Origin of the sequence: Rhizobium sp. BK212, from assembly GCF_014197475.1 — a bacterium.
GTDB classification, from domain to species: Bacteria; Pseudomonadota; Alphaproteobacteria; order Rhizobiales; family Rhizobiaceae; genus Rhizobium; species Rhizobium anhuiense.
Genome location: NZ_JACIFS010000011.1, coordinates 115,344 through 171,985 on the forward strand (window position 1 = coordinate 115,344; position 56,642 = coordinate 171,985).

A 56,642-nucleotide genomic window follows, 5' to 3' on the forward strand; every position below is an offset into this window, starting at 1 on the left:
ACGGTCAGCCCGAAGGCCGCGCAGATCATCGAGAACCAGGTCATGACGCTGCTTGCCGAGGTCGAGGCAGAGCGCAATGCGGCCGGCTCGACGAAGGTCGCCGATCTCATGAACGAACTCGACAAGCCGCAGGTCGACACGCTGCTCACCTCGCTCGAATCGATCAGCCGCGAATCGGTCAACAAGGTCCGCCCGAAGATCTTCCTCTTCGAAGACCTCATGTACATGCCGCAGCGCAGCCGCGTCTTGCTGCTCAACGACATTTCGACGGATGTGCTCACCGTCGCGCTGCGCGGGTCGCCCCCCGAGATCCGCGAATCGGTTCTCTCGGCCATCAGCCCACGCCAGCGTCGCATGATCGAATCGGATCTGCAGAGCGGCATGGGCGGCGTCAATCCGCGCGAGATCGCGATTGCCCGCCGCGCCGTGGCGCAGGAAGCGATTCGCCTGGCCAATTCCGGCCAGATCGAACTCAAGGAGAAAGAAGGCGACGCTTCGGCAGCCGCCTAAAACGCGTCGCAGTGCGCTGATTCATGCGACTCGTTTTCGCTCCGTCTATTGTGCACGTCGTTTTCCCGCTGCATGCATCGGCACTTCGAGACTGTTGACAAATCCGGCATGCCGTACGGCAGCTGTTGATCGCCGTGCCACAGGCGACTACCCTTCCAGCAATAGGCTGCGCTCCAAAGCGCGTCGCAGAGAACCCGGTTCCTGCGACGCGCTTTGGGTCTTTGTTTTGATGCATGTCGTCATCCCAAAACCGCTGCACATTTTTGGGCGGCATGCATTAGCTGCAGCCTATTTCTTTGACGGAGGGCCGCGACTTGGCAGACGATGACAAGGACAGCAAAACAGAAGCCCCGACCGCGAAAAAGCAAACCGATGCCGCGGAAAAAGGCAACGTGCCGTTTTCGCGCGAGCTGTCGATCTTCGCGACCATTCTCGCCACCTACATCTATCTGGTGTTCTTCCTCCCCGACAGCGTCGGGCGCATGACGGAAACGCTGCGCGACATCTTCGAGCAGCCCGACCAATGGAAAATCGAGACGGGGCCGGATATCCTATCGCTGTTCGTCCGGATCGGCTGGGCAAGTGCGGCGCTGGTGGCGCCCGCCTTCATCCTGTTCATGGTGTTCGGCATCGCCTCCGCCGTCTTCCAGAACCTGCCGACACCGGTGCTCGAACGTATCCGGCCGCAGTTCTCGCGCATCTCCCCGGTCAAAGGCTGGACGCGGCTGTTCAGCCTGCCCGGCCTCATCGAATTCGGAAAGTCGCTGTTCAAGGTCGTCATCGTCGGGATCATCCTGTTCTTCGTGATGAGAAGCGAATATTTCAGCTCGATCGACGCGATGTTCTCCGATCCTCAGACCATCCTCGTGCGGACGACGACGGCGATGCGCAAGATCATCATCGTCATGCTGATCGCCACCGCGATCGTGGCGATCGCCGATCTTTTCTGGACGCGCCATCACTGGTTCACCGAACTGAAGATGACACGCCACGAGGTGAAGGAAGAAAACAAGCAGGCGCAGGGCGACCCCTTCGTCAAGGGCCGGCAGCGCTCGCTGATGCGCGACCGCGCGCGCCGGCGTATGATCAACAATGTGCACCGGGCGACGCTCGTCATCGCCAACCCGACGCACTATGCCGTGGCGCTGCGTTACGCGCGTGAAGAAAACGACGCACCGGTGGTGCTGGCCAAGGGCCAGGACCTCGTCGCGCTCAAAATCAGGGAGATCGCCGAGCAGAACGGCATACCGGTGTTCGAGGATCCTCCGCTTGCGCGCTCCATGTTTGCGCAAGTCTCGATCGATAGTGTCATACCGTCAGTCTTCTACAAGGCCGTTGCGGAGCTGATCCACCGGGTCTACGCCGCAGACGCCAAGAACAAACGGGTAAGATAAGCCGAATGAAAAAATGCCCCCACTCTACCCAGCGTGAAAAGATCCTCGCCGTTGCGATCAGCCCGGTCGCCACGGAACTGCGCCTTCTGGATGCCTCTGACCTTATTTCACTGCTGCGCTTCGAGTATTACGGCAACCTTTCCGATCTCGTCGCGTCGGCGGCGGAGCTTTTCTTTCATCCGGGCACGGTGAATTTCGGCCTGGGCGGCAACTATACGCTGGAGTGGGGCGGTAAGCCCGAGGTCGTTCTCGATCTGGAAATCAAGCCACGCGGCGTCACCGTCTATGCCCAGCTCACCCTTGCCGAAGATCACGCCGGCATCGAGATCAATCATATCGCTTTCCAGGATCCATCGGCCGATCCTGACGAGAATACCGTCTTTCTCGAAAAGAGCCTCCGGGAAGCCCGTTACAACGTCAACCAACCGCCTCGGGCGCTGGCCGGCTGACGTCCTCTCAAGACAATCGAGCATTCATCCATATTGGATAGAAGAACGGCGCTGGTTCAGCTGATGTAGCCGAGCCGGATCGCCTTGGCGATCGCCTGTATGCGATTGACGGAATCGAGCTTGATGGTCGCCGAGCCGAGATAGGCGTTGACTGTGTGCACCGACAGGCCGAGCTTGTCGGCGATCTCTTCGCTGATGCGGCCGTCGCCGGCAAGCTGCAGACAGGCGATCTCGCGTTCGCTCAAGGCCTCGGCGGCAGCCGTGCGGCGTTCATCGAGCGAGAGCAGATCCATCATGATATGGCAGCAGCGACCGTGCAGTTCGACGATGGTATCGCTCGACGGATCGATCTCATCGCCGGTGAAGAGGATGAAACCATTGCCGACGGCGCCGAGCCGCACCGGAAAGGCAAGGCCGGAGAAAGGCAGAATACCGTTCTGCAGCCGTGTCATGAACGGCGAGAAGTCGGCCGGGCCGAGCGCCGGGCGATCGTGACCGCCGGCCCATGAGAGCGGCAGCAGCGACTTGTCGATATGGTCGAGAAGGATATCGCTGTAGGCATCGATGAAGGCCTTGCCGAAACCGGCATTGGAAGAGCCCCAGTTCTCGAGTTCGCAGACCAGGCGCTGCTTTGCCGGTAGGCCCGAGCCGCTGACGCGGAAGATCGCAAAGCCTTGCGCATCGGCGAGCTTCTGCATGGCGATCAGCCGCGGAAAAAGATCGGACCGGCTGGAAATCCTGTTCACACGCACCATGCGCAGCTGCTCGGCGCTGCTCATCGTCCTGCCTGGTGAATGTGCCATGGATCCCCCTATACGAGATTATTGCGGACGGCGAAGGCAATGGCCTCGGAGCGGGTCTTGGTCGCCGTCTTGCGCATCACGCTGGTGATGTAGTTGTTGATGGTATTGCGGGAGATTCCAAGGATCATCGCGATCTCGTCGCTGGTCTTGCCCTCGGCGATCCAGAACAGGCATTCGAGCTCGCGGTCCGTCAATTCGAAATCGCGATCGACCTTCGTGCCACCGCAGCGAAGGAAGCTCGCGACATAACCTGCAAGCAGGCCCACATCGCGCAGGCGCTCCGGCGAAAGGATGAACCCTTCGCCGAACAGGAACATCAAGGCCAACCGCGACCGGCCGACATTGAAGGTCAATGAACAATATTGGCGGCTGGCGCCGTCCGGCACATCGGCACTATCCGGCAGAAGCGCAAAATTCGGCTGGAAGACCTGCATGCATTTTTCCAGCTCGGTCGAACGGGCATAGCCGCTGACCAGATCATTGGCGATGTCCTTGACCAGATCGAAAGGCCAGTCGGACGAAACGATGAAATCGAGGCCGCTCTCCTGAATGAGATCGCAGCGCGCCAGAAGATAGTGCGAAGCACCCACATACTCCGTCAGCGCGCGCAGACCGGACTGCAACCTTCCAGTGTCGGCGACACCGTGCAGGCGCTGGATCACTTCATCGCGGGGTAATAGACCCGGCGCCACCGCGCTCGCGAAATTCGCCATCTGCCTCTCGCCCTTGCTCGCCTGAAGTATGTTCATATCCATTGGCAACGTCCTGCGGCTGAGAAACGATCAAACTCGGTGCAACAGCAATTTTTCTGTAAAGGATTCAATTCAAGTCCCGCTGGAATCCCATTTCGAATCACCTAAGGGTAAGCCAGCCGATGTAAATCACCATCTCCGACTTCTAGGGATTTACATCAGCTGCCGTCCATGCACTGATTCGAGCACCATTCGCACCCTTCAAGATATAGGGGAGGCTAAGGTGATTCTGGCTGTACCGCAACTTGATTCGCGTTTTACGCGAGTATACGTCAACAAGTTTCTCTAAAGCGGCATTCACTGCAGTCAAGCCTATCCTATTCGAATTGCTGGCGCCGGTCGTCATTTGCTTTGCGGGAACCGATACATCCCGCGGCAGGGCATAGTGCTTGCTACCGACATGAAAAAAGGCCGGTTGCCCGGCCTTTCCCTTACGCTGCGTCGTCGATCGCCCACTTCCGGAGGATTTTCGCGGCGCGCTCCTCGTTGATCTCGACCATGCGAGAGAGTTTGCGTTCCGGGCCTTCCTTGACGCGCCGGTTGAAGTTTCCGTCGTCGTCGCCGAGGCTGAGCAGGTCCTCGGTGCTGTCGAAGCCGAAGTCGGACCCGAAGCCGTCCATGAGAGCACCTCCGGACCCTCCTGCCGCAGGCGCGAAGTCGGGAAGCTCGAGGCCGGCCGCTTCCGGCGTGGCGTCGCCGAGAACCGAGGCGCCGCCGTTGCCGCTGACGCTGCGCACCAGAGGCCGCAGGCCCATCCAGACCACCACGAAGGCGACCGCGACGAAGGCGAGCGAGTTGATGATGCCGGCAAGGTTGCGGCTCAGCATGTCCATGACGCGGACACCACCGGTGGCGTCTTCGAGCAGCTGGTTCTCGAGGAAGTCCATGGCCGTGACGGTGACCACGTCGCCGCGCTTGGCGTCGATACCGGCCGCCGACGTGACGATCTTCTGCATCTCGGCAAGATAGGCGTCGATCTTGGCCTGATCGGCAGGCTCGCCGACCATCTTGGCGATGCGGCCCTTGTTGACCACTACGGCGATCGACAGCTTCTCGACCTTGTAGCTGTTGCGGGTCGTCGCCGTCGTCCTGCTGTTGATTTCGTAGTTCGTCTGCTCTTCGCGCTTGTCGGACTTGTCCTGCGATTCCGGACCGGCGGAACCGCCGGCCTCGGGAGCCGCCTGCGGGATGTTCTGCTCGACCGTCGTCGCGCTATCGGATGTCTTCTGCTGCGACTGCTGGGCTTCCTTCGTCGAGCGGACCGAGCGTTCGACCTTGGATTCGGGATCGTAGGTCGTTTCCTGGATCTGCTGGGCGTCGGTGTTGAGGTCGGCGGTAACGCTGGAGCGGAAGTTGTCCATGCCGAGGAACGGCGCCAACGCCTTGTCGATGTTGGATTCGACTTCCTGCTGGACGTTCTGGACGATGTTGAGCGAGCGGTTCAGCGAGCTGTTGCTCGCCTCGTCGCCGGATGCAAGCAGCTGACCGGCGGAATCGAGGATCGTCACGTCATCGATGTCAAGCCCCGGCACGGCCGAGGCGACGAGGTGGCGGATCGAGGTCGCCGCGCTGCGCCCCGCGGTGGCGCTGGCGCGAATCATGACGGAGGCGGTCGGCTTCTGCTCGGCCTTCCGGAAGTTTCCGACCTCCGGCATGACGATATGGACTCGCGCGGCTGTTATACCCGAGATCGATTGGATGGTACGGGCGATTTCGCCTTCCAGCGCTCGAACCCGCGTCACCTCCTGCATGAAGGAGGTCAGGCCGAGGGAGCCGACATTGTCGAAAAGTTCGTAACCGGCATTGGCGCTGTTCGGCAGGCCGCGCTCGGCAAGCATCAGGCGGGCCTTGCCCGTCAATCCCGCGGGGACGCTGATGCTGGAACCGTCCGTGCCGACCTGGAAATCGATGTTGGCTTCGGCAAGCGCCATGCTGATCTGATTGAGATCCGGCGAATCCAGACCGACATAGAGCGTTTCCTGTGCCGGCTTGTTGACGAAAAGGGCGGCCGCAAGGACGATTGCGATGGAAACGGCACCGACGCCTCCAAGAATCATCAGGCGCGTTCGGCCCAGGGAGCCGAAGTTCTTAAAGATCTGAACTAATTGATTTAACAGATTCATTCTGTTCTCGCACGATCCGTCAAAGACAAAGCAGGCTTATTGCCTCATCAGACGAATAGTCGGCGAAACTTGTGCGAGCGTTTCGTGAAGCGCTGCGGGAGCGAAAAGGCCTAATGCCGTCGCCCGGAAGAAAATAGTGATTTTGGGATAACGACCTGCACAAGCACGTCGCATGAATCCGGTTTGGCGCGAGGTGCTTTAGAAGAAATCGAAGTCGCCGGCTGCCTTGCTCAATGGCTGGGAATGGCCGTGGCGGGTGGCGCCGCCCAATGCCTTCTGCATCTCGGCCAGCTTGACGAGGCTGAGCGCGGTTGCGACGTCGACCGACCAGCCGTGCGGGATTTCGCCGGTGATGGTGTCGATGAATTCGGCAAGGCCGCGCGATTTCTGCACGGCGAGATCAATGCCCTGCATGACCTTCATGGCATCCGGCGAATTCAGGATTTCCGCGCCGCCGAGTTCGAGAAGCTGCGGCTCGATGCGCTCGATCAGATAGGCGACGTCGTGCAGTTCCGAAACGATGCGCATCAGGATGTCGCTCAGCGCTTCAACGGGCGCAGGCGGCTCCATCACCGGGTTAAATGTCATATGAAAATCCTCGCCATCAAAAAAATTCGATACTGGTTTCGACGGGCTTCTGCGGAGCGGCGGGACGCTGCTCGAGCGCGACGGTTCTCTGCGTTTCGGCGCCGGTCAGGGGGTATTGCCGCGCACGACCGGAGACCGGCCAATATTCAAGCTTGCGTCCATGTTCTCCGCCGGTGGAGGAACCGACCACCGGAATGCCTTCATCCCTCAGGAACTGCACGGCGAAGGCCGCGTTCTGCTCACCGACATTGGAGAATGTCGAGATCGTCTTCGCGCCGCCGAAGATCTTTGCCTCCAGCCGGTCGCGCCGGGCGCCCTGCTTCAGGAGACCGTTGATCAGGAGTTCCATCAGATGCACGCCGTAGCGCGTGGCATCGCCGCCTGATGTCGGCGAGGTCGCCGAACCGGGCAGCAGGAAGTGGTTCATGCCGCCGACACCGGCGATGGGGTCTCTGAGACACGCAGCCACGCACGAACCGAGAATGGTCGAGAGGACCGCATTCGGATCGCTCAGAACCTTGTACTCGCCCTGAATGATGTGCACGCGGCGGGCTGCCCCCTCAGTGATCATTTCAGGGCTCCAAACACGGCTTCGATGGCCGCTTTCATCTTCTCGATCGTGAACGGCTTGGCGAGCACGTTGTTGGCGCCGAGCTGGGCCGCCTTCTGTACCAATGCGCGGTCACCCTGAGCGGTGAGGATGATGAAGGCCGCCTTCTTGGTGTTCGGGTTGGTGCGCACGGCCTGCAGGAAGCCGATGCCATCCATCTTCGGCATGTTGAAGTCCGAGATCACCAGATGGTGCGGCTGCTCGGCCATGATCTTCATGCCCTGCTCGCCGTCACCGGCCGACGTGATCTGTTTGAAACCGAGCTGGGTCAGCGCGTCGCTGAGCAGCAATCGGCTCGTTACCTGATCATCGACGATCAGAACTTTGATTTTCTCCGCGATCGACATTTATTCGGTCCCTTCCTTTCGGGCGGCTGTCATTTTCAATATTTCTTCACCGATGGCAGACAGCGGCAGCTGCTGCTCAACGGCGCCAAGTTCGTGGGCAACCCTTGGCATTCCGTAAACGACACAGGTTTTTTCGTTCTGGCCGAGCGTTCTGGCGCCGGCGTGGCGCATTTTCAACAATCCGGCGGCGCCATCGCGGCCCATTCCGGTCAAAATCACGCCGACGGCGTTGCGGCCCGCCAGTTCCGCGACCGAATCGAACAGCACGTCCACGGATGGGCGGTGGCCATTGACCGGCGCACGGTCGACGAGGCGGCAGGACGGCGCCGAGGCGCCGCTGACCTGAAGGTGACGCTCGCCGCCGGGGGCCAGATAGATCTTGCCGATCTCGAGGCGGGCCCCATCGGTCGCTTCCTGCACCACCGGGGCACAGAGGCGGTTCAGCCGTTCGGCGAAGCTCTTGGTGAAGGTCGGCGGCATATGCTGGGTGATGACCGTCGGCGGGCAATTGGCCGGAAATTTCTGCAGCACGGCGATCAGCGCTTCGACGCCGCCGGTTGACGAGCCGATGGCGACGATCTTACGGCCGACGCGGAAATCGGCGACGGAGGGTGGTGGCGTTGGCGCGGCGGTGGGCTGCGAGAACTGGCGCTGGGTACGCGCGGCGGCCTTGACCTTCTCGGCGAGGTCGCCGAAGGGCCTGAGTTCGCCCGGGCCCGGCTTGCCGACACAGTCGAACGCACCGATCTCCAGCGCCGCAAGCGTCGCCTCGGCGCCGCGATGGGTCATGGTGGAGACCATGATCACCGGCATCGGGCGCAGCGTCATGATCTTCTCGAGGAAATCGAGACCGTTCATGTTCGGCATCTCGATGTCGAGCGTCACGACGTCCGGGTTCAGCCGCTTGATCGCCTCGCGCGCTTCCAGCGCGTCGCCGGCCTGGCCGATGACGTTGACCTCGGGATCGGAACTCAGGACGGCAGTGATCAACCCGCGCATCGTCGGCGAGTCGTCAACAACGAGAACCCTTGCCGGAGCGCTCATGCCTTCCTCCCGAGACCTTTGGTCGTATAGCGATAGGTCGTGATGCCGATATTGTCGAAGACGTGTTTTGCCTCGCCTGAAACACGCTCGGAATGGCCGATATAGAGATGACCGCCTTCCGGCAGCAGGCCGGCGAAACGCTGCCAGATCTTCATCTGCGTCGGCTCATCGAAATAGATGACGACGTTGCGGCAGAAGATGACGTCGAACTTGCCCTTGAACGGCCATTGCGCCATCAGGTTCAGCTCGTTGTAGGTGATCAGCCGCTTGACGCGGTCGTCGACCTGGAACTTCCTGCGGCCCTGCACCTCGACTTCGCTGAACCATTGCTTGCGCATGGCCGGCGAAACGGTTTCGAGCGCGTTCTCGTCATAGGCGCCGGCCCGGGCGATCGCCAGGATCTTCGGGTCGATGTCGGTTGCCAGAATCTTGAAGTCGTAATCGGCGACATTCGGCATCAGCGACAGCACGGTCAGCGCGATGGAATAGGGTTCCTGGCCGTCGGAGGAAGCCGCCGACCAGATGCGCACCCTGCCGCCCGATCTCGCCCGCTGCAGCAGCTCCGGCAGGACATGGTCGCGCAGATGGTCGAAATGGTGGTTTTCGCGGAAGAAGCGGGTGAAATTGGTGGTCAGATGCGACAGCATCTCGCGGCGCGCCGGGGCGCCGGCCGGCGAAGCGACGAGGTCGCAATATTCCCGGAAGCCGGACAGGCCGAGATTGCGGATATGTTTCGACAGGCGCGAATAGACGAGCGACGCCTTCGTCTCGTTGAGGAAGATGCCGGCATCCGAATAGATCATCGCGGCGATCTCCGTGAGGTCGCGGCGCGTCAGCGGATATTCTCCGCTCGCCAGGACCTCGTCGGATCCCTGCCTTTGATCTTTTGCGCCCATTACACTCATGCGGCTTCGCTTTCGGTCTCTGAAAAGAGGGATTCGAGTTCGATCAGGCAGATCATGCGCTTCTCGATGGCGAGAATACCGCGGGCAAATTGACGCTCGAGTTCGGAGGAGATCTCGGGCGTCGGCTGGATGGTTTCGTCGGTCACCGTCAGGATATCGGAGACGGCGTCGACCAGGAGGCCGACGACCTTGCGCCGGACCTGGGCGACGATGATGACATGACGGGCAGTCGGATCGGCCGGCTTCATCCCCAGCCGGGCGGCCAGATCGATGATCGGCAGCACCGCGCCGCGCAGGTTGATGACACCAAGCATATAGGCAGGCGAGTGCGGCATCGCGGTCGCCGGGGTCCAGCCCCGGATTTCGCGAACCGACATGATGTTCACGCAAAATTCCTGATCCCCGATGCGGAACGCGATCAGCTCGCGATCCCCCTCGTTCAGATTTTTTACAGTGTACGACATTCCCTTACCCTACCGCTGCTAACGACATTTCCGCTTTGAGCGACTGGCCGCGCGAGGCGCCGACAACCGCGTCGACATCGAGGATGAGCGCCACGCGCCCGTCACCGAGAATGGTGGCGGCGGCAATGCCCGGCACGTGGGTGTAGTTGGCCTCCAGGCTCTTGATGACCACCTGGCGCTGACCCTGGATGGCATCGACCATCAGGGCGCGCTGGCCGCCGCCTTCGGATTCCACCAGAAGCGCCACGCCCTCGACAGGATTGGCCTGGGTCGCACGGAAGTTCAGGATGCGGCCGACATCGACCAGCGGGCAGAACGAGTTGCGGATCGAGATCAGCCGGTGGTTGGCACCGAAGGAGTGGATCGCGGCCGCTTCCGGCTGCAGGGTTTCGACGATCGCCGTCAGCGGCACGACCAGCGTCTGGCCGGCAACGGTGACCACCATGCCGTCGAGAACGGCGAGCGTCAGCGGCAGGCTCATGGTGAAGACCGAGCCGTGCCCCGGCTTCGAGGTGATGTTGATGCGGCCGCCGAGCGCCTGGATCGAACGTTTGACGACGTCCATGCCGACGCCGCGGCCGGAGATGTCGGAGATCTTGTCGGCCGTCGAGAAGCCCGGCAGGAAGATCAGGTTGTCGATTTCCTCGTCCGAAAGGTTGGCATCGGCCGGGATGAGATCGTTGTCTATCGCCTTCTGGCGGACCTTCTCGCGGTTGATGCCGGCGCCGTCGTCGGCAAGCTCGATCAGGATGCGTCCCGAACGATGCTTGGCGGTCAGGCGAACCGTGCCTTCGGTGTTCTTGCCGGCGGCTGCGCGCTTTTCGGGCGTTTCGATGCCGTGGTCGACGGCATTGCGGATCATGTGGGTCAGCGGCTCGGCGAGCTTGTCGATGACCGTCTTGTCGACTTCGGTGTTTTCACCTTCGGTGATCAGGCGGATCGACTTGCCGGTCATGTCGGCGATTTCGCGGACGATACGCGACATGCGCTGGAAGACCGGCTTCACCGGCTGCGCGCGGATCGCCATGACCGAGTCCTGGATCTCGCGGGTGAGCTGCTGCAGTTCCTCGAGGCCCATATTGATCGAGGAGGTGCCGGTCGTGTCATTCTCGATGACGCTCTGCGACAGCATCGCCTGGTTGATGACCAATTCGCCGACGAGGTTGATGAGGCGGTCGACACGGTCGAGATCGACGCGGATCGTCTGGCCGGCGCCGGCGGCATTGTTCTGGGCGGCAGCGCTTGCGGCGGCGGCTGCGGCGGCTGCCGATTCCTTCTTCTCGACACGGGCTGCGGCTGCGGCCATCTGCGTGACGTTGGACGCGGTCTCGGCGGCGGCAACGGCGGCGGCCGTCTCTTCGGCGCGCGCGTCGGCGGCAACCTCTTCGGTTGCGCCCGTTTCATCCAGGATCGACAGATCGAAGGGAACCGGCACCATCGGCAGTTCGTCGTTGCTGGTCGCGTCGGCCCTTGCTTCCTCGAGCGGCTTCACCGTCAGTTCGCAATCCCATTCGGCGAATTCGAAGACGGTGCGAATGGCGTCCTCGCCCTTGTCCGTCTTGATCGTGACGTTCCAGAAGAAATAAGCGCCTTCCGGATCGAGTTCCTCGAGGCCCGGCAGTTCGTCCGTGTTGCAATAGATGGTCATTTCGCCGAGGCGCGAGAGATCGCGCAGCAGCAGGGTCGCGTCGTTGCCCTTGGAATAGAGTTCGTAGCGCGGCTTGAAGATGACTTCATAGGTCGGCAGGTCGGAGCCCGCATCGCCTTCGCCGCCAAAATCGTCGAAGGAAAAGGGGATCGGCTGGAAGCCGCTATCATCCGTCGGCTTGACGGCCGGCGCTGGAGCGGCCTTGGCCGCGGGCTTTGCGGCAGCCTTCGGCGCGGGCGCCTCGGCCGATGCCGAAGGAGACGGCAACTCACCATTGGCCAGCGCCTCGAGCTCCTTGACGAGGCCGCGGCTGCGGCTTTCATCGACACTGCCGCCGTCGCGTGCAGCATTCGTCAGGTCGGCCAGCACGTCGGCCGACTTCAGCATCACCTTCAGGACGTCCTGGGTCGGCTCAAGCTTGTTGGATCGAACGCAATCGAGAGTGGTCTCGAAAACATGGGCGAAGGCTACCAGATCATCAAGGCCGAAGGCGCCGGCGCCACCCTTGATCGAATGCACGGCACGGAACACCGCATTGACGGTTTCCGGATCGCGATCGCCATCATTCATTTTCAGAAGACCGGATTCCAGCTCGGCGAGCTGTTCCTCGCACTCCTGGAAAAAGATCTCTTTGATTTCGTTCATATCCATAGGAGCAAATCCTGGGTTTAAGCGGTTACACGCTCAATGGCATCGATCAGCTTGGCCGGGTCAAAAGGCTTGACGATCCAGCCCGTGGCACCGGCCTGGCGGGCGCGGTTCTTCTTTTCCGCGTCGCTTTCGGTGGTCAGGACCAGGATCGGGATCGCCCGATATTTCTCGTTGCGGCGAACACCTTCGATGAAGCCGAAACCGTCGAGACGCGGCATGTTGATGTCGGTCACGATGACGTCAGGATTGGACTCTTCGAGAACCTCGAGGCCTTCGACGCCGTCTTCCGCCTGGATCGTCTCGAAGCCGGCATTGTTCAGCGTCACGAGCAGCATGTTTCGGATGGTGCGGGAATCATCCACGGTAAGAACTTTTTTCTTCATTGCCGAATCTCCTTGGCAAGCAGGTGGTCAATATTGACGCCAACCAGCTGCATGGTTTTCTGAAATGCGTCGGACACCTTGGAGAAGGTGAACGGCTGCTTGTCCTGTTCCCAGGTCTTCTCGGCGGACATCAGAACCTGGGCGCAAAGAGCACCGATCCGTTCGACGCCCGATGCGTCGATCGAAAGGCCGCTGCCCCTGAGGGAGAGGAGTTTGTCGCGCAAGGCGGAAGCCTCGTTGAGGTCGAGCACCGCTGTCAAATCCAGCGTCTTGCTACTCTTCTTTGCTGCCATCAGCTTTTCCTTGTCCCCTTGTCCCCGGCTCGAGAAGACGAGCTGAGGCAATCATCCGATAGGTTAGTAAACATTCCGCCCACCTCCGACGCTTGCGAAGGGCTTCGGAACGCCAAAATCATCATTTTCATAGGCGTCTTCGACCGGTGCCGGACGGGCAGAGGCTTCGATGGCGCGCGGCGGTGCGGCGCGAACCGGCGCCGGGCGCCCGGCATTGGCGTTTTCCCGAGCGATGCGGAACTCGCGAACCGTCTGGCCGAGCTCGAGAATGACGGTGTGGAGGTGGTCGGCGCCCTCAGCCGAGCGCTCCGCCAGGCCGGCACTCTCCGCCACCTCGCCGCCCAGACCCTTGACGTCTGATGTGACGCTGTCGAGGCTTGCGGCATGTTCGCCGGTTCTCGTTGCGATGCCGGCGATGGCGGCGTTGATGTCGGTGACCTGACGCACGATGCTGCCGATCGAATCCTGTGTGCGGCCGACCATCTGCACGCCGGCGTCGACCTGCGCCTTGGTCGTCGTCACCAGCGTCTTGATCTCGCGGGCGGCTTCGGCCGAACGCTGGGCAAGGGCGCGGACTTCCTGGGCGACGACGGCAAAGCCCCGGCCGGAATCGCCGGCGCGCGCGGCTTCGATGCCCGCGTTCAGCGCCAGAAGATTGGTCTGGAAGGCGATCTCGTCGATCGCGCCGATGATCTGGCCGATCTTTTCCGCCGACTGTTCGATATCGGCCATGGCGCTGATCGCGCGACCGACGACCTCACCGCTTTCCTCGACCGCGGCGCGCGTCGAGGCGGCTGCCTGTTCGGCGGCGCGGCTGTCGGCCGCACCGTCGCGAACACTGCCGGCAATGCCGGCAAGGGCGGCGGCGGAAAGCTGCAGCCGGTCGGCCTGGCCGGAAGCCGTGCCGGCGAATTGCCTGGACAGGCCGGCAAGCGAGCCTGTCGCCGCTTCGGCTTTGAGCGTGCGCTCTGTGATCGCGGCAAATTCCGCCTGAAGTCCGTCCAACGCGCCATTCAGCGCGGCGGCGATCCCGGCATGGTCGCCGTCGACGGGCGCGCGGCGTGTCAGGTCGCGGGCAGAAAGACCTTCGATGACATCGCCGAAGATCCGGGCGATCTCAGCCTCGTTGTCGGCGCGCTGATCGGCGAGCGCGCGGCTCTGGGCGGCGCGCAGCGCGTTGAAGCGCAGCGAGACGGCAATTTCCACATCGACCATGACGATTCGGATGATCGCCGTCATCAGATCGGAGATTTCACGGCCGCGGCGCTTGGCCGACGGCAACAGCGGACGGCCGGCAATCTCCTGGGCAAGACCGGAAACGACATGCTCCAGCATGACGCCATGGCCGGCGACGTGCCAGCGCGGGTCGAGGCCCATCTTGTTTTCGGTATCGGAGAGCACCTTGACGCGCTCGGCATAGAGACTGTCGAACCGCGCATCCGTCAGCACGTCCCAATGCGAGGACTGCAGATCATGTAGGCGCTCGACCTGACGCTCGCTCTCGAAATTGCGCGAGGCGTCGGGGAACGACTGGAATCGATGGAAGAGATCCCTGAGCCCCGCCTTCAAATGGGCTTCGAGGGCCGGCCGGTTGCGGCGCACCAGCTCGCACTGGTCGGCATCGAGACCAGCAAAGCGCAGGCGGTCGCGCAAGCTGCCTGCCTGCGCTCCACGAGCCTGATCTGATGGCATGTCCTGCCTCAATGCCTGTCCCCAACCACATTCCGGGCGACGGCCCGGCGAAAAACCTGCGCAGCATCCGTTGAACGCGAAGCGTGGAGACGGTTCTCACCACCGGTTACAACCGGCGGATCGAAGCCCCCTGATCAGCTATGTTTCGGAGCTGTCTGAAGAGATGGATACCGGATCAACCCGGTACGGCGGGACGGCGTCATGCCTGGTGGGAACGAGTGCATCTTCCCATTCCGACGTGTAAACCAATGTTTATGGTTAATTCCTTGCCTGAAGGTTAATAAGCCTTTCGCAGGACAGGCTTTTGAAGCAATTCAAGGCAGTTGGCTGCAAATACTGTTGCGGAGTTGCATGGCTGCTACAAGGCACACGCAAGCTCCGTGGTATATGCCGGTAGATAACCAAGACATGACGTCGACAAGGACAGGGCAATGATTGTTCTCGGATTGGGTTCCTGCTTGATAGCAATGACGCTGCTTGCAGCCGTCGCCCTCCTCGATTTTCTCGCTGCACACCGCGATACCCGCACGCTTCGGGTGTTCTAAGCGCGTCGCGCTTTCAGATACGCTCCTCGCGCTCCGGCTCCTTATTTCCAACGCATGTCGTTATCGCAAAACCGCTACACAGTTTTGTGCGACAGGCTGTAGACCGCCCCTTCCCCGTTGGCAGTCCGGCACCTTTGGTGTATCGCACTCGCGCCTTTCATGTCAGCGGAACTATTCGTTCATGTCCCCCAGATCTGGTCTCCTCATCGTTCTCAGCTTCACGCTCTGGCGCGTCGTCCTGCTCAATTTTGATGCGACGGACCTTTTCGTCGATGAGGCGCAGTACTGGTTCTGGTCGCAGAATCTCGATCTCGGCTATTATTCCAAGCCGCCGATGATCGCCTGGGTGATCCGGGCGATGACCGAGTTTTCCGGCTCCAACGCCATCTATTGGATCAGGCTGCTCGGACCGCTGATCCACATGGCGGCAGCATTGGTGCTGATGAAGATAGCAAAGCGTTTCGTCGGGCCGGAGATCGAAGGCTGGACGGGCGCCACCTACATCACCCTTCCCGGTGTGGCGCTTTCTTCGGTGTTCTTCTCGACCGACGTTATCCTGCTGTTCTTCATCGCGATCGCCCTGCTTGCCTATTTCGGCCTGACGCAGCGACGCTCGGTCGGGCTGGCGCTCCTCATGGGCCTTGGGGTCGGCCTCGCCTTCCTGTCGAAATATGCCGTGCTGTTCGTCGTTCCGGGCGGCGCGATTGCCCTCCTGCTCATTCCGGCGGCGCGCATCGCCATTCGGGATTTCATCATCGCGGTCGCGGTCGCGGCGATCGTCGCCTTGCCGAATCTCTGGTGGAACCTGCAGCACGACAACACGACGGTGCGGCATACGCAGGACATCGCCCACTGGAGCGAACTCGGCATCAATCTCCGTCGCGGGCTTGAATTCTTCTCCGCCCAGTTCGGCGTCGTCGGGCCGATCATCTTCTTTGCGATGCTCTGGGCGGTCTATCGCATGATCAAGGGCAGGAGCGACGACCGGGAAAAGATGCTGGTCTGGCTGTCGATGCCGGTGGTGGTGCTGATCACGCTGCAGGCGACGGTCGCCAAGGCCTATGCCAACTGGGCGGTGACCGCCTATGTCGCCGGGACCATCCTTGCCGTCTGGCTGCTTTACCGGATGTGGCCGAAGGGGCTGAAACTGTCGCTCACCATCAACGGCATCGCCAGCCTGCTCTTTCCGCTGGCGACGATCTTTCCGCAGCAGTTGCTGCTGCCGAACGGCGACGAATTGATGAAGCGCTATCTCGGCCGCGCCGAGGTCAGCCGCGAGGCTGCCGCACTCGCCGGTCAGGCCGGCACCGACATCATCGTCACCGACAATCGCGACATGGTCGCCGATCTTTTCTATACGCTCCGCGATGCATCCTACCGGATCTATGCGCGGGCGCCGGCGGGCCTTCCGGAGAGCTATTACGAGCAGGAATTCGCGCTCCCGGCCGAGATTACCGGCAAAGTGCTTTTCCTGACGGACGGGGGCCTCAACTGCGCCACCGAGGCGCCCGAGGTGCTGAAGAGCTGGCAGCCGACGCAAGGCAACTACAAGGGCAAGACGCTCTCCGCCTACAAGGTCTCTGCCGCCTGCCTGGCGCCCTGAACCGATTCAGCCGGCTGGATTGGGCAGGCAGAGACCGGTGCCCGCTCCCTCGATCTCGACGAATTTGACGCCGCCCTCCTCGAAGGCGAGGCGCAGCTGCGCCTCCGTCGCGCGGTGGATGTCGTGGTGCCTTCCCTCGTAGTCGCGAATGGTGCTGCGCGAGACCGCGGCCCTTTCGGCAAGATCGGTCTGGGTCCAGTCGAGCAGGCCGCGTGCCGCGCGGCAGAGAGCGGGAGTGAGAATTGTTTCCCGTGCGCCTTGACCCATGATTTTAAGTTGCCCATATTGGTCGATATAGACCATATATGTCATATTACGAACGGGATTTCCAGATCGGGAGACGACGATGCCACACGATACGCCCTTGATTTCGACAATCGTCGGCGGCCTCGTGCTGGCTTTCATCTTCGGCGCCTTCGCCCATCGGCTGCGGATGCCGCCGCTCGTCGGTTATCTCATCGCCGGCGTGCTTGTGGGGCCACATACGCCGGGTTATGTGGCGGATCAGAACCTTGCGCCGGAGTTGGCCGAAATCGGCGTCATCCTGCTGATGTTCGGCGTCGGGCTGCATTTCTCCCTGAAAGACCTGCTGTCGGTGCGCGGCATCGCCGTGCCCGGCGCGATCGTGCAGATCGCCTTTGCGACACTGCTCGGTTGGGGACTCGGCGCCTTCATGGGCTGGCCGACCGGCGGCAGCCTGGTCTTCGGCCTGGCGCTTTCGGTCGCCTCCACCGTCGTGCTGTTGAAGGCGCTGCAGGAGCGGCGGCTGGTCGAGACGGAGCGCGGCAGGATCGCCGTCGGCTGGCTGATCGTCGAGGATCTCGCCATGGTGCTGGCGCTGGTGCTGATCCCGGCCGCCGCCAGCATCGGCGGCGAGGGCCACGCTCCTGTCGAGCCGCTCTCGGCCGCACTCAGCCGCCTGTTCGACCTCGATCTCGGCATCGGCGGCATGATCGCCATGACGCTGGTGAAGGTGGCGTTGTTCGTGGCGCTGATGCTGGTCTTCGGCCGCAAGCTCATTCCCTGGACGATGCACCGCATCGCCCATACCGGTTCGCGCGAGCTCTTCCGGCTCGGCGTGCTGGCGATCGCGCTCGGCGTCGCCTTTGGCGCGGCGAAGCTCTTCGGCGTGTCGCTGGCGCTCGGCGCCTTCTTTGCCGGCATGGTGCTGGCCGAAAGCGAACTCAGCCATCGCGCCGCGCAGGAAAGCCTGCCGCTGCGCGATGCCTTCGCCGTGTTGTTCTTCGTCTCGGTCGGCATGCTGTTCGATCCGAATATCCTGATCGACAAGCCGCTGCCGATTCTGGCCACCATCTTCATCATCGTCATCGGCAAGTCCGTCGCCGCCCTGCTGATCGTGCTCGCCTTCAAGAAGCCGCTCGGCACGGCGCTGACGATCTCGGCCAGCCTCGGCCAGATCGGCGAGTTCTCCTTCATCCTCGCCGCTCTCGGCGTCGAACTCGGGCTGCTGCCGGAGGAAGGCCGCGACCTGATCCTGGCCGGCGCCATCATTTCGATCATCCTCAATCCGCTGCTGTTCTTCCTCTGCGACCGCATGCGGCCGCTGCTGGATGGTGCAAAGCGCGAAGACGTCGTGGCCGACCCTGCTCCCGCTGCAGATGCGATAGCAGCCCAGGAGGAGATGCCGTCTGAAGACGACGAGGTGCACCCGACTGCTCTCAGCGGCCACGCCATTCTCGTTGGCTACGGACGGGTTGGCAGCATCGTCGGACAGAATCTCAAGTCGTCAGCCACACCTTTTCTCGTCATTGAGGACTCCGATAAGCGCATCGGCGAGCTGAAGGTGCAGGGTATCGAAACCCTGGCGGGCAATGCGGTGATGCGGGAGACGCTCGACCTTGCCAATCTCTCCGGCGCCCGCAGCATTGCCATCGCCATCCCGAATGCTTTCGAGGCCTGCCGCATCGCCGAGCAGGCGCGCAGCGTCAATCCATCGATCCTCATCGTCGCCCGCGCCCATTCCGATGCAGAGGTCGATGAATTGAAGCAATATGGCGCCGACACCGTCATCATGGGCGAGCGCGAAATCGCGCTTGGCATGGTTGACCGGCTCGCCCAAGTGCATCATGAGAGTGTGCCCTATGAAGACGGACTTGGGCCTGATACAATTATGCCTGCGGATGAGCCTCCGCCGGAAAAAGAATGAGAGATTGGCGCGCTTTTGAGCCGATACGGGAGTGACATCGCCGGGACGGAGAAGATGGAGCTGGAGCAGCGCCGTCTGACGGGCCGTATCGCCGCCTCCCTCTTCGTCGCCATTCTTGCCTATCTCGGCCTGCTTCTCGGCGGCAACCTGATCATCTCGCCTGTTGTCACCGTCAACACACTCTCCTCTTCCGAGCGGGATCCGCAGCCGCCGCAGCTGACCGCGCGCGATGCCGTGCGCGGATTGCTTGCCACCGAGCGCAGGCTTGCGCCGAAGCAGGCGGCGCATGACGCCGGATCGCCTGCCCTTGCCGTCGCCCCGGCTCTCGATTTCGCCGGCTGGACCATGCCAGCCGCTTTTCCGGCATTCGAAGCCTCGCTTCGCGCCGCAGTCTCCAGGACCCATCAGCCGCGCGCACCGCCCGCCGCTGCCTGAGGTTTGCGCCGATCGGCGCTCCGACCGACCATTGACGACATGCCGCCAGCGCCCGAGCGCCGGCCCTCGATATCAAGGAATACAACATGCGTACTTCACCATGGCTGGTGTTCACCTATACGGTGATCATCCTTCTCGGCCTATTGATCGCCCTGCCGAACGTCCTGCCGCAATCCACCCTCCAGCGTATTCCGGCATGGCTGCCGCATGAGCAGGTGTCGCTCGGCCTCGACCTTCGCGGCGGCTCGCACCTCGTTCTCGAAGTCGACGAAGCCGACCTGACCAAGGAGCGGCTGCAATCGCTGCTTCAGGACGCGCGCCGCGTGCTGCGCGAAAAGGGCATCCAGCCGAAAGCCGTGGTCCGCAGCCAGAACCAGATCGTCGTAACACTCGCCGACGCCGCGCAGAGCGATGCCGCCGTCACCGAACTCAAGACGCTCGCCAACCCGATCAGCACCGGTCTCAGCGCCGGCCAGGCCGATCTTGATGTCGCCGCAAGCGGCGCCACGATCACCGTCGGCTTCTCGCCGGCCGGCATTTCCGCCAATGTCGACAACGCCGTTCAGCAGAGCCTCGAAGTCATCCGACAGCGCGTCGACCAGGTCGGCGTCTCCGAGCCGACGATCCAGCGCATCGGCGCCAACCGCGTGCTCGTCCAGCTTCCGGGTGCACAGGATCCGTCGCGCCTGCGCGAACTTCTCGGCTCCACGGCCAAGATGTCGTTCCACATGCTGGCGCCGAACAACCAGCCGGGACCTGGCGTGACCATGCTGAAGGACGATGAAGGCCGGTCCTATCCGGTCCTCGATCGCGTCGAAATCTCCGGCGACCGCCTTTCGGATGCTCGCGTCAGCTTCGACCCCAACACGCATGAGCCGATCGTCAGCTTCCGCTTCGACAGCGCCGGCGCCACCCGCTTTGCCGACATCACCCGCCAGAACGTCGGCAATCCCTTCGCCATCGTCCTCGACGACAAGGTGCTGAGCGCCCCCGTCATCCGCGAGCCGATCACCGGCGGTTCCGGCCAGATCTCCGGCAACTTCTCGGCCGACAGCGCCACGACGCTTGCCGCCATGCTGCGCGCCGGCGCCCTGCCCGCCAAGCTGACCGTCATCGAGGAACGCACCGTCGGCGCCGACCTCGGCGCCGATGCGATCAAGATGGGTATTTATTCCGGCATCGTCGGTTTTGCTCTCGTCGCACTCTTCATCTTCATTCTCTATGGCACCTGGGGCGTGCTGGCGAATGTCGCCCTGTTGATCCACACGATCCTGACCTTCTCCGCCCTGACGCTGGTCGGTGCGACGCTGACGCTGCCGGGCATCGCCGGTGTCGTTCTCGGCATTGGCCTTGCTGTTGACGCCAACGTTCTGATCAACGAGCGCATCCGCGAAGAAACGCGCAAGGGCAAGAGCGCCTTCGCCGCCATCGACACCGGCTTCCGCCGCGCCTATTCGACCATCATCGACGGCAACATGACGGCCCTGATCGCTGCGGCCATCCTGTTCTACTTCGGCTCCGGACCGGTTCGCGGCTTTGCCGTGACCATGGCGCTCGGCCTGATCATCTCGATGTTCACCTCGGTCGCCTTCGTGCGCGTCGCGATGATCGAGATCACCCGCCGCCAGAGGCTGAAGGTGCTGAACATCAGGCCGCTGATCCCGTTCAGCCCCTATGACAAGCATATCCAGTTCATGAAGGCGCGCTTCTTCGGCGTCACCGTTTCGGCGCTCCTGTCGATTGCCTCGGTCGTGCTGTTCATTCACCCCGGCCTCAACTACGGCGTCGATTTCCGCGGCGGCATCCAGATGTCGGTCAGGACCAGTGCCCCGGCCGATCTCGGAACCTTCCGCGAGGGGCTGAACAGCCTCGGCCTCGGCGAAATCTCGCTGCAGTCCTTCGGCGACAACAACAGCATTCTCGTGCGCGCCCAACGGCAGGAAGGCGGCGAAGAGGCACAGACGGCCGCTGTGACCAAGCTGAAGGCCGAAGTCATCAAGCTCGACCCGAAGGCCACCGTCGAAGGCACCGATGTCATCGGTCCGAAGGTCAGCGGCGAGCTTGCCTGGGCCGGCATCCTGTCGGTCGTCATCGCAAGCTTCGCGATGCTGATCTACATCTGGGTGCGGTTCGAATGGCCGTTTGCCGTCGGCGCCATCGTCACGCTGGTGCTCGATGTCACCAAGGCGATCGGCTTCTTCGCAATCACCGGCCTCGACTTCAATTTGACGGCCATCGCCGCCATCCTGACGCTCGTCGGCTACTCGGTGAACGACAAGGTCGTCGTCTATGACCGCATGCGCGAAAACATGCGGCTCTATAAGTCGATGCCGCTGCGCGAGATCATCGACAAGTCGATCAACGAGACCCTGGCACGAAGCCTCTATACCAATGCGACGGCCTTCCTCGCCCTGGTGCCGATGGCGATCTGGGGCGGCAGCGCGGTCTCGAGCTTCGCGATCCCGATGGTCTTCGGCATTCTCGTGGCCGGCGCCTCTTCGATCTTCATCGCGGCGCCGATCCTGCTCTTCCTCGGCGACTGGCGCCGCCGCCATGCCAAGGCGGCACCGGCAACCGATGCGGCAGTCGAAATCATCCCGCCAGAACAGGGCCGCCCGCGCAAATCGGCGACCTGAGAATCTCGTTGTTAACGTATCCTTGAAGAGGGCGCCGGTTGCAGAGCCGGCGCCCTCTTTCTATTGTCGGCGACTGCATTATGTGCCAATTCAAAGTGTTACCGCGTCCTTTGCGCACCTGAAGAGACGCGGCGCTGTCATTGAGATCGGGGAAGCCGCCAGATGTCATCCAACCCGACAAGACCGCCGGAAACCGCTGTCGCCGGCGACAGCGAGGAGCGCATCAAGCGTTTTCTCGCGACCGCCTCGCATGACCTGCAATCGCCGCTGCGCCACATCGCCATGTATGCCGAGCTGCTGCTCGACGATCTCGAGGAGACGCTCGACGGCGAACAGTTGCAGAGCCTCAGGATGATCCTGGAGAAAGCGCAAGCCGCGCAGCGCCTCACCAAGGCATTGATGAGCCTCGCCGGCGGAACGCCCCAGGTGACGCCTGAAGAGGTGGATCTGCAGGCGCTGGCCGATAATATCTGGGGCGAGTTGACCGACGAGACCGAGGTTCGCGGCGCGACGCTTGAAAGCGTAGGCCTGCCCTCCATCCGGACCGATCCTGCCCTGCTCGGGCTGGTGCTGCGGCATCTGCTGACCAACGCCCTCACCTATCGCAGCGAAGCGCCACCGCATGTGACGATTGCGGCAGTGCGAGAGGGCACCGACTGGTTTATCCGCATCTCCGACAATGGCACGGGCATCGATTCGGCCTATCGGGAGCGGATATTCGAGCCCTTCTGGAAATTGCCGAAAGCGGGAGCGGTTCAGGGCGCCGGTCTCGGATTGACGACGGCGCGGGAGTTTCTGACGGCGCTGGGTGGCGATATCAGCCTCGAGCATTCGGATGAAAGCGGCAGCCGCTTCATCGTCCGCCTTCCTATTGCTTGAAATCAGCAACTTCCAGCAGAAGCGTGCAGTGGTTTTGCTGGAAATTGCTTTAGGCTCCAAACCCAATCAAACCATTGATCGAATTGAATCCATGTGATTCACTGCGTCGACGATGGGAGTTTGATGATGGCTAGCGAATTCTGGCTTGATGATCAGCAGTGGGCAGTGATCGCCCCTCTGCTTCCGGCAAACCAACCCGGCGCTCATCGAACTGATGACCGCCGGGTGATCAGCGGGATCATCCATGTCCTGCGATCAGGTTGCCGATGGCAGGATTGTCCAGCCTGCTACGGGCCTTCAACAACCGTCTACAATCGCTTCCATCGCTGGTCTGCCAAAGGAATATGGCGGCGGCTGTTTGAAGCCCTGGTGCAAACAACCGATCGGGATCTTCATATGATCGACAGCACCACCGCCAAAGCCCACCGGTCGGCCGCCGGCGGAAAAGGGGGGCGGATGCCGAGGCAATCGGCCGCTCGCGAGGCGGCAGATCGACAAAAATCCATGCTGTTGTCGATGGTTGCGGCCGTCCAATTGCGCTGCGAATAACGCCTGGGCAGCGCGGCGACGCACCCGTTGCCGTTCCACTGCTCACGCCCTTGCCGGCCAGCCGCCTGTGTGCCGCAGACACCGCTTACGACAGCGACACGTTACGCGATTTCCTCATCACGCGCGGCACCGAGCCAGTCATTCCCAACAACCCGACTCGAAAGCACAGGCAGCCTTTCGACCCAGTCGCCTACAAGCGCAGAAATATTATCGAACGCACCTTCTGCCGACTGAAGGACTGGAGACGCATCGCAACGCGATACGACAAGCTCATGATCAACTTCGCTGCATCTTGCTACATTGCAGCTCTCATCATTTGGTGGACCTGATTGAGTCTGGAGCCTAAAGCAGTTCAGCTTTTAAGGGAGCGCCGAACCGCTCTATCCTTTTGTTTTTACGCAATTCCCGGCAAAACCGCTTCGCACTTTTCCTGGAATTGCTCTAGATGCTGTAGTCGTCCTTCCAGAAATCCGGGACGTCATAGGTCACATATTCGCGGATGATGTGCTGCAGCGTCTGCGCATCGATTTCGTCCTTGCCGATACGGAAATCGACGCCGTAATCGGGGAATTCCTGGAAATAGCCACCCGATATATCGGTCGAGACGACGCCGATCGGTCCGGTGTAGCCGATGCCGCGCAGTTCCGGCACCGTTTCGCGGAAATCGGCGTTCGGCAGAAGGCGGTTGTCGAGCAGGATGAGATCGAATCGCTCCAAGCGGATCTTTTCCAGCGCGTCACCGATCGAAGGCGAATATTCGACCTCGACGGCCGGCTCGGAGAGATCGGCGATCTTCTTCTTGAGCGCGCGGAATTCGATGAATTCGTCGTCGACAAACAGAACCTTGACGGCGTTCCTTCGGCCCGTTTCGGTGATCATCGTCTCATTTCCCCAATCCCGAAACCAACTTCACGACACCAAACCATTCCTCAAGGCGATCGCCACCATATGAACGCGGTTGACGGCGTCGAGTTTGCGCGCGGCCGCGGTGATGTGCGAATTGACCGTATGTTCGGAGAGACCGAGAATGATGGCGATCTCCGCCGACGTCTTGCCTTCGCTCGTCCATTTGACGATTTCCGATTCGCGCTGCGTCAGCCGTCCGGACATTTCCGGCGTCAGGATTTCCTCGTAGAGCTTGTCGAAAATGCGCATGGCATCGAGAAGCATGTCGGCGATCTCACTCTGATCGGGCTCCTGACGCTCGCCGCTGAGCACGAGGCAATAGCGCCGCCCTTCCGGCGTGAACAGCGGGATGAACAGAAAGACGCCGCTCAGGAACTCGTTGAAAACCAGCTCGGAGGGATGATCTTCCGGCTGCGCGCTCCGGCCATGGACCGGCGTTGCCAGGAACTGGGCGGACTTTGCCCGGACGGTCCCGAGCGCTTCCTTCAATGTGGTGATGAAAAGGCCGACACGCCGCTCGGCAACATTGGTGATGACAATATCGCGTTCACCGAAAGGAGCTGAAGCCTCGGAAATGCGGGCAAGCGCGAAATTGTCGAAGTTGTAATGCTGCGCCGCCGACTTCAGCAGACGGAAAAAATCGGTGCGGTTGATCGCCCGGCTCAGTTCCGGTCCGGCGTGAAAGGGAATTGCCGGGGCATTGTTCATTCCCACTCTTCCTCTCCTCCCGCCGATGCCTCCGATCCCGAAATCTTGGGATATACGTCTTAGACGCGAAGAGCTACAAAAATTGCGAGACAACTTGATGAGAGATATCGAAAACGGGGACTTTCGATATTTAAGGCGGAAATCATCAATTATCTCAACTACAGGTGATGCACGGGCAGATTTTACTGAGGGGCAGTAGTTCTTACCTGGGTATCGTAAATCTTCTCGTGTTCAACATCCATGAATGCGAGAAGGCAGTGCCAGACGTAAGCGCGAGAGAACCGATAGACCCATTCAGCTAAGGGGTTGGCTGATGTTCGTGGCGGCGAACGCGGGTTCATCGGTTCTCTCAGCGCTTATTTTGCGTTCCATTTCCTTCGCTTCGGTTGCATCTTGTGTTGCGCCCCCGACCTTGTCAATTGCGGTTTGTCGGATGCTCCAGGCAAGCGGCAGAAAACAGGCCGCCGGACTGACGTCGTTTCCTACACTTCAAGATTGAGAATGAGTGCGGCAAGGTCAAGGGGTTTTTCGAGATAGAAATCGGCGCCGGCCTCAAGCGCACGCGCGCGATCCTCATCGGCATCCGATCCGCTGCAGATAGCAAGCCGCATCGACTTGAACCGAACATCCCGGCGCAGGCTCAGCACCAGGCCAGTGCCGCTATCGAGCGGCATGTAGAGATCGGTGATCAACAGATCGGGCACGGCCTTGCCTTCCGCCGCGCGCGCCTCCAACGCCTCCAGCGCCATATCGGCTGTCGAAAAGCAGAATAGATCGACGTCTATCTGCTGCTTCCGGCTGATATAGTCGAGATAAAAGAGGTCATCCCTGCTGTCATCGACGTAAAATAGGGTCGGCATCCATCACCGTGATTGGATATTGTTCGAACGAACGTCGCTGTCCTTAGAAATCACGATACCGCGGTTTCACGAAAATTCGATATATATTACCGCAAGGCATTTCGCAAAAAGCGCGGCATCGCCTTCCCTTTGCCTATTGAGTATTCGTTGATTTCGGAAAAAATGACCGCGCAAACCAAGGAGAATAGGCGGGTGCAGGATAGCAGCGACGTGGACCTGCAGGACCAGCGAAGGCGGCACTACCGTGCCTTTGCGATTGCGGTCGGCTGCCTGATGGTCCTTCTCGGCGTGACCGCCCTTGCCGGCTGGCTGCTGCAGGTCGAGATCATCATTTCGCTGGTTCCCGGCTTTCCGTCGATGGCCTTCAACACTGCGCTCTGCTTCGTGCTTTCCGGGACGGGGCTTGCCGCCTCGACACTGACCGGCCGCCGTTTTCGAATAACGGCTACGATGACGGCGGGGCTTGCAGCGGCGTTTGCCGCAGCCCGGCTCGTGGAAATCGTCACGATCGGCCGGACTTTCCACAATGTCGACGTGTTGATCTCGCGCTTCCTGGTTCCCCCCGCTTTCATTGTGCAGATCGGCGGCGGCATGGGGCCGAATACGGCGTTGATCTTCCTGATCGCCAATCTTTCGCTGCTGCTTTCGCTTCCGGTGGAGAGGAAAAGCCAGGTGGTGCAGGAGCTGACGAGCTACGTCGTCATGACGCTCGGCATGATCGCGCTGGCCAGCTACGTCACCGATGCCGAACAGGGCTACCGTTGGGGGCCCTATGCAGCGATGGCGCTGCATACGGCGGTCGGCATGGTGATCTTCGGCGCGGGGCTTCTCGCCCGCTCCTGGTGGATGCAGCCGGCAAACCGGGCGCAGATCCCGCTCTGGATCCCGGCTGCCGTGTGCTTCACCGGGCTTCTCGTCGATCTCTATACGCCGCTGGGTGTCGCCAACGGCATTCTCTACGTGCCGCTGGTGCTGACGGCGCTCTGGTTCGGCAACAGGAACGCGCCGCTTTTCTTCGCCTTTGCCTGCACCGTGCTGCTGATGCTCGGCTTCTTCGCCGTCAGGCACGACGAGGCGACGTTCTGGCAGGAGATCGCCAACCGCACGATTACGGCCGCCACGCTCTGGCTGATCGCGATCCTCGTCTTCTATTTCATGCGCAACAACTATAACCTCGAAACCGAGCGCGTCCGCTTCGGCGCGTTGTTGCGCGGCACGCCTGATGCCGTCGTCGTCATCGACGATCGTGGAACGATCAGGAGCTTCAATCCGGCGGCGGAAAGCATGTTCGGCTACTCCCCGCAGGACACGATCGGCCGGAACATCAAGATGCTGATGCCCGAACCCTACCATTCCGAGCACGACGGCTATCTCGCCCATTACCGGCAGACCGGCGAGGAACGGATCATCGGCACGACGCGCATGGTCTCCGGACGCCGCAAGAACGGCATCGTCTTTCCGATCGATGTTTCCATCAGCACCGTCGTCACCGGCGATACGAAGATCTTCGTCGGCATCGTGCGTGATATCAGCGAGCGCGTCCGGCAAGAAGAACGGATGAAGGCGACGCTTGCCCAGCTCGAGGCCTATACGGCCGAACTCGAGCGCAGCAACCACGACCTCGATGAATTCGCCTATATCGCCTCGCATGATCTGAAGGAACCGCTGCGCGGCCTGCACAACCACTCCCGCTTCCTCCTGGAGGACTACGAAGACAAGCTCGACGTCGACGGCGTACGCCGGCTGAACCGGCTCGTACGTCTCAGCCAGCGCATGGAGAAACTCGTCAACGACCTTCTGTATTTCTCCCGGCTCGGGCGGCAGCAACTGGCAGTCAAACGCACCGACATCAGCCTGATCGTCAAGGATGTCGTCGCGACGATGGAGCTGCTGCTCGAGGAACGGCATGCCAAGGTCATCATCGACGGCCGGCTGCCTGATGTGGTCTGCGACGCGCCGCGATTGACCGAAGTGTTCCGCAATCTCATCACCAATGCGATCAAATACAACGACAAGCCGGCGCCGCTCGTCTCGATCGGTTACCTCGACCGGTTCGTCGGCCAGGACGGCACGGTTGCCCGCAACGTGTTTTTCGTTAGAGATAACGGCAAGGGCATACCCCAGGAATTCCATGAGGACATTTTCCGCATTTTCAAAAGGCTGGAAAAGTCGCAGGATTCCGAAGATGGTACCGGAGCAGGCCTCACCTTCGTTCGCAAGATCATCGCGCGACACAATGGCGATATCTGGCTGGAATCCGAGGTCGGCGCCGGCACGACGTTCTATTTCACCCTGGGAAGAAAGCGCGAGGGGCAGAATGCAGCAGCGTGACACGCAACCAATCCTGATCGTCGAGGACAGCGAAGACGATTTCGAAGCAACGATGCGCGCCTTCAAACGCACCAACCTGCGCAACTCGATCCGCTGGGCGGCCTCGGGGCAGGAAGCGCTCGACATGCTCGGCGTGATGGCACCGAAACCGGGGCTGATCCTGCTCGATCTCAACATGCCGGGCCTTGACGGCCGCAAGACGCTGGAGGCGATCAAATCGAACGCCGGCTGGCGCAAGATCCCGGTGGTGATCCTCACGACCTCCGACGACGAGCGCGATATCGAAGGCTGCTATGCGCTCGGCGCCAATACCTATGTGCAGAAGCCGGTCGATCTGGACGGGCTCTTCGCTGCGATCCAGCGGCTGAAGGAATACTGGTTCGAAATCGCGATCCTGCCGCTCGAGGACTGACAGATTGGCGGAAGTCTGCAGCATTCTCATCATCGACGACAATATCGACGATCGCGAGGTCTATCGCCGCATATTGGGCCGCGTCTCCAGCACCGCCTATACGGTCGTGGAGGCGGAGACAGGTGAAGAGGGCCTGGCGCTGAACGGCCGGAAACGGCCGAACTGCATCCTGCTCGACTATTCGCTTCCGGGGCGCGACGGTCTCGGCGTTCTTGCCGATATCCTGGAGGCCGATCCCGCCGCCAACGTCATCATGCTGACCGGCCAGGGCAGCGAAACCGTGGCCGTCGAGGTGATGAAGAGCGGGGCGCGCGACTATCTGACAAAGGATTCCCTGTCGCCGGAAACACTGCATCGCTGCATCCAGAACGCCATCATGCACGGCATGCTGGAAGCAAAGCTGGAGCAGAAGCGGCAATCGCTCGAGATCTTCACGCGCGCCATGGCCCATGATCTGAAGGAGCCGCTGCGGACGATCAAATCCTTCAGCCGCATCCTGCACGGGTCGTCGGCGCTTCCGGCCGAAGACCGCGAACTGCTCGATTACGTGCTCAGCGCCGCCGACCATATGGAAGATCTGATCGTCAAGGTCTCGGGCTTCACCAGGCTCGAGGCCTCCGGCGGACCGGAGCTCAGGCCGGTCTCGCTCTCCGCTGTGCTCGACCAGGTGGAGGACAATCTGCGCCAGCAGACCGAGAGCCGAGGAGCCGTCATCATCCGCGGCGCACTGCCTGAGGTGATGGGCGATGCGACGCTGCTGACCCAGCTTTTGCAGAACCTCGTGTCGAATGCCATCCGCTATTGCGACCAGAAGGTTCCGGAGGTCAGCATCACCGGGCAAGCGCAGCGCGATATCTGCCGTCTCACAGTGCGCGACAACGGACCCGGCATTGATCCCGAGCACCGCGAACTGATCTTCCAGCCGTTCAAGCGCCTCGTCGGCCGTGGCATCGAAGGCACCGGGCTCGGCCTTGCCATCTGCCGCCGCATCGCGCAGTTGCATGGCGGCTCGATCTGGTGCGAGCCGGAAAATGGGCCGGGCGCCACCTTCGTTGTCGAAGTGCCGCTCGCCGAGGCAAGGCCCGCGCCGCCGGCCGCATCGGCCATCCCGCACAGCGCCAGGCCGGCGGAGCAGCCAGGCGAAGGTTCGGGCAGGCTCGCCGAAGTGCTGCTGGTGGAAGACAGCCCGGCCGACATCCAGATTCTGAAGATCAAGCTGATGCGCCGGGAGAAGGTGAATTTCAACCTGCATGTCGCCACCAATGGACGCGAGGCGATGCGGCTGCTCGAAGAGCGTGCCGGCATCGCCGATGTGCCGCAGATCGACCTGATGCTGCTCGACATCAACATGCCGATCATGGACGGCTTCGAGGTGCTGCATGCGCTTTCCGCCGATGTTCGCCTCAAGCGAATTCCCGTCTGCATCCTCAGCACCTCAAGTGATGAGACCGACATGCGGCGGGCCAGAAATCTCGGCGCGCGCGCCTATATGGTCAAGCCGCCGACCCTGCAGCAACTGGAAGAGGCACTCGAAGATGTCGAACATTTGGAATTGCTGCAGCGCGGCGATTCGCTTGCACTTTGTGCGGAACAAAACTAAGCGACGGTCATTGGCAACGGTATGACCTTCGCAGCTCTCATACTCGCGCTCCTGACGACGCCGCTTCAATCAGGACTGCTCTCGATGGTATCAGGCATTCATCACGTCACGGCCGTAACCCGAAAGGTGCAGGCGAACGTGGACTTTTACGCCGGGTTTCTCGGCATGCGGCTCGTCAAGCAGACAGCCGGTTACGAGGACGCGACGCAGCTTCATCTCTTCTATGGCGATGCGGCGGGGACGCCGGGTTCCCTCCTCACCTTTCTCGCCTGGGAAGATGGCGCCCCCGGCCGGGTGGGCTTCGGCCAGATCAGCGAAATATCGCTGTCGATCGATCCCGCCAGCATCGGCTACTGGCTGACGCGCGCCATGAGCTTCGGCCTGCGCTCGGAGGGGCCGGCTGACGAATTCGGCGAGCCTGTGCTGCGGCTGAAGGACCCCGACAACATCATCCTCAAGCTCGCAGGCACGAAGACCCTGGCATCGCCGGCCGCCTGGGACGGCGCCTCGATCCCGGTCGAGTATGCCGTCCAGCGCGTGCGCGGCGCCACCATGCTGACGGAGAAGCCTGCCGAAAGCCGCAGCTTCCTCGAGACCCATTTCGGTTATCGCTTCCAGGCCAATCGTGGCACGATCGACAGGCTGGTGTCGCAATCCGGCGACGTCATCGACGTGCGCGATGCGCGCGGCTTCTGGTCCGGCGCGCCGGGCACCGGCACGGTCGATCACGTCGCCTTCCGCGCCGCGAACGAGGACACGCTGCTTTCGGTGCGCAAGGCATTGGAAGCGACCCATGCGTCGCCGACCAACATGCACGACCGCAAATATTTCCGATCGCTTTATGCCCGCGAACCCGGCGGCACGCTGGTGGAGCTTGCCACCGACAAGCCCGGCATGACCGTGGACGAAGAACAGGCCGCTCTGGGGACGAAGCTGTTCTCCCCGCCCGAAGCCATCACCAATCTCCATGACCTGAAGGTGGTGCTGCCGCAGTTTTCGATGCCCGGCCAGCCGCGCGTCAACTATCGCGAGCTGCCATTCGTCCATCGCTTCTATACGCCCCCCGATCCCGATGGCAGCGTCTTCGTGCTGCTGCACGGTTCCGGCGGCAATGAGACGACGCTGATGCCGCTCCTGAACAAGGCGGCGCCGCGGGCGACGCTGCTCGGCGTGCGCGGCCGGGCAACGGAAGAAGGTTTTCCGCGCTGGTACAAGCGCATCACCCCCTTCTCCTTCGACCAGAACGACATCAAGACCGAGGCCGAAGCCTTCGCGGCCTTCATTGAGGGCGCCGTCAAATCCTACGGGCTCGATCCTCAGAAGGTCGTCTATGTCGGATATTCCAATGGCGCCAACCTGTTGAACTCGCTGCTCTACCTGCACCCGAACCTGGTTCACAAGGCGGTGCTGCTGCGCTCCATGCCGGTGCTCAGCGACTATCCGCATGCCGATCTCAAAGGCACGGACCTGCTCGTCATCAGCGGCAAGACCGATGCCTACGGCAAATATGCGAGCGAGCTGGAAGAGAGGCTGAAGAGTTCGGGCGCCACCGTCGATTCCGACGTCATCCCCGGCGGCCACGATCTCGGCGATGCCGACATTCCGATCATCCAGAAATGGCTGCTGCAGGAAAATCGCTGACGATCAGCCGCGGCGGGCAACCATGATGCCGGCAAGCACGATGGCGCCGCCGAGCGCCTGCATCGCCCCGATCGCCTCGCTCAGCAACGCCCAGGCGAGGATGGCCGCGACGACCGGCTGCAGCAGCAGCGTCAGCGAGGAAAACGCCGGCGGCAGATAGGCGAGCGCATAGGTGATCGCCACCTGCCCGCCGGCATGGCTGATAAAAGCCAGGCCGAAAACGATCGACCAGCCATAGACGGTCGCGGGCAGCATATGGCCCTCATAGATGAGGCCGATCGGAAAGATGCAGACGGCGGCGCAGGCCGTGCTCCACAACATGATGCGGATCGTATCGAACCGGCTGCGCAGCCTGCCGATCGCCAGGATGTAGCAGGCATAGAAGAAGGCGGCGATCATCGCCATGCCGTCGCCGCTGAGATCGCCATTGCCGACGGCTGCCGGCCCGCCCTTCAGAATGACGACGCCGCAGAGCGCCACGGCAAGTCCGAGGATGAAGATGCGGCTGATCTGCGCGCTGAAAAAGAGGAAGGCGATCAGCGTGACGAAAACCGGCGCAAGATTGGCAAGCAGCGTCGCATTGGCGACCGACGTCATGGTGAGCGACAGGTGCCAGGCGCCGAGATCGAGCGCCAGCATGACGCCCGGGAGAACCAGCATGCCGTAGTCGGAAAGATTTTGCGGCTTCGGACCCCTCTCCTTCTTCATCAACGAGACGATGAAGATCGGGATCAGTGCCAGCGCCACGCGCCAGAAGGCGGTCGCCATCGGCCCGACCTCGGACAGCCTGACGAAGATCGGCGAGCCGCCGATCGCCGCTCCGCCGAGAAGGAGGGCCGCAAGGGCAAAACGATTGGAAGGCGGAGCTTCGGATAGGGTGGAGGCAGGCTGCGACATGATCTCGATATTCTTGGTCACCCGGATGCCGGGTGCGTATCAGAAGTCGATCACCGGCGACAGCCGAAGAGCGACATATTGATCGAAAATCAGGCAGGATGCCTATTCGTCGCGCGCGTCCTCAGCTTTTCGGCGATCTCGCCGGCGACGAAGAAGGCATGCTCGGTCACCTGCGGCAGTCCCATCAGCTCGCCGAACGTGCCGCGCGCCAGCGGGCCGGAGATCAGCAGCGAGGGGTCGGCCCGTCCGGATGGGCCGATCGCCTCCGAACGCTCGGTACAGGCAAGGCCGAGGCCGGTCGGGTCGAGCGCCAGGTGACCGTCTGCCGCAAGTGCTGCAAGCCAGGGCTGGGTTTCGAGAATACCGCCATGCGCCGGGCCGGTGGTGACGACGACAGCGTCATAAGGTCTCTCCAGCGGCTGGCGCTGATGACGCGGCTGCAGGGTGCAAAGGATCAACTCGCCCTCGATGCGCGCATCGGCGACCGAGCCGGCGAGGATATCGAGGCGGCCCGCAGCAACCGCCGCGTCGAGCACGGCCTCGACCTGCGGGGCGATCCGGAAACGGTGCACGTCCCAATAGGGACGCAGATGACGGACGAGACGGCGCCGTTCGGCAACCGGCAGCGCCTGCCAGAGTTCGTATCCCTGCGCCCGCACCTGATCGATCACGCCATGCCAGCTGATGCCGTCAGCCTTCGCCGCATCGATGGCGGTGCGGATCTCCGCCAGCAGCGACACGGCGGAATGGGTCGCATCGGAGACGAAATCGCCGAAGAGCGGCTGCGGCACCGGCGCATGGCCGCGAGACCGCAGACCGCGCCGCGAGATCGCGGTCACCGGACCGTCATGTCCGCGCTGCGCCAGCGAGGCAATCACATCGGCGGCCGTCAGACCGTTGCCGATGACCAGCACCCGGTCATGCGGGCGGATAGCGTCGAGCGCTCCGGGCTTGGTGGTATCGGCGACGAAACGGGGATGGGCAGCAAGCCGGATTGCAAGCCGGCCGGGAGCCGCCGGCGGCGGATGGCTGGTGGCGATCGCGACGATATCGGCCTCCGTCACGCCGCCCTTGTCGTCGAGGATCGACCAGCGGCCGGCACGGCGTTCGACACCCGTCACCGCGGCGCGGCAATGACGCACGCTCCCGTCTTCCAGCAGCGGTTTCAGCAGGGAGGCGACATACTCGCCGAAGAGCCGACGCCGGGGGAAGAATGAGCCATCGGGCTGCCTGGCCTCGGGATCGTCGGCGACGGCATCGCGGGCTTCGATCCAGGCCTGGAATTCACTCAAGTCGCCCGGCTGCAGGCTCATCTTGGCGGCCGGCACATTGATGCGATGAGCCGGATCATCCGTGTCATAGGCAAGGCCGCGGCCGAGTTCGGCGCGCGGCTCGAAGACCACGATGGCAGGACGCTCGCCGCAGTCGGCCTTAGCGAGATGATAGGCGACGCCGGCGCCGGAGATACCGCCGCCAATGATGGCAACGACGGGTTGTGCGGACGTCGGGAGAGGCTTGGGCTGCATGGTGGCCGGGATCGTTGCTTCGATATCCGAGCATAGAAGCGGGGCAGCGGTCGCGCAATCCTTCCGCCGCTATTGTCTATAATTTTTATAGGCTTATCCCGATATTGCCGTCGAGAATTCGGGATTGCCGCGGATGGTGTTGCTCACCGTGCAGATCTCGTTCTCGGCGGCGTGGGCGATCTTCTGCCGGGTCTCCTCGTCGATATCACCCTTGATCGAGAAGGCGATGTTGAACTTGGCAACGCGCGAAAGGCCTTCCGTCGCCTTCTCGCCGGTGACGTCGGCAGTGATCTCGCTGATCTTGTCGAGAACGCCCATCTGGCTGGCGACGATGCGGGCGCTGAGCACCAGGCAGGCCGAGAGCGAGGAATAGAGCAGGTCGAGCGGATTGAAGCCCGGCTGCGACGGCGCGGTGACGATATCGATCTCGCCCTTGGTGGCGGAGGTGACATGTGGGAAACCGGTGCGGCCGACCACGGCGGTGGCGCCGGTCGGGCGGGAGCGAATCTTGAGATCGGCCATATTGAAATCCTCTCGCGAATATCCTGCGGATGGCGATTCCGCCTGATGCGGCGATGGCAAAGCCCGCCCACCGGTTTCGGAACCTTTCCATCCCTCATCAGTTGAATACACCTGAACGAAATCAGTGACAAAGGTGGATTGCGATGGTGCACGTCCGCAGCGTGGATAACCAAGGCCGGCGGATGGATGCTCGTGATCGGCTGATCGTTGCGCTCTATGCGCAGCTGAAAGCCGAGCGGGAGACGCGCGAAACGCTGGAATGGGCGATCCGCAACGGCGCCGTTTCGAAGGAGGTGCTGGAGGCGATCGCGGCCGATCCGGTTCCCGTCGTCACCAGCGAGGATATCGCATCGCTGGAGAAAATCATCGCCCTCGATGAACGGCGCAAAACAAATCGGAACTAGAGCAGGATGCCAACGCCATCATGCTCCCTATTTGATTGAGAAGAGGAGATCCGAAATGGCCGATATCACCTATCAGGTCGTCCCGCATGACAATGGCTGGGCCTATAAGCTCGGCGACACGCTTTCGGAAACCTATGCGACGGCTGATGAAGCGATCTTCCATGCCAAGGACGCCGCGTCGCGCCAGAAGATCGGCGATGGCGATGCGCTGCTCGCCTATCCCGCGCCTGACGGCCGCGGCTGGGCATTTCAGGAACTCGAAACCGACAAGAGCGGCAGCCGGCTCTGATTTGCGACGGAGGATGGAATGGCCGCTCGGGCAAGCTGGAAGGGTCATCTGAAGGTGGGCGACCTTGCCTGCGCCGTCGGGCTCTACACCGCCGCTTCCTCCTCCGACCGCGTCTCCTTCAACATCATCAACCGCAGGACCGGCCATCGGGTGGAACGGCAATTCGTCGACAGCGAGACCGGCAAACCGGTCGAGCGGGACGACCAGGTCAAGGGCTACCAGATTGAGAGCGGCGACTACATCGTCATCGAGGGCGACGAGATTGCCGAGATCATGCCGGAGAGCGACAAGGTGTTGAATATCAAGGCTTTCATCGCCCTCGACGGGATCGACAAGCTTTATTTCGACCGCCCTTACTATCTCGCCCCCGTGGACGAGCATGACGAGGAGGCGTTGTCGCTGATCGCCAGGGGCATGCGCGACGGCAAGGTCGCAGCACTCGCCGAAGCCGTGCTTTTCCGGCGCAACCGGACGCTGCTGATCCGCCCTCATGACGACTACATCGTCGCGACGATGCTGAACTTCGATTACGAGGTGCGCTCGGCCGATACGGTCTTCAAAGACATTCCCGACATCAAATTCGACAAGGAGATGATCGAGCTTGCCGGCCATATCATCGGCACCAAGCAGGGCAGCTTCGAACCAAGCGAATATGAGGATCGTTACGAGGCTGCCCTCGTCGAACTGGTGAAGGCGAAGATCGAGGGCCGGGCACCGCCGAAGAAAAAGAAGCAGCCGGAGCGCAAGGTCGTCGACCTGATGGAGGCGCTGCGCCAGAGCGCGAAGATGAGCGGCAAGGCCCCAGCAACCAAGGATCCGGCAAAGAAGAAGGCGCCGGCCCGCAGCGACAGCCACAGCAAGAAGGCAAGCTGAGATGGCTCTCGAAACCTATCAGGCGAAACGCAATTTCAAGCTCACCCCCGAGCCACGCGGACAAAAGGGCCGCAGCAGCGGCAACAGCTTCGTCATTCAGAAGCACGATGCGACCCGGCTGCACTATGATTTCCGGCTGGAGATGGATGGGGTGCTGAAGAGCTGGGCGGTGACGAAAGGACCAAGCCTCAACCCGGAGGATAAGCGGCTCGCCGTGCATGTCGAAGATCACCCGCTCTCCTATGGCGATTTCGAGGGCATTATCCCGAAGGGGCAATATGGCGGCGGCACCGTCATCGTCTGGGATCGCGGCACCTGGACGCCGCATGGCGATGCGCACAAGGCCTACCGCAAAGGCCATATGGAATTCGAACTCGACGGCGAGAAGCTGAAAGGCCGCTGGCATCTCGTGCGCATGCACGGCCGGCCCGGTGAAAAGCGTGAGAACTGGCTCTTGATCAAGGGCGACGACGCCGAGGCGCGCCATGACGGCGACATCCTCGACGAACGGCCGGAATCGGCCAAAACGGGCCGGCAGCTCGAAGAGGTGGCGGATAATCCCGAAGCGACCTGGAATTCCAAAGCGAAGAACGGCAAAGGGATTGCCGTCAAAAGACCGGCTCCGAAGGCAAAAGCAGCCGCACCCCGGGAACGCGACTGGCCGAAGGGCGCGCGCCAGGCCGCGATGCCGGATTTCATCGAGCCGGCGCTCGCCAAGCTGAAGCCGAAGCCGCCGGCGGACGATCGCTGGATCCATGAGATCAAGTTCGACGGCTATCGCCTGCAGGTCAGGATCCGGGACGGCGAGGTCAGGATGCTGACCCGCAGCGGGCTCGACTGGACACCAAAATTCGGCAAGGACGTGCTCGATGCCTTCGCCGCCCTGCCGGTGCGATCGGCGGTGATCGACGGCGAGATCGTCGTCGAGCGCGATACCGGCGCCTCGGATTTCTCGGCGCTGCAGCAGGATTTGAGCCAAGGCCGCGATGATCGCTTCGTCTTCTATGCCTTCGATCTTCTGTACCTCGACGGCCACAGCCTGCTCAACGCGACGCTCCTCGATCGCAAACATCTGCTCGAAACCCTGATACCCGGCGACGACGACAAGCTGCGCTACAGCGCGCATTTCAACGAAAGCGGCGGACTGGTGCTCGACCATGCCTGCCGGCTCAGCCTCGAAGGCGTGATCTCCAAGCTGCGCGACAGCAAATATACGTCGGGACGGAAGGGCGAGTGGATCAAGTCGAAATGCTCGCATCGGCAGGAATTCGTCATCGGCGGCTACGTTCCGTCGACATCGATGAAGAATGCGATCGGCTCGCTGGCGATGGGGTATTACCAAAACGGCGAACTCAGACATGTCGGCCGTGTCGGCACCGGCTATACGGTGGCAACGGCGCAGATGCTCCATGAGAAGCTGTCGCGGCTGACGCAGAGCGAGAATTCCTTCGACGACAAACTGACATCGGAGGAACGGCGCGGGCTGATCTATGTGAAACCGCAACTGGTCGGCGAAGTGGAATTCCGCGCCTGGTCGGCCGACGGCAATCTGCGCCATGCCGCCTTCCGCGGCCTGCGCGAGGACAAGCCGGCAAAGGACGTGACGCGCGAAACGGAAAAGACCACAGCCCGCGCTTTGCCGAAATCGGCGGTGGCGCTCACCCATCCCGACCGCATCTACTGGCCGGACGAGGGCGTTACCAAGGAGGGCCTGGCGAATTACTACGCCCAGGTGTGGCGCTTCATGGCGCCCTATGTCGTCAACCGGCCCCTGGCGCTGCTGCGTCTGCCCGACGGGATCGAGGGCCGGCAGCGGTTCTTCCAGAAACATGCCTGGAAGGGCATGAACCCGCATATCGGCGAGATAACCGATCCGAAGGACAAGCAGGGCGAGAAGCTGCTGCGCATTACCGATTTCGATGGCGTCGTGGCGCTGGTGCAATCGGCCGTGCTGGAAATCCACCCCTGGGGTGCGACGACCGACAATTGGGAAAAGCCTGACATGATCACCATGGACCTCGACCCCGGCGAGGAGGTGGCGTGGGAGAATGTGATCGCCGCGGCTTACGAATTGAAGGAACGGCTGGAGGCCGAGGGTCTCGCCGCTTTCGTCAAGACCACAGGCGGCAAGGGGCTGCATGTGGTGACGCCGCTTGCACCGAAAGCCGGCTGGCTGGAGGTGAAGGGCTTTGCCAAATGGCTTGCCGACAGCATGTCGGCCGACGATCCCCAGCGCTATCTCGCGACGGCGACCAAAGCCAAGCGCCAGGGAAGGATCTTCATCGACTATCTCCGCAACGGCCGCGGCAATACGGCGGTCGCACCCTATTCGACGCGGGCAAGGCCGGGGGCTGCGGTGTCGATGCCACTGGAATGGGATGAGCTCACCGCCGACATCGGGCCGGCCTATTTCACGGTGGACAACACGCCGACGCGGCTGGACGCCTTGCCGAGAGATCCTTGGGACGGGTTTTTCGCAGCAGCGAAACCGCTGGAAAAGAAAAAGCGATAGCGGATCGGCAATACCCTTTCGCCTAATGCGGTTTGCGCCCGCTCTCAGCAGCCAGGCTCTTTTTCAATGCATCCATGATGTTGATGACGTTACCGGTCGACTTCACCGGGGCGGGCTTTTTCGCGGGCGCGGTCTTCTTCAGGCTCTTCTGCTTGCCGCGGATCATCGCCTTCAGGCGTTTCTGAATCGGATCCTGCACCATGGTGGGGCTCCAATCCTTGGTCTCTTCCTTCACCAGTTGCTTCATCAGCGTCAGCAGCTTGCTGTCGATCTCGGTGTTGCTATCGAGTTCGGCTATGGGATCACGCACCTCGTCGCCATAACGCAGGGTCCAGAGAACGATGCCTTTGCCTTGCGGCTCCAAGAGCACGGCACGCTCCCGACGATAGAGAACCAGACGGGCGATGCCGACGACATCATTCGCCTTCATCGCCTCGCGGATGACGCAGAAGGCTTCCACCCCGACCTTGTCCTCGGGCGCCAGAAAATGCGGCTTGTCGTACCAGATCCAGTCGATCGAGCCGCGCGGCACGAAACTGTCGATGTCGATGGTGCGGGTGCTTTCGAGCCCGACCTCCTCGATTTCCTCGTCTTCGAGCAGAACATAATCGTCCTCGCCGCGCGGATAACCCTTCACCTGGTCCCGCTCGGCCACAGGTTTGTGGGTGACGCTGTCGACATAACGGCTTTCGACGCGGTTCTTCGTCTGGCGATTGAGGACATGGAAACGAACCTTGTTGCTTTCGGTCGTGGCCGGCGTCAGCGAGACGGCGGCGGTGACCAGCGAGAGCTTGAGATAGCCTTTCCAGAATGTCTGACGTGCCATGTCTGTCCTGCCTCCCGGACATGGTTGGGCATCGTTATAAACGGCCTGTTCGGTCTTTGGTTCCGGGAGCTGATGAGGTTTCGATTGACGACGACGGCCAGCGTCGCGGCGCGCGGCAGCGGGTGGCTCGAACCAGTTGGGCGCGACATATTGGAAGGTTTAGCAAACTGGATTCGAGGAATGATATGGCTTAAAGTGGCGCCACATGGCGGGTTAAAGCAGGAACTGTAGCAATAACTCGTTGGTCTGGCTCATGAATTTCGCGCCAACCATATACTGCAGGAAGAGCGACGTGTCGGCTGTTTTGGATTGTGGGAGTGGTCAACCGATCGAAATCTATCGATTTGTGATGGGTCGTAGACAGAAACCAGTGTCGATGATTTCAATGTCGCATACAGAGTCCAGCAGAGGTAAATTGTAATTTTGGCTCAGTCCTATTTCGAATAGGAACATCCCGGAACATGAGATAGAAGAGCTCTTAATGGCGATACAAGACGCGTCTATAGCACGAGACTATTATCAAGGCAGCCACCGTCGGCGGACTGCTTCCAGATGGCGCGTCAGACGGGACGTGCTGGCGAAGCTGGTGCTTACTGTCGCATTTTACGCCGCACTTTGGCGGGCGACCGGCATGTGGTACGGACTGCCGGCAAATTTCGATGACGGCGCGTCGGTAGATCCGCTTCCGATGAAGCTGATGCTTTACAGCCTTATCCCGTTGTCCGGTTTGTATTTTCTGTTGGAACAACGGCAATTCATACGGACCTTTTCAAGAATTTCGCCTCTCATCGGGGTCGTTGCCATTTCCTGTCTGACATCAATCGTGTTCTCGATTGACAGAGGGGCGTCTTTAAAGGGATTGGCCGCCGTCATTGTTCTTGCGCTCCCGCCGCTGCTTTATCGCGCGCGGTATGGCAACGTGGAAGCGTTTCGCATCCTGGGGCGTTTTGCGATCGCGGCCGCATTTATCAATGTTCTCTATACTGCCGCTTTCCCGCAATTTGCCATCATGCGTGGCAGCTACGCCGGCATGGTAAAGGGGGCGTTTTACCACAAGAATACGTTGGGACAATTTTGCTCGGTCAGCTTCGTGTGCCTGTTGTCGACGCAGAAGCTAGGCCGACTTCGTTACAGCACGCTTGTACGGTGGGCTGCGATGCTTTGCCTCCTCGCTTTGATTGTAGCGACAAAGTCGTCGACCGCGGTTGTATTGACGATGTTCGGCAGTGTCATGCTGTATGCGATCCGGATTATCCACGTCTATCCAAATCGCCTTTTTCGCTCATTTGTCGTCGCTCTGCTGTTTCTTCTGGTGGGTTTTGCCGCCAGTTTCATTTATTTGGGTGTGGCCTCTGCCGTTGCTGAAGCTTTCGGCAAAGACCTTACTTTCTCGGGGCGCACCAACATCTGGGAACAGCTGTTTCCGCTGATATGGGATAGGCCTTTAACCGGCTATGGCTTTGCGATGTTCCGCCAGCCCGATGTCATGGAGGAATACGTCAAGGTGACGTTCGACGCGCGGTCGACGCACAACACCTATCTCGAACTTGCCCTCAATATCGGCATTCCCGGTATAGGCGCATGGGTCTTGTTTTTGGTGACTCGTCTGTTCCGAAAGATGACAATCGTCGAAGCCGATCAAGAGCGATCGGGCGCCAGACGGAAGGAGATCGTGATTATCATCCTGATTATGCTTGGCTCCATGACAGAGGCAGGGATGATGCTCGCACCTTTTATTCTCTGGCCACACACTGTGATTGCACTCTCCGAGCTGCGTCCGAGGCTGTTGGCAAACCGGAGACCGCGTGAGGCTTGAGACACGGAGGCTTCACGGGGGCTCCGCTCCGCCTGGTCTCAGTGTGGCGATTAAGTCGAGAGATAGCGCTTCTGCCAAGGCAGCATGTTTTCTTGCCATGCGCGCGGCGTGAAATCGTCATAGGCCGTCTCGGCAATCGCCAACATCCAATTCTGCCTCTTGCGGGCCAGCAAGACGCATGACAATTCCATGCCAGGCTCGATCGCAATGGAGGGCCGGTTGGCGCCTGATATATCGATCCCCTTGTCCCGCCACTGGATGCGGATTTCGTCGGGCTCGGATGTCCATTCGCCGGAGGAAACGGAAGCCTTTCCGTCCGGCTTGATGCGAAGCGGCGGCGGCGTGACGTTCAGAAAGCTGCCGTCGTTGAGATAGTTGCCTTCGACTTCCCCTGCGGTCGCTTTGCCGTTTCCTTTCAGAAAGATGTCCTGCTTGCACCGCAAGAATATGTTGCGTCGAAAACTTCCAGACCACGGCCGATTGGCGAAAAACCCGATCTCACAGTCGCTGATCACGTTATCGTGGATATTCATGTCCTTGCGAAATGCCAGGCTCTGGTCCGAGTAACCGCTCAAACTCACGCCACGATTGCTGTTCTCGATCCGGTTGTCATAAACATGGTGGCCAGCATGGTCGACTTGATCGCCAACCCCATACCCGAAGGAATAATCATTCATCTTGCCGTCACGCATGACGTTACTGCGCACGACGGCATCGTCGCCGATCGATGAAAAGGAGAAATTCTTCCCCCCGATGAAATTGTATTCAACATGGTATTGTCGCGTTCTGCCGCAAACCAGCGCCCCCTTGTTGGATGTGCTGGTCGGCGACTGAAGAAAAAGGTTGCCCCGAACCACCACATTGGAGCTCACATTGCGGTCGTCGTTTTCGTAGGCGAATTGGCAGCAATCCGCTCCCTCGCCGGGCGCCGGGCCGACGCGGTTGTTCTCCAGCAACACGTCCGACGTCATTGTAAGGTAAATGCCGTCGCCCTTCACATTCTCGGTCTCACAGCGCCGTATGACGAGATTCCTGCCATTGTGAAATTTGAAGCCGCGGGGAGAATTCTTGACGATAACGTCTTCGACCACCGTATCGGAAAACACCTGATAGGCGACGCCGATGTCCGGAGCGCCGTCGATGACCTGTCCCCGTGTGGATGCACCGTGAATTTTCTTTCGCAAGATGGCGGGCATCGGATCTCCATTCGATACGGTTACAGCTCGTAATAATGAGGGGTCGTGTGGCGGATGTTTGAATATCTGGAAATTATCTTGACCTGAACGACCGCTGAGAAATCCATGTAAATTGACCCCTGACGTCCCGGCCACATGGGCTGAAACTGTGTCTGGCCAGTTGCGTGCTCTGCGCTGGGATCGCCGTCCGGCACTCTGTTGGTCACACGTTCGCCCAATTTGGCCTGCAAGCCATCCTGGCAATGCCGCGCTGCGTTCCAGCAGTCAATGTTAAATCGCCCGTCAGTCTTATGGCCTGAGTTGTGGAACCGTTGAAAGGCAGCTGTAAAATGTGCCCTTTAGTTGAATCACCGTCGAAATGAGAAGCGGATGGACATCGCTCTCGTTCTCGCCGGCTTCATCGGACGAATGGTAAAATAAGCAATAACCCTAAAACACCCGATGAACCTTGCGGCCCCTCCGCTGCTCTTCAGGTCGTCTCTCGCTGTGGACAGAAGCCCGTCTAAGGCGAGTAGTTTTCATTTCACCCTGATGCTGGTTGCATATTGACCGGTCTCACGGTACGAAATCCTGGGAGGCCAAATATCGAGGCCCAAATGATTACGCATCGTCAAGATATCGACGGCCTGCGTGCCGTAGCCGTAATTTTTGTGATTCTTTATCACTGTGGATTTGACCGCATTCTCCCCGGTGGATTTATCGGGGTGGACATTTTTTTCGTGATCTCGGGCTACCTGATTACCAAAATCATTCTTGCTGACGTTGGGGATGGCCGATTCTCGATTGGCAACTTTTATAGTCGCCGCGCAAAACGAATTCTTCCCGCTGTCGTGGTCATGTATGCCGTTGTGATGGCGGCTTCTTATTTTACGATGCTGCCCGACGAAAGCTTGCGGGTCTTTAAGTCTGTCACTTCCTCAGCGCTTTTTGCCTCAAATGCTTATTTCTATTTTACAACTGGATATTTCGATGATTCCTCGGAATTCAATCCAGTCCTGCACACATGGTCGTTGTCGGTCGAAGAGCAGTTCTACGTCTTTTTTCCCCTGATCGTCATGCTGGCAAGCCGATATGGGCGCAGGGCAACCGGGATGGCCATAGCCGGGCTTTTTGCGGTCAGTATCATTGCTTCCATTATCACTGTTCCAATCAACCGCTCCGCAGCCTTTTATCTTGTACAGTATCGCGCCTGGGAACTGCTCGTCGGCGCTCTCATCGCAGGACCGGCACTGCCGAAATTCGCTGATGCGCGGATCAACGATGTGCTTTCGGCAATCGGTGCTTTGCTCATCGGCCTCAGCGCATTGCTGCTGTCGAAGACGTCCGAGTTTCCCGGATTGACGGCGTTGCCCGCGACCGCAGGCACGGCGCTGATCATCTGGACCGGCCCAGGCACACTTGTCAGCAAGCTACTCTCATTGAGGGTCGCCACTGCCATAGGCTTGATCTCATACTCCCTCTATCTGTGGCATTGGCCGATTTGGGTGTTTTCGAACCAGTACGGGGCATGGGAGCATGGCTGGCAATTGGTGCCGATCGCTTTGAGTCTCGTCGTCGCATATGTTTCGTGGCGATTTGTCGAAACGCCGTTCCGAACAATGAGATATCGACCTGCCGTGTCGGTAGCCGCCGGGGCTGCTTCAATCGCATCGGTAGCAATGCTGGCATTTGTCGGGCAACTCGCGGCCGATCAAATGAAAGAGGACAACACGGCCGTTGAACGGGTGGCGGAATTTGCTGACTACGACCCTTCGAAGGCCTTTCGCAGTGGACAATGCTTCCTCACGTCAAACGACGGCATCGAAAAATATGATCGTGATGCCTGCCTGGCGCTATCAGACAATCAGCAAAACATAGCGCTTGTCGGTGATAGTCACGCCGCTCATCTATATCCCGGACTAAGGGCGCTTTCGGGGGCCAATGTCATTCAAGCGAACGCATCAGGATGTCGTCCCACTCTCGACGCCGAAGGCGAAGAACGCTGCATCGAACTCATGAACTACATGTTCAAGGATTTCTTGCCGAGCCATAAAGTCGATGTTCTCGTATTGGCTGGACGCTGGACAAAAGATGACGCGAAACTCATCAGGAAGACGGTGGATTACCTATCACCGTTTGCCAAAAAGATCGTCGTCTTCGGACCAGTGGCAGAGTATAAATCATCCCTGCCGCGGTTGCTCGCACACAGTCTCTACGACAAGCAACCATTTAAAGCCGCCGATCATCTGGTGCCTCGACAACACATCGGTCTGGACATTCAAGACGCGTTGGCCGGAAGCGGGGCAACATACATCTCTACCTATAAGACGATGTGCAACCCAGATTGTGTAGTGTGGACAAAAAGCGGAGACCCAGTCCAATTCGACTATGGGCACTTCACCGCCGACGGCTCCCGCATTCTGATTTCAAGAGTTAAGCAGGCCCTCGTCGTTCAGCGATAAGCGCATGCCCATCATCGCGCTTTTTGTTGAACTTATCCTTCGATAGCGGTGCAGCAGGGATTAAGGCGAGGGCATGTGCGGATGTTTGAATATTCGGACATTCAGATTGTAAAACGCCCATCTTTCAGAAACGACAGGGTTTGGCGCCACATCGTCCTGTTGACGGGTAGGAAAGTGTGGTTGGCGGGAATGACGATATGCGCCGCCGCGCCGTCGAGACGTGTGCTCTCCACCGAAACCTTTCCATCATTCGGAACCCCGAGGCCGATGACAAGGGAAGAGACCGGGTCAATGGTCCGATTGCCGGCGATGATGCCAAGTTCGTAATCGACCGTGCCGAACAGCTTCGCCATTGCGGTCTGATCGGTAATCAGCTGCTGGCCTGCCGGTCCATAGACCTTCCTGTATAAGGACCAGCCCTTGAGGAAATCGGCGATCTGGCTGCCGTTGTTCGGCGTTCCGACCATGACCACTCTACCGAGGTTGGCTGGGCGATAACGCGTGAGAAACGCCCGGATGATCAGCCCGCCCATCGAATAACCGACGAAATGGAGACGGCCGTCTCCTGCCGCCGTCGCAGCGCCGTCGATCTCCGGTCGAACGATGTCGATGAGGTCACTGATCGAAAACCTGGTGGAGGGGTAACCGACATTCACAACCCGATAACCGTGGCCGGACAGGAAGCCGGCGAGCTTCTCCATGCTCTTCTTCGTCCGAGCAATGCCGTGAAAAAGAATGACTGTGTCGTTCATCATCTGTCCGCTCAACGCGCCGCTATCGATCAAGCCCCTATCCTGTAGCGTGCAAGCGTGAAGCTTGTCGATTGATGCCGGAGGGTTTCGTCGTGCCGTGCGCCTTCTCCAACGCCGGAGCATGGAGGGCGGAAGCGATCAAGCAGATGATCGAGTGGGGGCGCTTATTCTCACGCCCCCACAAGCATCTTTGTTCTTACTTCGAGATGGCTACCACTGCCTCATCGATAAAGGCTGCGACCTCCAGAGGCTTTGAATGCGGCAAGGCATGACTTGCCTCCAAGGTCACGACTTTCCGAGCATTGAGACGAGTCGACATTGCTGCCTGGTTTCCAGGAGCAATCATTCTGTCTTCGCTTGCTATTTGATACCAGGACGGCTTCTTCCTCCAGGCTGGAGCGGTGATGACGTCGCCAAAGGTGCCTGCAAGCGGCGCTTTTTGGGTGGCCGCCAAAACGAAAGCATCTTCGAGGGATATATCCTGGCAGAAGCTTTCGTGAAATTTGTCGGCCTTGAGCCATAGGTAGCTGTCGCTGTCCGGCTCGATATTGGCCATTGCCGCAGGCGGATGCCGTTGCGTGATAGCGCCTGGACTTTCACCTTCGTCGGGAGCGAATGCGGCGATATAGACAAGCCCCGCGACATTCGGTTGATCTCCCGCTTCGGTGATGACCGCGCCACCGTAGGAATGACCGACGAGCAGAACCGGTCCTTTCTGCTGGGCCACCATCTTGCGTGTCCGTTCAGCGTCCTCAGCAAGCGACGTCAACGGCAGTTCGACGGCGCGAACGGATTGATAACCCCTCCGCGCCAGTTCGAGTATGACCTTGCCCCAATGTGCGGCTCCACCCCAAAAGCCATGCACCAGAATGATCGTAGGTTTATTACTCATAGTTTTCTCCTATTTCGTGGAAAGAGCGACGCGGCCTGATCGGCGACAACGGAATCCGAGCATCTTTTTCGCCTCCTTCCTCCACCGTCGACGGAGTTGGCGACTTATTCCGCTGACCAACGAGCGGCCCTATATATACATCCAAGTGCTCTAATTGATTGCATTCAATATAGCTAAGCCGTTCCGATTGATGCGATAAGGCATCTTGACGCAGACCTCCCTCGGAAGCGAGCCGCTTCCGTTGCCAGGCGCTGCCAGCACCAGAAGGCGGGTGCGAGTCTGAGCACCCATCCCAAAAGCCCGGCGTAAACGGGTTGCCGGGGCTCACGCCACAAGTATTATGCTCCCTCATGCTGATTGACGCGCAATTGAATGCATCTGTTTTGAGCTCTCGTGCATTCGATTTTTGCACTCGATCGCCTATAAAATCGGCCTTAAAACTCTCTCCTTCAAAATTGATAGCATAATTGAATGTATTATTTGTCAATTTGATTGCTATTTATGCATAATCAATCTGGCATGTGGCTTGCAATTGGATGGATGCTCCCCGGATGGGGATCGGATTTCAAACCAAGGAGCCATCCATGCCCGCAGTGACCAAGCCCGCCAATCAAAAAGGCGACTTTCTTGTCAATTACGAGGAAAAGGTTTTTGAGGACGTACAGGCCGGCGAAGGGGAAAAAGCCCTCGTCACCTTCCATACCGTGGCGTTCGAAGGATCGATCGGATTCGTCAACCTGCTGCAGGCGACGCGCCTGAAGCGGAAGGGGTTCGAGACCTCGGTCCTTCTCTACGGCCCGGGCGTCACGCTCGGCGTCCAGCGCGGTTTTCCGACGCTCGGCGCGGAGGCCTTTCCCGGCCATCTGAATTTCAACAACCAGATCGTCAAGTTCATGGAAGAAGGTGGCAAGGTCTATGCGTGCCGTTTTGCCCTTCAGGCGCTTTACGGCCATGGCGAAGGCGCATTGATCCCCGGCATCACGCCGATCAGTCCGCTCGACGTTCTCGACTTGATCCTGATCCATCGCCGCGACGGCGCCTTCATCCTCGACACCTGGACGCTCTGAGCAGCAACCGCCCCAAAGAATAGGGGCGGAGTCCTGGCGCTCCGCCTCCCCGCCCGTCAATCGAGGATTTCGTCATGGAGAAAAAAATGAGCGTCCGGGTTGCCGCCGCGCAGATCGCGCCGGATCTGACCTCGCGCGAGAAAACCTTGGCCCGCGTGCTGGATGCAATTCGTGAAGCCGCGACCAAAGCCGCCGAGCTGATCGTCTTTCCCGAAACCTTCGTCCCCTGGTACCCCTATTTTTCTTTCGTGCTGCCTCCCGTTCTCTCCGGCAAGGAGCATGTGCGACTTTACGAGGAAGCCGTCACGGTGCCGAGTGCCGCCACCGATGCCGTCTCGGCAGCCGCCCGCGAGCATGGCATCGTCGTAGCGCTTGGAGTCAACGAGCGCGACCACGGATCGCTCTATAATGCCCAGCTGCTGTTTGATGCCGATGGCACACTCCTCCTCAAGCGTCGCAAGATCACCCCGACTTTTCACGAGCGGATGATCTGGGGCCAGGGCGACGCCTCCGGCCTGAAGGTGGTCGACAGCGCCGTCGGACGCCTTGGCGCGCTGGCCTGCTGGGAGCACTACAACCCTCTGGCCCGCTACGCCCTGATGGCGCAGCACGAGGACATCCATATCGCCCAGTTTCCGGGCTCGATGGTCGGGCCGATTTTTGCCGACCAGATGGAAGTCACCATCCGCCACCACGCGCTGGAAAGCGGCTGCTTCGTGGTCAATGCCACGGGCTGGCTGACCGACGAGCAGATCGCTTCCATTGCTCCCGACGCGGGCCTGCAGAAGGCCCTGCGCGGCGGCTGCATGACTGCAATCATCTCGCCCGAAGGCAAACACGTCGTGCCGCCGCTGACGGAAGGCGAAGGCATCCTGATCGCCGATCTCGACATGAGCCTGATCGTGAAGCGCAAGCGGATGATGGATTCGGTCGGCCATTATGCCCGGCCCGAGCTGCTGCATCTTGTCATGGACGGCCGCGCCACCGCGCCGATGGTCACCACCACCCAGCCATCCCTCCCAACAGCCGAAGCAAGGACCCTTTCCGATGGAGAATACGACACATCTGCCGACCGAGATTCTGATCAACGAATTGCAGTCCTACGGAGCCCGGCTCGTTGACCCCAAGGCCGGACATGAAAGCCGCCGCGGTGGTGCCGGACCTTCCGACCACAAGGCGCTGACCATTGACGGCATGACGGTGATGGTGCCGGTTCACACCGCACCTGCATTCGAGAGTCCCTATCTGGTGGAAAAGCCGGATGATATGGGCCGCAGCCGTATCAGCCGGGATGGCAGGGTGCTGGGTGAGGTTTCCTTTCCCTTGCGCCCACGCTTCTACGAGCGCTCGACCGCCGACGGCATTCCCTATTCGCAGATCGCGGTTCTGCACGGCAAGGACGTGCTCGCCACGACCGTGCTACAGACCTGCATCCGCTATCAGAGCCGCAGCAAGACCTGTCAGTTCTGCGCCATCGGCCAATCGCTGGCAGCCGGCCGCACCATCGCCCACAAGACGCCGGAGCAGCTCGCGGAAGTCGCCAAGGCCGCCGTCGAACTGGACGGCGTCAAACATATGGTGATGACCACCGGCACGCCGAAGGGCGACGACCGCGGCGCTGCGATCCTCGCCGACAGCGCCCGCGCCATCAAGGCGGCCGTCGATATTCCCATCCAGGCGCAATGCGAGCCGCCGGAGGACGATATCTGGTTCACCCGCATGAAGGAGGCCGGCGTCGATGCCCTCGGGATGCATCTGGAGGCCGTGACGCCGGAGGTCCGTGCCCGCATCATGCCGGGCAAGGCGCAGGTCTCGATCGCCAAATACATGGCCTCGTTCAGGGCCGCGGTGGAGGTCTTCGGGCGCGGCCAGGTCTCGACCTATATCCTGGCGGGGCTCGGCGACAGCCGTGAGGCCATTCTGGATATCTGCGAAAAGCTGGTTGCGCTTGGCGTCTATCCCTTCGTCGTGCCCTTCGTGCCGATTTCCGGCACGCCGCTCGAAAGCCACCCGGCGCCCAGGCCTGACTTCATGCACTCGATCCTCGGCCCCTTGTCCAGGATGCTGGTCGACAGCGGCTTGAAGGCCGTCGACATCAAGGCCGGCTGCGGCAAATGCGGCGCCTGCTCTGCCCTTTCCACCTATGAAAGGATGCTCACCAAATGATGCTCGAAGCCTTTGCTCCCTATCGCTCGAGCGAATTCCAGGTGAAATTCGCGACCTCCGCCTGGGAGCGCAGCCAGGCGCATGCGCTGCGCCGTGCCGTCTTCTGCGAGGAACAGCGGATCTTCGAAAGCGATGACCGCGACGCGATCGACGATTACGCCATCCCGATCGTGGCTCTCTCCATGCTGGGCATTGCCGCCGACCAGCTGGTCGGAACGGTGCGCATCCATCAGGCCGAACCCGGCATCTGGTGGGGATCAAGACTGGCGGTCCATACGGATTTTCGCAAGATCGGCGCCTTGGGGGCGACCCTGATCAAGCTCGCCGTGTCCTCCGCCAATGCGATCGGATGCCACACGTTCCTCGCCAATGTGCAGGTTCAGAACGGCCTGCTGTTTCGCAGGCTGCACTGGGATGTCATGGAGGAGTTCGAGGTCTATGGCAAGCCGCATCTCAGGATGAAGGCCGACCTTGCCTATTATCCGCCTTGCGTCACACCCGAGGCAGGCTTCACCGCCCTTTCCAGAAAGGCGGCGTGAAGATGGTCGCGATCGACATCAAGGCCCTGGCGGCCAAACTCTCGACGAGCGGCGGCATCGCCGCCAAGCAGGATATCGGCACGATCGCCGCAAGGCTCGGCCTGCAGGGGCAGCAGATTGCCGTCGGCGACGATTGCGCCGCGCTGCCCGAGGGCGACGGTCATCTGCTTTTTGCCATCGAAGGGTTCATGAACGAGTTCGTCGCCGCCGACCCCTGGTTTGCCGGCTGGTGCGGCGTCATGGTCAATATCTCCGACGTCGTTGCCATGGGCGGCCGGCCGATCGCCGTGGTTGATGCCGTCTGGGCCGATGGCGAGGCTGGCGCGACACTCGTTCTGGATGGCATGCGGGCGGCATCCAGCGCCTTTGGCGTGCCGATCGTCGGCGGCCACACCAATATCCGCACCGAACGCGGCCAATTGTCGGTCGCCATTCTCGGTCGCGCCAAGACACTGCTGACGAGCTTCGATGCAAGGCCGGGCGATGTGCTGGTTGCGGCGATCGACCATCGCGGCCGTTACCGCGAACCCTTCAACAACTGGGAGGCCGCCACCGATGCCGCGCCGGCGCGCCTGCGCGGCGACCTCGAGCTGCTGCCCGAGATCGCCGAGGCCGGGCTCGCGCTGTCTGCGAAGGATATCAGCCAGGGCGGCATCATCGGCACCGCCATCATGCTGGCCGAATGTTCGCATGTCGGCATCGATATCGACGTCGCCGCCATTCCCCTGCCGGCCGGTGTCGCTCTCGATCGCTGGCTCGTCACCTTTCCGAGCTTCGGCTATCTGCTCTCGCTCGCGCCGGAACATGCGGCCGATGTCGTCACCCGCTTCACCGCGCGCGGCATCAGCGCCTCGGTCATCGGCGCGGTCGTGGCTGGTGCCGAGGTCGCACTGGTCGATGGCGAGACCCGCGCAGTGGTGCGCAATCATGCCGAGACACCGCTGCTGCAGCTCGGTCGACAGGATGCCGCCGCATGAACCTTCCGTCGCACCGAACCTTGCGCATTGCGATGCTGACCCATTCCACCAACCCGCGTGGCGGCGTGGTTCATGCCATGCAGCTTTCGGAAGCGCTGACCTCGCTTGGTCATGAGGTGGTCCTGCATGCGCCCGATGCCAAGGGGGCGGGCTTTTTTCGTCAGCCCTCCTGCGGCACCGCCTGCATTGCCGCGGCGCCGGCATCCCCGAACATGACGGAAATGGTCGAGCAGCGGATCGCCGATTATGTCGGCTATTTCCGGAAAACCGGAGCCAATGGCTTCGACCTGTTCCACGCCCATGACGGCATTTCCGGCAATGCGCTGGCGACCCTCAAGCTGGAGGGCCTGATCCCGAGTTTTGCCCGCACCGTCCACCACATCGACCAGTTCGCCGATCCGCGCCTGATGGCTCTGCAGGATCGCGCGATCGATGTGGCCGATATCTTCTTCGCCGTCAGCCGCCTCTGGCGAGACAAGCTCAGAGAGGATCGCGGCATCGAGGCGACAATAGTCGGCAATGGCGTCGATACCAACCGCTTCTCGCCTGCCTGGAACGGCGAGCAGGTCGCTCTGCGCGACAGGCTGCAGCTCGGAAGCGGACCGATCTTCCTCAGTGTCGGCGGCATCGAGGCGCGAAAGAACACCCTCGGCATTCTCGAAGCCTTTCGTCAGGTCCGCGCCATCCGGCCGGATGCCCAGCTTGTCATTGCCGGCGGCGCCTCTCTCCTGGACCATGGCGACTATCAGGAGGAGTTCCGTTCTCACCTCGCCTGCCTCGGTCGGGACGCAGCAGCTGTGCATATCACCGGTGCGATCGCGGATGCCGACATGCCGAGCCTCTACCGGTTGGCGGATGCGCTGGTGTTCCCCTCGCTCAAAGAGGGCTTCGGCCTCGTCGTTCTGGAAGCCATGGCCAGCGGTATTCCGGTCGTGACATCCTCGATTGCGCCCTTCACCGAATATCTGGGTCCCGGCGATGCGATCTGGTGCGATCCGCATCATCCGGTCTCCATTGCCGAAGGCATGGCGCTGGCGCTGGTCGCACCGATCCGCGAGCAGATCATCCCCCGTGGTCTCGAGGTTGCCGCCCGCCATGGCTGGCACCAAACAGCAACAGCCCATCTTGCCCGCTATCACACGCTGCTGGAGGCCGACCATGCCTGAAATGCGGTTCGTCATTGCCTGGCCGGATGGCCGCAAGGAGACCTGTTACTCGCCCTCCCTGGTGATCAAGGACTATTTCGCCGAGGGCCAAAACTATCCGCTGGCCGACTTTCTCGATCGCAGCCGCACGGCACTGACCATCGCCAGCGACAGGGTCAAGGCGAAATACGGCTATCCCTGCGCATTGGCGCTCGGCCAGCTGTCGCGCATCGAACAGGCCGCCACTCCCTATCTCACCGACGCAGAGGCCGAAGTCCGCTGCGAAAGCTTCATCCTTTGAAAGGACCCACCATGACCACACCATCCCTCAAGAGCCATTACAGCGCGGTTGTCATCGGCGGCGGCCAGGCCGGGCTCTCGGCCTCTCACTATCTGAAGAGGCACGGCATTGATCACGTCGTTTTCGAGAAGAAGACCGTTGCGCATAAATGGAAGAACGAACGCTGGGACGCCTTCTGCCTGGTGACGCCGAACTGGCAATGCCAGCTTCCGGACCATCCCTATGACGGCACGGATCCGCACGGTTTTATGGTCAAGGACGAGATACTCGCCTATGTCGATCGCTTCGTGAAGAAGGTCGACGCGCCGGTCTTCGAGCAAACCAGCGTGACGTCGCTCGAAAAGCATGGCGGGCTCTTCCGGCTCGAGACCTCAGCTGGCGCGGTGACAGCCGATGCCGTGGTGATCGCCACCAGCCTCTATGCCGATCCGGCCATTCCGCGTGCGGCCGAGCGCCTGCCCGAGGACATCATGCAGATCCACACCGCCGCCTACCGCAATGCCGACCAACTGCCGGAGGGCGGCGTCATCGTGGTCGGCTCCGGCCAGTCCGGCTGCCAGATCGCCGAGGATCTGTATCTTGCCGGCCGCAAGGTGCATCTCGTCACCGGCAACGCGCCGCGTTGCGCCCGTTTCTATCGCGGTCGCGATGTGGTCGACTGGCTTTCCGATATCGGCCAGTACGACATCACCGTCGAACATGATGGCATGACGAAGAAGAAGCACGACACCAACCATTACCTGACAGGACGCGACGGCGGACGCGATATCGATCTGCGCAAGTTCGCCCTGGAGGGCATGGCGCTTTATGGCCGCATGTCCGGCGTCGCCGCCGGCCGGATGCTGTTCGAGCCGAACCTGAAGGCCAATCTCGACGGCGCCGACCGTGTCTATAACGGCATCAATGCCCTGATTGACCGGCATATCGCCGAAAAAGGCATCGAGGCTCCGGCTGGATCCCCCTATGTCCCTGTCTGGGAGCCTGAGGCGGAGATTGTCGAACTCGATCTGAAGGCGGAGGGGATCACCTCGGTCATCTGGGCCACGGGTTTCAGTCCGGATTGGTCCTTCGTCGGCCTGCCGATCTTCGACGGCAACGCCTACCCCGTTCACCGCCGCGGCGTTACCGTCGTCGATGGCGTCTACGTGCTCGGACTTCCCTGGCTCTGGACCTGGGGTTCCGGGCGGTTCCTCGGCGTCGGCAGGGATGCCGAACATGTGGTCGGGCATCTCGCAGCTCGGCTTTCGGCACAGGCATCCTCTCTCAAGCAAGCGGTCAGCGCCTGATGATGAGCGCAGCCGTTCTCGATTTTCCGCCCGCAGGACCTTCGGCACGCGACTTGATGGAACGTGCCCTTGATCCGCATGTGCTTCTCGGCATGCCGCATTTGAATGGAAACGGGCTGTCGGAGACCTGGCTGATGAAGGAACTCGGCCATCGTCACTGGCTGATGCTCGCCCGTCACCTCGGGCTCGACAATGCGGATTTCAGAACGGCCGATGGAGAGGAAGCCTATGCCGCGATCTGTGCAACGTCCCTGACGGATGCCCATTTCGCCATCGTGCAGGCAAATGACATTTTGACGATCCACTCGAAGCTGTCCGCAGTCTCGCGAACCCGAACGTCGACCCGACACGAGTTGTCTCTGCACGGACGAAGCGTCGGCGCGGTGGAACTGATCTCGACCTTCGTTCACAGAACGATCAAAGACAACAATCACTCGATCGCGCGTGTGACGTTGCCTGAGCGGCAGGGACGGCGCTTCCAGCCCAGTCCTCTGGCCCAGAACGCTGTGGACATCCGGAATGGACGGTTGGGCGCGCATTTCGGGTTTTCCGTCCTCGCTCACAGGGCGCTCCGAACCTTTAAGTTTGATCCCAGCGCTTCGCAGGAGTTCAACGGCGCAGGATTGTTTTATTTTGCCGAGTATCAGGCACTCGCCGACCGCGCCCTGGAAAACTGGTTTCCCCGCAAGGGACCGGTCGTCCGTAAGGACGTTTTCTTCCTTGGAAATATCGAACGAAATGAAAGTGTTTTCTTCGACCTTATCGATTTTTCCGACGAGCAAAAAACTGTCCATGGGCAGCTACGACGCGAGAATGGGAAAGTGATCGCCAAAATATTCAGCGCGTGGACATATCTTCGCTGAGTCATCGTCCCGCAATGCCTGCTTTGTGTCGTTTGAAACGGAGAAGGACAATGGGATGGCGAGCGGCGCGCGCTTGATGCGGCGTGCCGCTAGTGATCTAGTGGATGACAAATGGAGGTGAACTTCAGCAGTTCGGTTCATTCGACCGCCGGAAAGAAATACGAGCACGTGACGACCAGCATCAGACATATCGCCAAACTTGCAGGAACGTCGGTCTCTTCGGTCTCGCGCGTGATCAACAACAGCGGTTACGCCTCGCCTGAGCTCCGAGATCGCGTCGAGGCGGCGATCCGGACGCTGAACTACACGCCCAGCAAGGGTGCGCGCATGCTGCGCGGTGCGCCAAGCCGGATGATCGGGCTGATGCTGCCGTCGATCGACGTGCCCTTCTTCGGCATACTGGCCCATGCCATCGAACAGGAATTGTTTCAGCACGGCTATCAGACGCTGATCTGCAGCACGGCGGAAAATATGGAGCACGAGGCGCGTTATATCTCGATGCTGCTTGCTCAGCGCGTCGACGGCGTCATCGTCGCCAGCGCCTTCGGCAGCATAGAGCATTTCGGGGTGCTGCGGGACGCTCGCATTCCGATCATCGCCATTGACCGCGAGTTGAACGGCATCGCCGACGACGCTGTCATGGCCGATCACGAGGAAGGCGGGCGGCTGATGGCGCGCCATCTGATCGGCCTCGGCCACCGGGCGATCGCCATCGTCGGCGCGCCGGCGCACAGCCAGCCCATCCAGCTTCGCCTTCAAGGCATCACCGCGGAAATGGCGAAAAACGGCATCGCGCCTGCCGTCGTGGCAATGGCGGAAGAGCACAGCTTTGCCGAGACCTACCGGCTGGCGCGAGAATTGCTGGCGTCTCGGCCTGATATCACCGCCATCATCGGCACGACCGACGTTTCAGCGATTGCCGCCATCCATGCTATCCAGGATCGCGGATTTTCGGTTCCGAACGACTATTCGGTCGTCGGCTTCGACGACCTGCCGGAAGCAGCCTACGTCTTTCCGCGGCTGACAACGGTTGCACAGCCGATCCGCGATGTCGGGCAGCAGGCAGCACGCCTGTTGGAAGCGCTGATCGACGAGCACCAGACCGGGGACGAATCCCGACAGGCTGCGATCGTAAAGGTGCCGGTCACGCTGATCGAGCGCGATTCCACCGGCCCCGTCCGCAGTTGAGCAGGTGGGTCTCGAGGCTAAGGCCGGACGATGACCTTGATCTCGCCGGGCAATGGCGCGTTGCCCACCACCTCGGCGACCTGCTCGAGGCCGATGGTTCTGGTGACCAATGCATCCAGCTCCAACACTCCGCTGGCGACCATTGCCGCAGCGCGCGAATGGGTGAAGGGATTGAGGTAGGCCGGCCTGATATCGACTTCGTTTATCAGCAGATCGAAGGGCAGAACCGGCACCTC

54 protein-coding genes (2 of these 54 cut by a window edge) are annotated in these 56,642 nt (G+C 60.9%); 29 read left to right on the top strand and 25 right to left on the bottom strand.

Features of this window, described 5'->3' with window-relative positions:
- The 3 genes from fliG to FHT79_RS27665 form a co-directional block, all read left to right on the top strand.
- On the top strand, positions 1–510 hold the end of the coding sequence (gene fliG, locus FHT79_RS27655; RefSeq protein ID WP_028755558.1) for a flagellar motor switch protein FliG. The gene continues 531 nt to the left of window position 1, outside the view; 510 of the gene's 1,041 nt are visible here — the last part of the coding sequence; its start codon lies beyond the left edge, outside the window; it ends in the stop codon at positions 508–510.
- A 314-nt stretch (positions 511–824) separates the two neighbouring features.
- Positions 825–1,904 carry a flagellar biosynthesis protein FlhB gene (flhB, locus tag FHT79_RS27660; RefSeq protein ID WP_097544543.1) on the top strand — a complete coding sequence of 360 codons (1,080 nt, stop codon included), beginning with the start codon at positions 825–827 and terminating at the stop codon, positions 1,902–1,904.
- A gap of 5 nt (positions 1,905–1,909) precedes the next feature.
- Positions 1,910–2,353, top strand: coding sequence for a hypothetical protein (locus tag FHT79_RS27665; RefSeq protein WP_028755560.1), 444 nt, complete (start codon positions 1,910–1,912; stop codon positions 2,351–2,353).
- A 56-nt stretch (positions 2,354–2,409) separates the two neighbouring features.
- On the opposite strand, the gene FHT79_RS27670 is transcribed toward FHT79_RS27665, so the two are convergent.
- The 13 genes from FHT79_RS27670 to FHT79_RS27730 all read right to left on the bottom strand — a co-directional run bounded on the left by FHT79_RS27670 (position 2,410) and on the right by FHT79_RS27730 (position 14,656).
- Positions 2,410–3,156: a LuxR C-terminal-related transcriptional regulator gene (locus FHT79_RS27670; protein WP_183904527.1), complete on the bottom strand. Its 747-nt coding sequence runs from the start codon at positions 3,154–3,156 to the stop codon at positions 2,410–2,412.
- 8 nt (positions 3,157–3,164) lie between these two features.
- Positions 3,165–3,911 (bottom strand): LuxR C-terminal-related transcriptional regulator, encoded by a 747-nt coding sequence (locus FHT79_RS27675; RefSeq protein ID WP_028755562.1) that lies wholly within the window; start codon positions 3,909–3,911, stop codon positions 3,165–3,167.
- A gap of 428 nt (positions 3,912–4,339) precedes the next feature.
- The gene (gene fliF / locus FHT79_RS27680; protein ID WP_097544540.1) at positions 4,340–6,031 is read right to left on the bottom strand and encodes a flagellar basal-body MS-ring/collar protein FliF; all 1,692 of its coding nucleotides are present in this window, start codon (positions 6,029–6,031) and stop codon (positions 4,340–4,342) included.
- A gap of 198 nt (positions 6,032–6,229) precedes the next feature.
- Complete coding sequence (locus FHT79_RS27685) at positions 6,230–6,619, bottom strand: hypothetical protein (RefSeq protein ID WP_028755564.1); 390 nt, start codon at positions 6,617–6,619, stop codon at positions 6,230–6,232.
- 16 nt (positions 6,620–6,635) lie between these two features.
- Positions 6,636–7,190 (bottom strand): chemoreceptor glutamine deamidase CheD, encoded by a 555-nt coding sequence (gene cheD / locus FHT79_RS27690; RefSeq protein ID WP_028755565.1) that lies wholly within the window; start codon positions 7,188–7,190, stop codon positions 6,636–6,638.
- Complete coding sequence (locus FHT79_RS27695; protein ID WP_003556488.1) at positions 7,187–7,576, bottom strand: response regulator; 390 nt, start codon at positions 7,574–7,576, stop codon at positions 7,187–7,189. Before FHT79_RS27695 ends, cheD begins: the two co-directional genes overlap by 4 nt.
- Positions 7,577–8,620 carry a protein-glutamate O-methylesterase CheB gene (gene cheB, locus FHT79_RS27700; RefSeq protein WP_047613585.1) on the bottom strand — a complete coding sequence of 348 codons (1,044 nt, stop codon included), beginning with the start codon at positions 8,618–8,620 and terminating at the stop codon, positions 7,577–7,579. It abuts the gene before it with no gap.
- Positions 8,617–9,525 carry a protein-glutamate O-methyltransferase CheR gene (cheR, locus tag FHT79_RS27705; RefSeq protein WP_028755567.1) on the bottom strand — a complete coding sequence of 303 codons (909 nt, stop codon included), beginning with the start codon at positions 9,523–9,525 and terminating at the stop codon, positions 8,617–8,619. Before cheR ends, cheB begins: the two co-directional genes overlap by 4 nt.
- On the bottom strand, positions 9,522–9,989 hold the full coding sequence (locus tag FHT79_RS27710; RefSeq protein WP_028755568.1) for a chemotaxis protein CheW: 468 nt from the start codon (positions 9,987–9,989) through the stop codon (positions 9,522–9,524). Before FHT79_RS27710 ends, cheR begins: the two co-directional genes overlap by 4 nt.
- Positions 9,990–9,993: 4 nt before the next feature.
- A complete protein-coding gene (locus FHT79_RS27715) occupies positions 9,994–12,288 on the bottom strand; it encodes a chemotaxis protein CheA (RefSeq protein WP_047615218.1) in 2,295 nt (764 codons plus the stop codon).
- Positions 12,289–12,305: 17 nt separating this feature from the next.
- Complete coding sequence (gene cheY1 / locus FHT79_RS27720; RefSeq protein WP_003570362.1) at positions 12,306–12,671, bottom strand: chemotaxis response regulator CheY1; 366 nt, start codon at positions 12,669–12,671, stop codon at positions 12,306–12,308.
- On the bottom strand, positions 12,668–12,964 hold the full coding sequence (locus tag FHT79_RS27725; protein ID WP_183904528.1) for an STAS domain-containing protein: 297 nt from the start codon (positions 12,962–12,964) through the stop codon (positions 12,668–12,670). The genes cheY1 and FHT79_RS27725 overlap by 4 nt, the downstream gene beginning before the upstream one ends.
- 63 nt (positions 12,965–13,027) lie before the next feature.
- Positions 13,028–14,656 carry a globin-coupled sensor protein gene (locus FHT79_RS27730; protein ID WP_183904529.1) on the bottom strand — a complete coding sequence of 543 codons (1,629 nt, stop codon included), beginning with the start codon at positions 14,654–14,656 and terminating at the stop codon, positions 13,028–13,030.
- A 726-nt stretch (positions 14,657–15,382) separates the two neighbouring features.
- On the opposite strand from FHT79_RS27730, the gene FHT79_RS27735 reads away from it, so the two are divergent.
- Complete coding sequence (locus tag FHT79_RS27735; protein ID WP_183904530.1) at positions 15,383–16,804, top strand: glycosyltransferase family 39 protein; 1,422 nt, start codon at positions 15,383–15,385, stop codon at positions 16,802–16,804.
- A gap of 6 nt (positions 16,805–16,810) precedes the next feature.
- Here FHT79_RS27735 and FHT79_RS27740 read toward each other — a convergent pair whose 3' ends face one another.
- A complete protein-coding gene (locus FHT79_RS27740) occupies positions 16,811–17,116 on the bottom strand; it encodes a helix-turn-helix transcriptional regulator (protein WP_028755572.1) in 306 nt (101 codons plus the stop codon).
- A 34-nt stretch (positions 17,117–17,150) separates the two neighbouring features.
- Here FHT79_RS27740 and ybaL point away from each other — a divergent pair, with 34 nt between their 5' ends.
- The 5 genes from ybaL (at position 17,151) to FHT79_RS27765 (ending at position 23,799) form a co-directional block, all read left to right on the top strand.
- The gene (gene ybaL, locus FHT79_RS27745) at positions 17,151–18,971 is read left to right on the top strand and encodes a YbaL family putative K(+) efflux transporter (protein ID WP_097631198.1); all 1,821 of its coding nucleotides are present in this window, start codon (positions 17,151–17,153) and stop codon (positions 18,969–18,971) included.
- 54 nt (positions 18,972–19,025) lie between these two features.
- Entirely contained in the window at positions 19,026–19,406 is a 381-nt protein-coding gene (locus FHT79_RS27750; RefSeq protein WP_183904531.1) for a hypothetical protein, read from the top strand.
- Between the two features lie 86 nt (positions 19,407–19,492).
- Positions 19,493–22,042 (top strand): protein translocase subunit SecD, encoded by a 2,550-nt coding sequence (gene secD / locus FHT79_RS27755; protein ID WP_047613572.1) that lies wholly within the window; start codon positions 19,493–19,495, stop codon positions 22,040–22,042.
- A gap of 162 nt (positions 22,043–22,204) precedes the next feature.
- A complete protein-coding gene (locus tag FHT79_RS27760; protein WP_168332640.1) occupies positions 22,205–22,921 on the top strand; it encodes an ATP-binding protein in 717 nt (238 codons plus the stop codon).
- 126 nt (positions 22,922–23,047) lie between these two features.
- A protein-coding gene (locus FHT79_RS27765; protein WP_183904532.1) for an IS5 family transposase occupies positions 23,048–23,799 on the top strand; the annotation gives its coding sequence in 2 pieces (ribosomal slippage) (positions 23,048–23,378 and positions 23,378–23,799; 753 coding nt in all).
- A 112-nt stretch (positions 23,800–23,911) separates the two neighbouring features.
- On the opposite strand, the gene FHT79_RS27770 is transcribed toward FHT79_RS27765, so the two are convergent.
- The 3 genes from FHT79_RS27770 to FHT79_RS27780 all read right to left on the bottom strand — a co-directional run bounded on the left by FHT79_RS27770 (position 23,912) and on the right by FHT79_RS27780 (position 25,944).
- Positions 23,912–24,349, bottom strand: a complete 438-nt coding sequence (locus tag FHT79_RS27770; RefSeq protein WP_028755577.1) for a response regulator — start codon at positions 24,347–24,349, stop codon at positions 23,912–23,914.
- 30 nt (positions 24,350–24,379) lie between these two features.
- Positions 24,380–25,084, bottom strand: coding sequence for a LuxR C-terminal-related transcriptional regulator (locus FHT79_RS27775; RefSeq protein ID WP_028755578.1), 705 nt, complete (start codon positions 25,082–25,084; stop codon positions 24,380–24,382).
- 482 nt (positions 25,085–25,566) lie between these two features.
- On the bottom strand, positions 25,567–25,944 hold the full coding sequence (locus FHT79_RS27780; RefSeq protein ID WP_047615205.1) for a response regulator: 378 nt from the start codon (positions 25,942–25,944) through the stop codon (positions 25,567–25,569).
- A 192-nt stretch (positions 25,945–26,136) separates the two neighbouring features.
- Here FHT79_RS27780 and FHT79_RS27785 point away from each other — a divergent pair, with 192 nt between their 5' ends.
- The 4 genes from FHT79_RS27785 to FHT79_RS27800 are packed head-to-tail and all read left to right on the top strand — an operon-like array spanning position 26,137 to position 31,928.
- Positions 26,137–28,275 carry a PAS domain-containing sensor histidine kinase gene (locus FHT79_RS27785; protein ID WP_028755580.1) on the top strand — a complete coding sequence of 713 codons (2,139 nt, stop codon included), beginning with the start codon at positions 26,137–26,139 and terminating at the stop codon, positions 28,273–28,275.
- Complete coding sequence (locus tag FHT79_RS27790; RefSeq protein WP_028755581.1) at positions 28,262–28,687, top strand: response regulator; 426 nt, start codon at positions 28,262–28,264, stop codon at positions 28,685–28,687. The genes FHT79_RS27785 and FHT79_RS27790 overlap by 14 nt, the downstream gene beginning before the upstream one ends.
- A gap of 4 nt (positions 28,688–28,691) precedes the next feature.
- Positions 28,692–30,287 (top strand): response regulator, encoded by a 1,596-nt coding sequence (locus FHT79_RS27795; RefSeq protein WP_028755582.1) that lies wholly within the window; start codon positions 28,692–28,694, stop codon positions 30,285–30,287.
- Positions 30,288–30,308: 21 nt separating this feature from the next.
- Entirely contained in the window at positions 30,309–31,928 is a 1,620-nt protein-coding gene (locus FHT79_RS27800; protein ID WP_183904533.1) for a VOC family protein, read from the top strand.
- Between the two features lie 3 nt (positions 31,929–31,931).
- Here FHT79_RS27800 and FHT79_RS27805 read toward each other — a convergent pair whose 3' ends face one another.
- From FHT79_RS27805 to FHT79_RS27815, 3 genes are all read right to left on the bottom strand, one after another.
- On the bottom strand, positions 31,932–32,825 hold the full coding sequence (locus FHT79_RS27805; RefSeq protein WP_097596020.1) for a DMT family transporter: 894 nt from the start codon (positions 32,823–32,825) through the stop codon (positions 31,932–31,934).
- An 89-nt stretch (positions 32,826–32,914) separates the two neighbouring features.
- The gene (locus FHT79_RS27810; RefSeq protein ID WP_183904534.1) at positions 32,915–34,351 is read right to left on the bottom strand and encodes an FAD/NAD(P)-binding protein; all 1,437 of its coding nucleotides are present in this window, start codon (positions 34,349–34,351) and stop codon (positions 32,915–32,917) included.
- Positions 34,352–34,444: 93 nt separating this feature from the next.
- Positions 34,445–34,873: an OsmC family protein gene (locus FHT79_RS27815; RefSeq protein ID WP_183904535.1), complete on the bottom strand. Its 429-nt coding sequence runs from the start codon at positions 34,871–34,873 to the stop codon at positions 34,445–34,447.
- Between the two features lie 143 nt (positions 34,874–35,016).
- Between FHT79_RS27815 and FHT79_RS27820 the strand changes: the two genes are divergently transcribed.
- From FHT79_RS27820 to ligD, 4 genes are read left to right on the top strand one after another with little or no spacing between them, the layout of a single operon-like run.
- Entirely contained in the window at positions 35,017–35,277 is a 261-nt protein-coding gene (locus FHT79_RS27820) for a hypothetical protein (RefSeq protein WP_028757520.1), read from the top strand.
- Positions 35,278–35,332: 55 nt separating this feature from the next.
- Positions 35,333–35,566 (top strand): DUF2188 domain-containing protein, encoded by a 234-nt coding sequence (locus FHT79_RS27825; protein ID WP_028755588.1) that lies wholly within the window; start codon positions 35,333–35,335, stop codon positions 35,564–35,566.
- A gap of 18 nt (positions 35,567–35,584) precedes the next feature.
- Positions 35,585–36,439 carry a Ku protein gene (locus FHT79_RS27830; RefSeq protein WP_183904536.1) on the top strand — a complete coding sequence of 285 codons (855 nt, stop codon included), beginning with the start codon at positions 35,585–35,587 and terminating at the stop codon, positions 36,437–36,439.
- A gap of 1 nt (position 36,440) precedes the next feature.
- Positions 36,441–38,951 (top strand): DNA ligase D, encoded by a 2,511-nt coding sequence (gene ligD, locus FHT79_RS27835; protein ID WP_047615202.1) that lies wholly within the window; start codon positions 36,441–36,443, stop codon positions 38,949–38,951.
- 22 nt (positions 38,952–38,973) lie between these two features.
- Here ligD and FHT79_RS27840 read toward each other — a convergent pair whose 3' ends face one another.
- Positions 38,974–39,777 (bottom strand): Ku protein, encoded by an 804-nt coding sequence (locus tag FHT79_RS27840; RefSeq protein WP_028757623.1) that lies wholly within the window; start codon positions 39,775–39,777, stop codon positions 38,974–38,976.
- Between the two features lie 481 nt (positions 39,778–40,258).
- Between FHT79_RS27840 and FHT79_RS27845 the strand changes: the two genes are divergently transcribed.
- Positions 40,259–41,593 (top strand): O-antigen ligase family protein, encoded by a 1,335-nt coding sequence (locus FHT79_RS27845; protein WP_047613565.1) that lies wholly within the window; start codon positions 40,259–40,261, stop codon positions 41,591–41,593.
- Between the two features lie 50 nt (positions 41,594–41,643).
- Here the strand turns inward: FHT79_RS27845 and FHT79_RS27850 are convergent, their stop codons facing one another.
- Positions 41,644–42,789, bottom strand: a complete 1,146-nt coding sequence (locus tag FHT79_RS27850) for a right-handed parallel beta-helix repeat-containing protein (RefSeq protein ID WP_183904537.1) — start codon at positions 42,787–42,789, stop codon at positions 41,644–41,646.
- A 596-nt stretch (positions 42,790–43,385) separates the two neighbouring features.
- Here FHT79_RS27850 and FHT79_RS27855 point away from each other — a divergent pair.
- Positions 43,386–45,230, top strand: a complete 1,845-nt coding sequence (locus FHT79_RS27855) for an acyltransferase family protein (RefSeq protein ID WP_097544528.1) — start codon at positions 43,386–43,388, stop codon at positions 45,228–45,230.
- 101 nt (positions 45,231–45,331) lie between these two features.
- On the opposite strand, the gene FHT79_RS27860 is transcribed toward FHT79_RS27855, so the two are convergent.
- Together FHT79_RS27860 and FHT79_RS27865 are read right to left on the bottom strand one after the other, a co-directional pair.
- Positions 45,332–45,982 carry an alpha/beta fold hydrolase gene (locus FHT79_RS27860; protein ID WP_183904552.1) on the bottom strand — a complete coding sequence of 217 codons (651 nt, stop codon included), beginning with the start codon at positions 45,980–45,982 and terminating at the stop codon, positions 45,332–45,334.
- 196 nt (positions 45,983–46,178) lie between these two features.
- Positions 46,179–46,874: an alpha/beta hydrolase gene (locus FHT79_RS27865; RefSeq protein ID WP_183904538.1), complete on the bottom strand. Its 696-nt coding sequence runs from the start codon at positions 46,872–46,874 to the stop codon at positions 46,179–46,181.
- A gap of 584 nt (positions 46,875–47,458) precedes the next feature.
- Between FHT79_RS27865 and FHT79_RS27870 the strand changes: the two genes are divergently transcribed.
- From FHT79_RS27870 to FHT79_RS27915, 10 genes are all read left to right on the top strand, one after another.
- A complete protein-coding gene (locus FHT79_RS27870; RefSeq protein ID WP_003521909.1) occupies positions 47,459–47,941 on the top strand; it encodes an MSMEG_0572/Sll0783 family nitrogen starvation response protein in 483 nt (160 codons plus the stop codon).
- Between the two features lie 74 nt (positions 47,942–48,015).
- Positions 48,016–49,062: a Nit6803 family nitrilase gene (locus FHT79_RS27875; protein ID WP_097544526.1), complete on the top strand. Its 1,047-nt coding sequence runs from the start codon at positions 48,016–48,018 to the stop codon at positions 49,060–49,062.
- Entirely contained in the window at positions 48,989–50,107 is a 1,119-nt protein-coding gene (locus FHT79_RS27880) for an MSMEG_0568 family radical SAM protein (protein ID WP_097544525.1), read from the top strand. The genes FHT79_RS27875 and FHT79_RS27880 overlap by 74 nt, the downstream gene beginning before the upstream one ends.
- Complete coding sequence (locus FHT79_RS27885) at positions 50,104–50,646, top strand: MSMEG_0567/Sll0786 family nitrogen starvation N-acetyltransferase (RefSeq protein WP_183904539.1); 543 nt, start codon at positions 50,104–50,106, stop codon at positions 50,644–50,646. Before FHT79_RS27880 ends, FHT79_RS27885 begins: the two co-directional genes overlap by 4 nt.
- A 2-nt stretch (positions 50,647–50,648) precedes the next feature.
- Positions 50,649–51,623 carry a sll0787 family AIR synthase-like protein gene (locus FHT79_RS27890; protein WP_183904553.1) on the top strand — a complete coding sequence of 325 codons (975 nt, stop codon included), beginning with the start codon at positions 50,649–50,651 and terminating at the stop codon, positions 51,621–51,623.
- On the top strand, positions 51,620–52,789 hold the full coding sequence (locus FHT79_RS27895; protein WP_028757315.1) for an MSMEG_0565 family glycosyltransferase: 1,170 nt from the start codon (positions 51,620–51,622) through the stop codon (positions 52,787–52,789). The genes FHT79_RS27890 and FHT79_RS27895 overlap by 4 nt, the downstream gene beginning before the upstream one ends.
- Positions 52,782–53,069, top strand: coding sequence for an MSMEG_0570 family nitrogen starvation response protein (locus tag FHT79_RS27900; protein ID WP_028757314.1), 288 nt, complete (start codon positions 52,782–52,784; stop codon positions 53,067–53,069). The genes FHT79_RS27895 and FHT79_RS27900 overlap by 8 nt, the downstream gene beginning before the upstream one ends.
- 11 nt (positions 53,070–53,080) lie before the next feature.
- Positions 53,081–54,355, top strand: coding sequence for an MSMEG_0569 family flavin-dependent oxidoreductase (locus tag FHT79_RS27905; protein WP_097596004.1), 1,275 nt, complete (start codon positions 53,081–53,083; stop codon positions 54,353–54,355).
- A gap of 2 nt (positions 54,356–54,357) precedes the next feature.
- Positions 54,358–55,218, top strand: a complete 861-nt coding sequence (locus FHT79_RS27910; RefSeq protein WP_183904554.1) for a Pnap_2097 family protein — start codon at positions 54,358–54,360, stop codon at positions 55,216–55,218.
- 168 nt (positions 55,219–55,386) lie between these two features.
- A complete protein-coding gene (locus FHT79_RS27915; RefSeq protein WP_183904555.1) occupies positions 55,387–56,406 on the top strand; it encodes a LacI family DNA-binding transcriptional regulator in 1,020 nt (339 codons plus the stop codon).
- Between the two features lie 17 nt (positions 56,407–56,423).
- Here FHT79_RS27915 and FHT79_RS27920 read toward each other — a convergent pair whose 3' ends face one another.
- Positions 56,424–56,642, bottom strand: partial view of a zinc-dependent alcohol dehydrogenase family protein gene (locus FHT79_RS27920; protein WP_063476326.1) — the final stretch only. It continues 792 nt past the right edge of the window; the window shows 219 of its 1,011 coding nt (coding positions 793–1,011); its start codon lies beyond the right edge, outside the window — the gene reads right to left on this strand; the stop codon is at positions 56,424–56,426.

Excerpts from the sequence above, each read along its gene's own strand:
- FHT79_RS27665 (WP_028755560.1), top strand. The coding sequence starts at position 1,910 with ATGAAAAAATGCCCCCACTCTACCCAGCGTGAAAAGATCCTCGCCGTT.
- FHT79_RS27670 (WP_183904527.1), bottom strand. The coding sequence starts at position 3,156 with ATGGCACATTCACCAGGCAGGACGATGAGCAGCGCCGAGCAGCTGCGC.
- FHT79_RS27675 (WP_028755562.1), bottom strand. The coding sequence starts at position 3,911 with ATGGATATGAACATACTTCAGGCGAGCAAGGGCGAGAGGCAGATGGCG.
- fliF (WP_097544540.1), bottom strand. The coding sequence starts at position 6,031 with ATGAATCTGTTAAATCAATTAGTTCAGATCTTTAAGAACTTCGGCTCC.
- FHT79_RS27685 (WP_028755564.1), bottom strand. The coding sequence starts at position 6,619 with ATGACATTTAACCCGGTGATGGAGCCGCCTGCGCCCGTTGAAGCGCTG.
- cheD (WP_028755565.1), bottom strand. The coding sequence starts at position 7,190 with ATGATCACTGAGGGGGCAGCCCGCCGCGTGCACATCATTCAGGGCGAG.
- FHT79_RS27695 (WP_003556488.1), bottom strand. The coding sequence starts at position 7,576 with ATGTCGATCGCGGAGAAAATCAAAGTTCTGATCGTCGATGATCAGGTA.
- cheB (WP_047613585.1), bottom strand. The coding sequence starts at position 8,620 with ATGAGCGCTCCGGCAAGGGTTCTCGTTGTTGACGACTCGCCGACGATG.
- cheR (WP_028755567.1), bottom strand. The coding sequence starts at position 9,525 with ATGAGTGTAATGGGCGCAAAAGATCAAAGGCAGGGATCCGACGAGGTC.
- FHT79_RS27710 (WP_028755568.1), bottom strand. The coding sequence starts at position 9,989 with ATGTCGTACACTGTAAAAAATCTGAACGAGGGGGATCGCGAGCTGATC.
- FHT79_RS27715 (WP_047615218.1), bottom strand. The coding sequence starts at position 12,288 with ATGGATATGAACGAAATCAAAGAGATCTTTTTCCAGGAGTGCGAGGAA.
- cheY1 (WP_003570362.1), bottom strand. The coding sequence starts at position 12,671 with ATGAAGAAAAAAGTTCTTACCGTGGATGATTCCCGCACCATCCGAAAC.
- FHT79_RS27725 (WP_183904528.1), bottom strand. The coding sequence starts at position 12,964 with ATGGCAGCAAAGAAGAGTAGCAAGACGCTGGATTTGACAGCGGTGCTC.
- FHT79_RS27730 (WP_183904529.1), bottom strand. The coding sequence starts at position 14,656 with ATGCCATCAGATCAGGCTCGTGGAGCGCAGGCAGGCAGCTTGCGCGAC.
- FHT79_RS27735 (WP_183904530.1), top strand. The coding sequence starts at position 15,383 with ATGTCCCCCAGATCTGGTCTCCTCATCGTTCTCAGCTTCACGCTCTGG.
- FHT79_RS27740 (WP_028755572.1), bottom strand. The coding sequence starts at position 17,116 with ATGACATATATGGTCTATATCGACCAATATGGGCAACTTAAAATCATG.
- ybaL (WP_097631198.1), top strand. The coding sequence starts at position 17,151 with ATGCCACACGATACGCCCTTGATTTCGACAATCGTCGGCGGCCTCGTG.
- FHT79_RS27750 (WP_183904531.1), top strand. The coding sequence starts at position 19,026 with ATGGAGCTGGAGCAGCGCCGTCTGACGGGCCGTATCGCCGCCTCCCTC.
- secD (WP_047613572.1), top strand. The coding sequence starts at position 19,493 with ATGCGTACTTCACCATGGCTGGTGTTCACCTATACGGTGATCATCCTT.
- FHT79_RS27760 (WP_168332640.1), top strand. The coding sequence starts at position 22,205 with ATGTCATCCAACCCGACAAGACCGCCGGAAACCGCTGTCGCCGGCGAC.
- FHT79_RS27770 (WP_028755577.1), bottom strand. The coding sequence starts at position 24,349 with ATGATCACCGAAACGGGCCGAAGGAACGCCGTCAAGGTTCTGTTTGTC.
- FHT79_RS27775 (WP_028755578.1), bottom strand. The coding sequence starts at position 25,084 with ATGAACAATGCCCCGGCAATTCCCTTTCACGCCGGACCGGAACTGAGC.
- FHT79_RS27780 (WP_047615205.1), bottom strand. The coding sequence starts at position 25,944 with ATGCCGACCCTATTTTACGTCGATGACAGCAGGGATGACCTCTTTTAT.
- FHT79_RS27790 (WP_028755581.1), top strand. The coding sequence starts at position 28,262 with ATGCAGCAGCGTGACACGCAACCAATCCTGATCGTCGAGGACAGCGAA.
- FHT79_RS27800 (WP_183904533.1), top strand. The coding sequence starts at position 30,309 with ATGACCTTCGCAGCTCTCATACTCGCGCTCCTGACGACGCCGCTTCAA.
- FHT79_RS27805 (WP_097596020.1), bottom strand. The coding sequence starts at position 32,825 with ATGTCGCAGCCTGCCTCCACCCTATCCGAAGCTCCGCCTTCCAATCGT.
- FHT79_RS27810 (WP_183904534.1), bottom strand. The coding sequence starts at position 34,351 with ATGCAGCCCAAGCCTCTCCCGACGTCCGCACAACCCGTCGTTGCCATC.
- FHT79_RS27815 (WP_183904535.1), bottom strand. The coding sequence starts at position 34,873 with ATGGCCGATCTCAAGATTCGCTCCCGCCCGACCGGCGCCACCGCCGTG.
- FHT79_RS27820 (WP_028757520.1), top strand. The coding sequence starts at position 35,017 with ATGGTGCACGTCCGCAGCGTGGATAACCAAGGCCGGCGGATGGATGCT.
- FHT79_RS27825 (WP_028755588.1), top strand. The coding sequence starts at position 35,333 with ATGGCCGATATCACCTATCAGGTCGTCCCGCATGACAATGGCTGGGCC.
- FHT79_RS27830 (WP_183904536.1), top strand. The coding sequence starts at position 35,585 with ATGGCCGCTCGGGCAAGCTGGAAGGGTCATCTGAAGGTGGGCGACCTT.
- ligD (WP_047615202.1), top strand. The coding sequence starts at position 36,441 with ATGGCTCTCGAAACCTATCAGGCGAAACGCAATTTCAAGCTCACCCCC.
- FHT79_RS27840 (WP_028757623.1), bottom strand. The coding sequence starts at position 39,777 with ATGGCACGTCAGACATTCTGGAAAGGCTATCTCAAGCTCTCGCTGGTC.
- FHT79_RS27845 (WP_047613565.1), top strand. The coding sequence starts at position 40,259 with ATGGCGATACAAGACGCGTCTATAGCACGAGACTATTATCAAGGCAGC.
- FHT79_RS27850 (WP_183904537.1), bottom strand. The coding sequence starts at position 42,789 with ATGCCCGCCATCTTGCGAAAGAAAATTCACGGTGCATCCACACGGGGA.
- FHT79_RS27855 (WP_097544528.1), top strand. The coding sequence starts at position 43,386 with ATGATTACGCATCGTCAAGATATCGACGGCCTGCGTGCCGTAGCCGTA.
- FHT79_RS27860 (WP_183904552.1), bottom strand. The coding sequence starts at position 45,982 with ATGAACGACACAGTCATTCTTTTTCACGGCATTGCTCGGACGAAGAAG.
- FHT79_RS27865 (WP_183904538.1), bottom strand. The coding sequence starts at position 46,874 with ATGAGTAATAAACCTACGATCATTCTGGTGCATGGCTTTTGGGGTGGA.
- FHT79_RS27870 (WP_003521909.1), top strand. The coding sequence starts at position 47,459 with ATGCCCGCAGTGACCAAGCCCGCCAATCAAAAAGGCGACTTTCTTGTC.
- FHT79_RS27875 (WP_097544526.1), top strand. The coding sequence starts at position 48,016 with ATGGAGAAAAAAATGAGCGTCCGGGTTGCCGCCGCGCAGATCGCGCCG.
- FHT79_RS27880 (WP_097544525.1), top strand. The coding sequence starts at position 48,989 with ATGGAGAATACGACACATCTGCCGACCGAGATTCTGATCAACGAATTG.
- FHT79_RS27885 (WP_183904539.1), top strand. The coding sequence starts at position 50,104 with ATGATGCTCGAAGCCTTTGCTCCCTATCGCTCGAGCGAATTCCAGGTG.
- FHT79_RS27890 (WP_183904553.1), top strand. The coding sequence starts at position 50,649 with ATGGTCGCGATCGACATCAAGGCCCTGGCGGCCAAACTCTCGACGAGC.
- FHT79_RS27895 (WP_028757315.1), top strand. The coding sequence starts at position 51,620 with ATGAACCTTCCGTCGCACCGAACCTTGCGCATTGCGATGCTGACCCAT.
- FHT79_RS27900 (WP_028757314.1), top strand. The coding sequence starts at position 52,782 with ATGCCTGAAATGCGGTTCGTCATTGCCTGGCCGGATGGCCGCAAGGAG.
- FHT79_RS27905 (WP_097596004.1), top strand. The coding sequence starts at position 53,081 with ATGACCACACCATCCCTCAAGAGCCATTACAGCGCGGTTGTCATCGGC.
- FHT79_RS27910 (WP_183904554.1), top strand. The coding sequence starts at position 54,358 with ATGAGCGCAGCCGTTCTCGATTTTCCGCCCGCAGGACCTTCGGCACGC.